Genomic DNA, 55,712 nt, shown 5'->3' with positions numbered 1-55,712 from the left:
AAGACCAAGCAGCTGCGCACGGAAATCTCCCGCACTTATGACCTCTTTATGCGCTATACCGCAGCCTCCGCAGAAGCCTATCCAGAGAAAGCTCACTTTGCCAAACTCCTCAAGGATCTCAACACTATCCGAGACAGCAAGCGCCGCCTGGCTAGTCCAAATAAGAAAAACAAACCGGAACAGACTCCGGAAGTAACAGGATAAGAAAAATCCCTCAGAATTGTAAATTCTAGGGGGTTTTTGGTGTTTGATGGACATTGGGCAGGAAATGTGAGGAGGGTAGTCTATAAAAAACATTGGATTTTTACATAAATACTTTATAGAATGAGGAATAGTTGATATAATAGTATGGGTATATTGATAAAGGATGCAATGTTTAAGTATTTAGTAACTTGTTAGAGAGGTATTTTTTAAATGATTGACGAAAGTACGGAAAAGGAAAAAAAGTATGAGTTTCGTTCACTTACATCGAATAAAGATGTAGAAATACAACCAGTCATATCACAAGCCTTAGAGTTTGCTATCAGTGATGTATCAGAGACAACGAATGTAGCTATTACAGGGAACTATGGAGCTGGTAAAAGCAGTGTCATTGAGACGTTTGAGTTAAAGAAAAAAGACAAAAAGTTTATCCATATTTCTCTCGCTCAGTATGATGAATCTAAAAAAAATGAACTTAATAACCGTGAAATTAATACAATTGAGGGAAAGATTATCAATCAATTACTTCATCAGATTGAGCCCAACTCAATTAGAAAGTCAATTTTTAAAACACTGGATGCAGAGTCACAAATTGATCCTAAGAAAAATACAGTTTTTTTATTTTCTATTTTGCTACTGTTTTTGTATTTGAATTTATGGACTGATTTTATTAAGGATATTGATTGGCTTACTTGGACTATTCATCCGATTGTTAGACTTTCAGCACTCGTTATCTTATTTACTTTGTTTTTTTATGGAATTTTTTATTTATTAAAGTTACAAAGAGACATTGGATTCATTAAACACCTATCGCTAAAATCAGATAAAATTGAAACGGATATAGAAGTTTTTTCAAATGAGAGTAGTAAAGTTTCTTATTTTGATAGGTATTTGGATGATGTGATTTATTTGTTCAAACAGTCTGAGGCAGATGTTATAGTCTTTGAAGACATTGAACGTTTCAATGATTCAAGAATCTTTGAAAAAATTAAGGAATTAAATATTGTTATCAATAGAAAAAGGAAAGTGTGTAGAGAGTCTAAATTAGTATTTTTCTATCTTGTTAAAGACGATTTATTCGAGTCACAAGAACGAACAAAGTTTTTTGATTTTATTATTCCAATAGTACCTGTTGTAACGGCTTCAAACTCCTATGATCAGTTATCAAAAATATTAAAAGGTATGGAACTTTATGAGGAATTGGATGAAAAGTTTTTATTTAATATCTCATTATACCTTGATGATATGCGCCTGATTAATAATATTTGTAATGAGTATCTGACCTACAAAGAATCATTGAGTACTTTGAAATTAGATCCTGAAAAAGTATTTTCAATGATAGTGTACAAGAATATTTTTCCGAAAGACTTTTCTCTGTTGCAAAAAAATCAAGGGTATTTATATGAACTGTTGCATTCAAAAGATGAACAGATTGAAAAACGTAAAAAGGAGTTAACTAAAAAAATTCAATCTTTAGAAGAAAATATTAAAAGAGTACAAGAAGAGCATTTGAAGGATGAAGTTGAATTATATGGTTCAATTTTTCAAATTCCTGTGGGTAAAGCTGTAGTTAAAGTAAATGGGAAGTCTCAAGCAGAATTTTCCTCTTATCGCGAGTTTATCATGGAGTTGCTAAAAGAAGATAGCATAATCACTTCTTTTGCGGATTTTTACGATGCTTATCGAAATGAATCAAGAACTGAGGAGAAACTTGATTCTGTATTTCCTGATAGAAATAGCATAGAATTTAGAGAGCGTCTCAAAAATACTAGGTGCAAAAATATACTGTCAGATTTAAATGAAAGTCTAGAATTTGAAAAAAGTATACTATATGAATTATCTAGGACAAAGTTTTATAATATTGAAGATTTTGATAGTGAATATTCTGAATTGATTAAAGAAAATCCGCAATTTGATATCATTCCTTTTTTAATTAGAAATGCTTATATTGATGAAACATATCAAGATTATTTGACTTATTTCTATGGTGGAACAATAACAAAAGAGGAAAAAGAATTTATTAGAAATGTTATTTCTGGGCATGGTAATAATTATGATATTTCTTTAACTAACATTGATGAAATAGTTATCCGACTAGAACTTAATCGCTATACAGATAGTTGTGTGTTAAATTATAGTTTGTTTGAACATCTACTAACTGATAGAACTGAAAACATCGTTTCTTATTCTCAAAAACTTGAATTAATATTTAAACAAGAGAAAATTGAGGATTTTTTAATTAAATTTTATAATCATGCGAACCAGTTAGAAAATAATGCCAAGAAGGAAGAGATTCATAAAGCCTTCTTCGAGAATTGGTTAAGGACTAATATACATTCGTTCAAAAAGTATTTGACTTATATTTCTACTTATATCGATCCATTAAATGATGACTTGGTGGTATCTCTGTTGAATTTGGTTGGTTTAGAAAGTTTATCAGAAGAAACAAAAGTTTTACTTACAAAATATATTGATAAAAATTTTATTATACTTACTGGAAGTCGCGAGTATCAAATCCCGAAAGGACTTGATGGAAGACTTGATATAGTCACTAGAACTTATTCATATAAATTGCCTCAATTAACGAATAATTTGGTAAATTTGAATATAAAATTTACAAATTTTTCAACTTTCGGTAAAAGAGCAGTGAGAATTGGAGAAGAAAGCTTGATTAAGGTTATTGATTGTATTTATAATCAAAAGCTATATTCCCTTACTGAAACTAATGTACGTTTTTTTATGAACTGGTATTCTCAAGAGTTTATTTCAGAAGATGAATTTAGTTATAAAAACTTCGAGTTAATTAATAGTCGGGAAGTATTCAAACCTTTATTAGATTATTGTTTATCTTCGGAAGAAAGTTTATTGCAATATGTTAAGATGTATATCGAATTATCAAGTGGGAAAATGTGTGATAAGCTTTCCTATATTGAACAATTGCTCAATCATGATATCATATTCCAAAATGAGGTTGTTAAAGGTGAAAAGGAGACGATAGCTGAAGCTATAATTAATAGTATTCCAAAGCTTTCTATTGAGTATACTGAAGAGAAGTTTAATGAATTATCTATGGAGAACAAGAGAAAATTGATAAAAAATCTTGTAGTAAATCAAAAAGCTCAAGTTAATTCTTATATTGTTTTATCTTATTTTTCTATCCATCCAGATTTTTCGGATCCAGATTTTTCGGATCCAGATTTTTCAGTTCCAGATGGTTATAGTGATTTAATTGACTTCATTAATCAAGATTCTAATTTTATATTGAATAGAGATATGTTTTTGAAGTTTAATGAGGAATTCCAAAATGACTTCTTTAGACAAACTGTATATGCAGATGATTTGGAATTAACTATCTATCAATCAATACTTAAAGTAATAAAAAGAGATTTTCTGCACTTTAATATACCTGGACTACCTGATGATAGATTAAAAATTCTGATAGATTTAAAATGTGTAAAATTTAACGCTGATAATCTTGGTTATATTAGAAAAGAATACCCATCTATGAGAGATTATTTTATTTGTAGCAATATGGAAAAGTATCTTGAGATTGAAAAAAATGTTCGTGATGAAGTTGAGATCTATGATTTGTTACAAAACGAGAAACTTGGCAACTCCTACAAACTAAAAATAATAGATATTCTGGATTATGTAAGTTTAAAAGATAAAAAATTTTCAATTGAACTTATCACTCACATCTTAGATTCTAAATTTGATATAAATGATTTTAGCTATATAATTAGTTCTGATTATTATGACAATGCTGATGAATCCATCAAAAATAAGATAAGAGAACTAACTAAAGAGCATTGGGACAAACTTATTAATCTAGATAATAGTGAAATTAGTATCAGCCTATGCGAATGGTTATTAGGTCTGGACGATATTGATGATTCGGAACGTAAAAATTTACTTAAAAATAACTTATTATCGAATCCTGAAATGTCAAAATATAGGTTATATTTATTAGGGGATAACTTAGATTTATTTGAACTGTGGGAGATAATGAACTTATTGAGCGATTCTGATATACATGCAGAGTGGATTGAAGCCTTTAATAAATTGAATCAAAATGAAGATGTTGGCCACAATGGGAATCAGTCAGCAACGGTATCTAGTTGTGAATTCAATATCAAGTTATTAGACTATTTAAAGAAAAGAGATTTGATATCCAAAAAATCTCGTCCTGATTTAAAAGGTATTGTTTTATATGGATTTAGAAGTGGCCAAATTGAGTATCAATAGTCTATTTGAATAGAAACGCTATAAATTTGATTATGAGTATCTGCATTATTGTGAGGTGCTCTACTGTTTCCAACCAATCAAGTTCTTCTTTCAGAATGGGTCTTGATTGGTTTTTCTTATTTCCGGATTTTAAACTGTATTTATTCTGTATTTCAAATAAATAGATACTTGAAACTTTATTATATAGCCGTTCTTGACTATAACGTTCGCCATTGTTACGTTTTTGTTACATTTGTTAGGAGTGTATGAATTGTCAGAAAATTTTTATTATAATATGGTTTATAAATAAAGTAAGGAGACTTCTATGCAAAGACAACGTTTTTCACTCCGTAAATACAAGTTCGGTTTGGCTTCTGTTCTGCTGGGAACTGCTCTGGTTTTTGGTGCTGGACAGGCTCAGGCGGATGAGCAGGCGACAGCTAGTTCGTCAGGGCAAGGTCAGCCGACTGCCACTGTGGTATCAGCGACTGAGTCTGCTTCTCAATCATCTACACCTGAGAGTCAGCCAGCAACTCAAGCCCCTGTGGAGAAAGTAGCACCAGCTTCTTCTGAATCGGCTGCTTCAAGTACAGAGCAGGCAAGCCAGCCTTCTACAGCAGAGGCTAAGGAAGCAGCTGCAGCTCCTGTAGAGAAAGGAGCGACTTCTTCATCAGAAGAGGCTTCTTCAAGTGCTGAGAAGGTAACTCAGCCATCTGCCACAGAGACCAAGCCGACAGATCTGGCTAGTCCAACTGCAGAGTCTTCAGCAGCCGCAAACTCAGAAAAGCCTGCTGCTAATTCTGATGCAGTAACAGAGTCACCAACTTCTCAGGATGCTAAACCAAGCAGTATCAGTACAAATGAGATTATCAAGGTTCCTCAAACCTGGTCTCAAGGCTATAAAGGTCAAGGCCGTGTGGTAGCCATTATCGACTCAGGTCTGGATGTTCACCATGAGGTTCTGAAGATCTCTGACCCGTCAAAAGCCAAGTATCAAACAGAGGCAGCTCTGGAAGAGGCTAAGAAAAAGGCTGGTATTGACTATGGGAAGTGGTACAACAGCAAGGTTGTCTATGCCTATAACTATATCGACGGTGATGACAATATCAAGGAAAAGAACAGTTACTCGCATGGTATGCACGTAACAGGGATTACAGCGGGAAATCCCAACAAGAAAGCTCCTAATGATGAGTATGTCTATGGTGTTGCACCAGAAGCACAAGTCATGTTTATGCGGGTCTTCTCAGATCGTCAACGCACAACTAGCGACGCTATCTATATCAAAGCCATTGATGATGCAGTAGCTCTGGGAGCTGATACCATCAATATGAGTCTAGGCTCAGCAACAGGTTCGACGGTTGATGTCAGTCCTAGTCTGCAAGCGGCTATTGAGCGCGCTCGGGCTAAGGGAGTGAGTGTGATCATTGCGGCGGGTAATGACAACACCTTCGGAAGTGAATACTCTAAACCGCTGGTTGAAAATCCAGACTATGGTTTAGTTGGCAGTCCTTCAACAGCAGAAAGCTCTATCTCAGTTGCTTCTGTCAATAACACTGTTCTGACAGAGGAAGTCATGGAAGTTCGCGGTCTGGAAAAGAACGACAAGCTTCTGAATGGTCATTTCAGCTACTCCATGGGCGAGACAAATGCAACTTTTGAAAAGGGCAAAGAATATGAGTATGTCCATGTTGGTCTTGGCCGTGAAGAGGACTTTGCTGGTAAGGATCTGACAGGGAAGCTGGCTCTTATCCAGCGTGGTTCCTTTACCTTCGCTGAAAAGGTTAGAAATGCCATCAGCCATGGTGCTGTTGGTGCTCTGATCTACAATAATGTCGACGGAGCTAACCTAACGATGAGCCTGGATAGTGAATCTAAAAAGGTTCCGTCAGCCTTTATCAGTAAGGAATATGGAGAGGCTTTGGCAGCTGGTAATTACAAGGTGGTCTTTAATGGTCTTAAGGTCAATCGGCCGCATCCAGGAGCAGGTAGTCTGTCTGATTTCTCCAGTTGGGGTGTCACGACAGATGGCTTGCTCAAGCCAGATGTGACAGCACCAGGTGGCGATATTTACTCTTCGCTTAATGACAATACCTATGGCTCTATGAAGGGAACCAGTATGGCTACGCCTCATGTGGCTGGTGTGGCGGCTCTGGTCAAGGAATATCTCCTTCAGCACTATCCAGACTTAACACCTGCCCAGAATGCAGACTTAGTCAAAGCCCTCATCATGTCAACAGCCAAGCTGCACGTCAACAAGGAAACTGGTGTCTACACCTCTCCACGTCAGCAGGGAGCTGGTATCGTAGATACGGCAGCGGCTATCTCTACCGGCCTCTATGTAACAGGGGACAATCAATATCCTAGCGTTTCCTTGGGCAATGTCCAAGACAGCTTCACCTTTGATGTTACGGTTCATAATATCACGGATAAGGACCGGACGCTGAAGATGATTGTCAATACCAACACGGATGCGGTCAAGGATGGCTACTTTACTCTAACACCGCGCAAACTAACTGAAACGGTCTGGCCAGAAGTTACTGTCAAGGCTCACAGCAGCCAGAAAGTGACGGTCAAGGTAAATACTGCTAAGTTTGCGGAAGAGTTGATCAAGCAGATGCCGAATGGCTATTTCCTAGAAGGCTTTGTCCGCTTTGTCGATCCAGCGGATGACGGCGATGTGGTTAGTCTGCCATTCATGGGCTTCCGTGGTCAATTCCAAGATCTGCCAGCTGTAGAAAGACCAATCTATAATCTAGTCCAAGAAGGCAAGTCAGGATTCTATTACCCAGTGCCAGAGGACAAGAGTATCCTATCTGATGACAATGTCTCTTCCCTTGTGACAGAGTCAAGTGATACACTCTACTCTACCGGTCGAACAGCTGCTCGCAGCTCAATTGTACTGGGAACTGCAGAAAATGCTGATGGTAAGCATGTGCTGCAGCTGGGAGCGGATGGTAAGATTCGTCTGGCCTTCTCACCTAATGGTGATGGTAATCAGGACAGCATCCAGTATCGGACAGTTCTCTATCGCAATATCAATAATCTGACAGCTAGTGTCTATACGGCAGATGATAAGGACTATCGCTTCCCAATCTGGCAGAGCAGCACGATTAGAGAAGGCCGCAAGAACTATTATAGTGGACAGTCAGACAATCCTAAGTCCTACCTACTAGAAGATACATACTGGGACGGTCGTGATAGCAAGGGTGAGAAGCTGGAAGATGGCCTCTATACCTATGTGGTTCGCTATACGCCAGATGTGCCAGGTGCTAAAGAGCAGCAGATTAGCTTTAACCTGCAGATTGATAATCAGAAGCCTTTGATTAGCTCAGGCTATATCAGTACCAAGGATGGTGCAGAAACCTTTACAGCTCGTAAGCCAAAAGATGTTGGCAACGGCGGTATTTTGAGAGAACAGGTCTTCTATCTGCAAGCAGATGAAAAAGGGAAAGAGACCTATAAAGCAGTGGATGATTTTGGCATTGAGCGTGATTACGAGCGTCGGGTTTACATCTCAGCCAATGCGGATGGCAGCTACACCTTGCCAAAAGGAGTGGACAAGTCTAAGATATTCTATGTGGTAGAGGATTATGCGGGTAACCGTGATTCCATAGCTTTGTCAGAGCTAGTCAGTGCTGAAAATGATGGTCGTATCCGTGTCGCTCTGGTGGATGCTAATACGCATCAAGATGTATCTTCGACCTTTGTCTATCGGATCAAGGACAGCAAGGGCAAATATGTAGAGTTGGATAAGGGCAAGAAAATCAACGCTCTGCCGTTTGGACGCTACACAGCTGAGATCTTTACTTATGATAAGGATGAGCTTCGTTTCTACAGCGCTCTGACTCAGGAGTTTGAGCTGACAGCCCAAGATAGCTTTAAGACGATTGAGTTTCTGGTCAAGAAGCTGGTCTTTGCACCGGTCAGCGTTGCCTTTGATCAAGCTGTTCCGAAGAATACCCAAGTGGTTCTCAAGAATAATAATGGCGATGCTTATACGCTTCCAGCAGAACTGTTTGGCAAGCATGCCTTCGGAAGATCCGTAGCATCTGGATTCTACTCTGTCTTTGTCAACCTGCCGACCGGCTACGAGCTCTGGGAAAGTGAGCCGACTGTTGAGGTCAAAGAGGGCAAAAACAACCTGCTGAAACTGGGAGTTATCGTCAAGTCAGGCTTGCTGGCGGCTGTCAATCAGCAGTCTAGTCTGGTCGGCACTGCTCAGTATTACAATGCTTCTGCAGCGAAGCGCACAGCTTACGACCAAGCATATCAGGCAGCCAAGGAAGCTTTGACAAGTAAACTGACCCAAGCGCAAGTTGATGCCGTAAGAGCAAAACTAGAAACAGCATCTGCTGATCTAGACGGCAAGGACTCCGATCTTGCTGCGGTTAAAGCAGCTGTGGAAGCTTATGCAGCTACTACTAAGACAGGAGCTTATGCCAATGCTAAGGATAGGACTCGCCGCGCTTATGACAAGGCCTTCCAAGCAGTGGCTCTGCTCTTGGTGCAGGACAAGGTGACCCAGGAGCAAATCGATACAGCTCTAGCTCAGCTGACTACAGCAGAGAAGAAGCTGGATGGCAAGGCGACTAACTTTACCAATCTCAAGAAGATAGTCGATGATGAGGTGCATTACCAAGCCATTAGCAATAAGTTTATCTATGCGAGTGACGCATTGAAGTCGGCTTATCTAGAAGCTTATGCACAGGCTAAGGCAGTCTTGGCGGATCCAGGTGCCAGCCAGGAAGATGTCAAAGAAGCTATTGCCAACCTCAAAGAGGCAAAAAGAAAACTCGATGGCAGAAAGCCAAGAGTCGTAAGACCGAAAAAGCCTAGACAAGCCTAATTGGTTTAGATTAGTTGAAATCCCTTAAGTTGAAACTTGAGGGATTTTTCGATAAGTATTTTACATTGGCCCTATTTTCTGCTATAATCTTTTTTAGAAAGAATTCTCATTGTCTACTTTTTAGCGAGTTCGGGATAGTGTGAGCCGGATAGGGAAGCAGTGCAGATGGCGCTTTCGGTTATAATTTCAAAAGCAATGAAGTAATAAATTAGGGTGGAACCGCGTCTTGACGCCCCTAGGTGAATAGCCTAGGACTGTCGGATGTGGTTCTTTTGCGTACTGAGTCTATTGTTCGAAAGAAAGGAGATTCGTGGAGAACTTTTATCTTGTAAAAGACGAGAACCAATTAGCAGCTTTTCGAGATTTCGTCGCAAAGAATGCCGCAAAGTTGCAGGATTATCTAGCTTTTTTAAAAGACGAGTTTGCGGTTTATGATTTACCGCAAGCCATCATTTGGTCCGATTTTGATTCTGCTACGCAGATCATTCGGGAAATTCCTGTACCAGCCTATACAAATGATAGGCGGATGGTTATGACTCCCGAATTGACGGTTTGGAAAGATTTATATCTTCTTCAGTTGGAGAATTACGAGTCCTCTCACCAAACTCAAGCAATAGCAAACCACTATCAGTCTTTGTCTGAAAATTCTCTCTTGCAGATTGTGGGCCATGAGTTAGCTCATTGGTCGGAGCATTTTTTAGATGATTTTGATGGATACGGTGCCTATATCTGGTTTGAAGAAGGGATGGTTGAGTATATTAGCCGCAAGTATTTCTTTACAAATGAGGAATTTCGAGTGGAAAAAGCTTGTAATCAGTCTCTCGTAAAGCTCTTTCAGAAAAAGCACGGTTGGCACTCATTGAATGATTTCGGCACTTCGACTTATCAAGGGAATTATGCTAGTATTTTTTACGAATATTGGCGCAGTTTTTTGACAATTGACAAGCTAGTAGAAAATCTAGGCAGCGTGCAAGCGGTCTTTGATTCTTATCATCGGTGGGCAAACACAGATAAAACACTTCCCTTGTTGGATTGGTTCATACAGCAGAAAATAATAGACAAAGAGATATAAACAAACTAAAGGAGTAACAAATGTCTAAGAAACTTACCTTTCACCTCGCCAAAGTCAATTGCGAACCTAAAGGTTCGATTGACTAACGACAACCGCTATGAGGCGGTTTGTCTAGGCGATGTACTAGCTTTTCAAAAGGGAAATAATCGTTCCCTTTTGAACGCTTCGCAAGAATCTCAAGAAACTAAAGGAGTAAATAATGTCTAAGAAATTAACCTTTCAGGAAATTATCCTGACTCTACAGCAGTTCTGGAATGACCAGGGCTGTATGCTCATGCAGGCTTATGATAATGAGAAGGGGGCGGGAACGATGAGTCCCTATACTTTCCTGCGGGCAATTGGGCCAGAGCCTTGGAACGCGGCCTATGTCGAGCCGTCTCGTCGGCCGGCAGATGGTCGTTATGGGGAAAATCCGAATCGTCTTTACCAGCACCACCAATTTCAGGTGGTTATGAAGCCATCACCAAGCAATATCCAAGAACTTTACTTGCAGTCTTTGGAGCTCTTGGGAATCAATCCGCTGGAGCACGACATCCGCTTTGTCGAGGATAACTGGGAAAACCCGTCAACTGGCTCGGCTGGTTTAGGCTGGGAAGTCTGGCTGGATGGTATGGAAATCACTCAGTTCACATACTTCCAGCAGGTCGGAGGTCTGCCAACTCAGCCGGTGACTGCTGAGGTGACTTATGGTCTGGAGCGTCTGGCTTCTTATATCCAAGAAGTGGACTCAGTTTACGACATTGAGTGGGCTGATGGTGTTAAGTACGGTGAAATTTTCACTCATCCTGAGTATGAGCATTCTAAGTACAGTTTTGAGGTCAGCGATCAAGACTTGCTCTTGGGGAATTTTGAGAGGTTTGAAGCAGAAGCTAAGCGCTGTCTGGACGAGCATCTGGTGCACCCAGCCTATGACTATGTTCTCAAATGCTCGCATACCTTTAACCTCTTGGATGCACGTGGAGCTGTATCTGTGACAGAGCGGGCTGGTTATATCGCCCGTATTCGTAATCTGGCCCGTGTCGTGGCCAAGACCTTTGTGGCTGAGCGCAAGCGTCTGGGTTATCCGCTTTTGGATGCAGAGACTCGCGAGAAACTCTTGGCAGAGGAGGGAGAATAATCATGGTAAAAAATTTATTAGTTGAATTAGGCTTGGAGGAAATGCCAGCCTATGTCGTAACTCCGAGCATGAAGCAGCTGCGCGACAAGATGGGAGCTTTCCTGACAGACCATCGTCTGACCTTTGAGAAAATTGAAATGTTCTCCACACCTCGCCGTTTGGCGGTGCGCGTGGTTGGCTTGGCGGACAAACAGTCTGATTTGACAGAAGATTTCAAAGGCCCTTCTAAGAAAATTGCTCTGGACGCTGACGGCAACTTTACCAAGGCTGCAGAAGGCTTTGTTCGTGGCAAGGGATTGACAGTTGAGGACATTACTTTCCGCGAAATCAAGGGGGAAGAATACGTCTATGTGACCAAGGAAGAAATCGGCCGCCCTGTAGAGGAGATCATCCCAGCAGTGACAGAAGTTCTGCAAGCCCTGACCTTCCCTGTCAGCATGCACTGGGCCAACAACACCTTTGAATACATTCGCCCGGTCCACACCTTGACTGTGCTCTTAGATGAGCAGGCCTTTGATTTGGAATTCTTGGACATCAAGAGCGGACGTACTAGTCGAGGACACCGTTTCTTGGGCAAAGAAACGGAGATTGCTTCAGCGGATTCCTATGAAGATGATCTACGGGCTCAGTTTGTCATTGCCAGTCCTCTTGAGCGGGGAGATATGATTGTCGAGCAGATTCGAGCACTGGAAGAGGAGCACGGGGTTTCTATCGAGATTGACGAAGACTTGCTCAATGAAGTGTTGAATCTGGTAGAATATCCAACTGCTTTCTTGGGTAATTTTGATGCCAAATACTTAGAGGTGCCAGAAGAAGTCTTGGTAACTTCCATGAAAGAGCATCAGCGTTACTTTGTTGTGCGCGATGCTGAAGGCAAGCTTTTGCCACACTTTATCTCTGTCCGTAACGGAAATGCAGAGCATTTGGGAAATGTCATCAAGGGAAATGAGAAAGTCTTGGTGGCTCGTCTGGAAGATGGGAAATTCTTCTGGCGGGAAGACCAAAAGCTAGCTATTGTCGACTTGGTTGAAAAGCTGAGCAATGTGACCTTCCACGAAAAGATTGGCTCTCTGGCAGAGCACATGGAGCGGACTGGTAAGATTGCGGCTCTCTTGGCGCAAGAAGCAGGATTGGATGCTGATGAGACAGCCGACTTGGCTCGTGCAGCAGCTATTTATAAGTTTGACCTGCTGACTGGTATGGTTGGTGAGTTTGATGAGTTGCAAGGTATCATGGGCGAGAAGTATGCTCTTCTGGCTGGTGAGAATGCTGCGGTGGCAGCAGCTATTCGGGAGCATTATATGCCGACTTCAGCCGATGGCGAATTACCTGACACCAAGGTCGGAGCAGTCTTGGCTCTGGCTGATAAGCTGGATACCATTCTGTCCTTCTTCTCAGTTGGGCTGATTCCAAGTGGTTCTAATGACCCGTATGCTCTGCGCCGTGCGACTCAGGGTGTTGTGCGTATCTTGGACAAGTTTGGCTGGAACATTGACCTTGCCCAGCTTCTTGGTCGACTTTACGAACTCAAGTTTGATAGCCTAAGCTATGACAATCAAGCAGCTGTGCTGGACTTCTTCCGTGCCCGCATTGAGAAAATGATGGATCGCAGCATTCCAAAAGACATCGTGACGGCTGTTCTTCAAAGCACTAACTTTGTCGTACGCGATTTAGTAGAAACAGCTGCGCTCCTAGCAGAAAAAGCTCAGGAAGACAACTTCAAGTCAGCAGTCGAAAGCCTGTCTCGGGTCTTCAATCTAGCTGAGAAAGCCCAAGGGCAGACCGCTGTCAATCCAGCTCTCTTTGAAAATCAAGAGGAAAAAGACTTGGCAGCGGCTATTGAAGCAGTCGAGCTGCTGCCTGACTTAGCTGCTAATCTGGACCAACTCTTTGCCCTCAGTCCAGTTATCGATGCTTTCTTTGACCATACCATGGTTATGGCTGAAGATGAGGCTGTGCGTAACAATCGCCTAGCTCTCCTGGCGTCTTTGACGGCTAAAGCGGGACAGTTGGCGAAGTTCAATCAGATTAATACCAAATAAAAGGTAAGAGAGGTAGAATCATGGATCCTAAAAAAATTGAACGTATCAATGAATTAGCTAAAAAGAAAAAAGCTGAAGGCCTAACTGCTGAGGAAAAAGTGGAACAAGCCAAGCTTCGTGAAGAGTACATCGAAGGCTACCGTCGTTCTGTTCGCCATCACATCGAAGGCATCAAGATTGTTGATGAGGATGGTAATGATGTAACGCCTGAAAAATTACGTCAAGTTCAGCGCGAGAAAGGCCTTCACGGCCGTAGTCTGGATGACCCAGAGTCTTAAGTAGATATAAATAAAAAAATCCCTCGCTAGGAAGCTAGAAAGTTCCTGTTGAGGGATTCTTTTATTCTTGTTTATGTTTTTTCAAAATGTGGAGAGCTATATAGATGCAGCTAGCGATGATTGCTACATCGAGCCAGAAAATCCACGGCTCTGTAATACGGAAAAAGAAATAAGCAGCGATGGCAATAATGAGGGACAGAATGCCTAGATCCATTTTTTCTTTGAGATTGAGTCTCATAGGTCTTCTTCCTCCTTTTTTTGTGCTTGACGAATCTTTCCTTTGGCAATGAAATGCATAATCAGTCCAAATCCAAGGCCTGCGGCTAATCCAGTTACAATAAGTTTAGGTTGAAGCAAAACTTGTAGGATATCTTTCTTTTCCATGACAGCTATCATGATGCTAAAGAGAGGGTAAAAGAGTAGCCAATAGGAGAAACCTGCTTTGAGACCAGCATGTTTCATAGCTTTTTCTTCTTTTTCATCCTGAAGTCCTAGCTCTAGGTCATCAATTCCTTTGCGCCGTGCTTGAATGACTATATAGACACAGAAGCCGAGGATAAGGATTTCCAGCAGGATAGGATAGGCAACAGCGATAATTTTGGGCCAGCGAAAGGCTAGGGGAAAGGCGATGGCATTGCCAAAAATCAGAATAAAGAAAAGCCAGATAAAGCCTATATTTCCTAGGTGCTCAGCCTGTTGGCGCTTTTGCTCGTCCAAAGGTCCGGTAATGCCGTAAAATCGTTTAATCATCTTGTCTGAGAATGTTTCTTTTTTCATGTTTGAGTCCTTTCTTTAGGTATAAATCTTGCTGCAGGGAAAAACTCTTAGTCATCTGAATCTTCATCTGTCAGCTGGGGTTCCCAAAAGAGGGCGTTGAGGTCAGTATCCAGCGCTCTAGCCAGATTGATACAGAGCTCGAGGGTGGGGTTGTATTTGTTATTTTCAATCATATTGATAGTTTGCCGCGATACCCCGATAGACTTGGCCAACTCTAGCTGAGACATCTTTTTTTCTTTTCGAAATTCTTTGACACGATTCATTACACCCTTCCTTTCTAATTCTATAACTGATAACTTCCAGTAAGTTTGTCAGTTATATTTGACTTTTATTTTATGCTAGTATAATACTTTTTGGAAAAAGTGTCAAGTATATCTGACAAAAAATTTAAAAAAGGATTTCATCCGCTTACTTTTTCTTTTAAATTTTTTTTTGCTTTTGAATGTGATATAATAAGTAAGATATGACAAACGAATTTCATCACATTACGGTTCTTCTTCATGAAACGGTTGACCAGCTGGCGGTTAAGCCTGACGGCATCTATGTCGATGCGACCCTTGGCGGTGCTGGTCACAGCGAATATCTTTTGAGCCAGCTCGGAGATGAGGGGCATCTTTATGCCTTTGATCAGGATCAGACGGCTATTGACAATGCTAAAAAGCGTTTGGCTCCTTATGTAGAGCGGGGGATGGTGACCTTTATCAAGGACAATTTCCGCCACCTCAAGAGCCGTTTGCAAGAAGCCGGTGTGGAAGAAATTGATGGAATTTGTTATGATTTAGGCGTTTCCAGCCCACAGCTGGATCAGCGTGAGCGTGGTTTTTCCTACAAACAGGATGCGCCTTTGGATATGCGCATGAACCGCGAGGCTGCCTTGACAGCTTTTGAGGTTGTCAATCATTATAGCTATCAGGATTTGGTACGAATCTTTTTTAAATACGGCGAAGACAAGTTTTCTAAGCAGATTGCTCGCAAGATTGAGCAGGCTAGAAGTATCAAGCCTATTGAAACAACGACAGAACTGGCTGAAATTATCAAGTCAGCTAAGCCAGCTAAGGAGCTGAAGAAGAAAGGGCACCCAGCCAAGCAGATTTTTCAGGCCATTCGGATTGAGGTCAATGATGAATTGGGCGCAGCGGATGACTCTATTCAGCAGGCTATTGATCTGCTAGCGGTGGACGGCCGGATTGCGGTCATTACTTTTCATTCGCTGGAAGACCGTCTGACCAAGCAGCTTTTCAAGGAGGCGTCGACAGTGGATGTTCCCAAAGGCCTGCCTTTCATCCCTGATGAACTGCAGCCTAAGCTGGAGCTGGTCAGCCGCAAACCAATTTTACCAAGCAAAGAAGAATTAGAAAGCAATAACCGGGCTCATTCCGCCAAACTGCGCGTGGCCCGTAAGATACACAAGTGAGGAAGAAATGTCAGAAAAAAGACCAAACCCGCTTCAAGATCAGATGAGAAAATTTTCCCGAGTTGAGAAGGCCTTTTACGGCTCTATCGTTTTGACTGCCATTATTTTAGCAGTCAGCATCGTCTTTATGCAGACCAAGCTATTGCAGGTGGATCGGGATTTGACGGAAGTCAATACACAGATCGAAGCAGAGCAGACAGAGTTGGCCGACATCAAGCAGGAAGTCAATGAACTAACCCGCTATGAAAGGCTGTCTCAGTTAGCCAGCTCTCAGGATATGAAACTCCAGAAGGGAAATCGTAAAACAGTGAGTTCAACGGATGAAGAATAGAATTTTTGAAAGAATTAAAAAATACGCCCTGAAAAATAGGCAAACCCCTGAATACAATCGGCGGCAAGTGGGAAAGAGCATGAGTATCTTAGCTATCTTTCTCTTTTTCGTTTTCTTGATTAATTTTGCCATTATTATCGGGACAGACCAGAAGTTCGGTGTTAATCTATCTAAGGGTGCAGAAGTGGTCCATCAAAAGACGGTCACAGTCGCTGCCCGGCGGGGAACGATTTATGACCGAAATGGTGTTCCTATTGCTGAGGATGCCACGACTTATAATGTCTATGCCATTATTGACAAGAGTTACAAGTCAGCTACCGGCAAGATTCTCTATGTAGAAGAATCCCAGTACGATAAGGTGGCAGAGATTTTCAATCAATACCTAGAGCTGGATAAGGACTACGTCAAAACCCAGCTGTCTCAGAAAAATCTCAAGCAGGTTTCCTTCGGGGCCCAGGGCAATGGCATTACCTACAGTAATATGAATGCCATGCGGGAAGCCTTTGAAGCTGCTGGTATTGAAGGGATTGACTTTACTACCAGTCCCAACCGCAGTTATAGTAACGGTGTCTTTGCCTCCCAGTTTATCGGTCTTGCCCAGCTGCAGGAGGATAAGGAAGGCAATAAGACGCTGAAAGGGACTTCTGGCATGGAGCAGGCTCTGGATAGGATTCTTGCTGGTCAGAATGGGATTGTGACCTACGAAAAAGACCGAAATGGTAATGTTGTCCCTGGGTCGGAAAAGGTCTCTGTACAGGCAGAGGATGGCAAGGACGTCTATACAACGCTGTCGGCTGATTTGCAAACCTACCTAGAAACGCGGATGAACGCCTTTCAGGAAAAAGTCAAAGGTAAGTTTGTCAATGCGACCTTGGTCAGTGCCAAGACTGGCGAAATCCTAGCCACTTCTCAACGGCCGACCTATAATGCCGATACCAAGGAAGGCTTGAATGAGAAAAATCTGGGCAACTGGAACACCATGCTCTATCAAGGTCAGTATGAGCCTGGATCTACTATGAAGGTTATGACTCTAGCTTCAGCTATTGATAATGGCAGCTTTAATCCTAACGATACCTTTGACAGTAGAGAATACAAAGTTATGGATGCGACCATTCGGGACTGGAATGTCAACATGGGGATTTCAGAAGGGGAAACCCTGACCTTTGCCCAAGGATTTACCTATTCCAGTAACGTCGGTATGACTATTCTAGAGCAGAAGATGGGCAATGACAAGTGGCTAGACTACTTGAGTAAGTTTAAGTTTGGTCTGCCGACTAGTTTTGGTATGGGTAATGAAACCTATGGCTCCTTGCCAGGTGATAACTATGTAACTATTGCCATGAGTTCTTTCGGTCAAGGGATTGGTGTGACCCAGGTGCAGATGCTGCGCGCCTTCTCGTCCGTTGCCAATGATGGTGTCATGGTTGAGCCTAAGTTTATCAATGCTATCCATGATCCTAAAACCAATACAGCTCGTAAGACTGCGACGGAAATTATCGGAAATCCTGTCTCAGAAAAAGCAGCTCAAACCACTCGGGATTATATGGTTCAAGTCGGAACAGACCCCTACAAAGGAACCCTGAATGTCGGTGGCGAGCCTGTTATTCAAGTGGCTGGTCAGAATGTAGCTGTTAAGTCAGGGACCGCTCAGATCGCTTCTGAAAATGGTTATCTAGAGGGTGAGAATGACAATATCTATTCAGTTGTTGTCATGACGCCGGCAGAAAATCCTGAATTTATCATGTATGTGACAGTTCAGCAGCCTGAGGAAAAATTCCAGCCAATATTCTGGCAGGAAGTGGTCAATCCGGTCTTGGAAGAAGCAGTCGCTCTCAAAGACAGCCTTAATCTGACAACGGAAGCGACTCCGGCTCTTGAAACAGTCACTGAAGAAACCAGTTATAAAATGCCATCACTGGAAGAACTGACCAAGCAACTAGGTCTGAAACATCAAGTCAGTCCTGGCGGTCTGGCAGATGAATTGCGCCGCAACCTCGTCCAACCAATTGTGCTGGGAACAGGTGGCAAGATTAAAAAAGTATCTGTCAAAGAGGGCAAAAATCTCAAGGCCAACCAGCAGGTTTTGATCTTGTCAGATGATTTAGAAAGTCTGCCTGATATGTATGGCTGGACCAAGGCTAATGTTGAACGTTTTGCGAAGTGGCAGGGCATCGAAGTCACTTTCAAAGGAGAGGGCTCCAAGGTCGTCAAGCAGAGCGAGAAGACCAATACTTCGCTGAAAAATCTCAAGAAAATAACAATTACAATGGGAGACTAATATGCTTATTGCTCTTATTGCAGGAATCGTAACTTTTATCCTAACTATCATCGGCATTCCTGCCTTTATTCGTTTTTACCATAAGGCTCGTATCACAGGCCAACAGATGCACGAAGATGTCAAGCAGCATCAGGCCAAGGCCGGAACACCAACCATGGGTGGCACAGTCTTTCTCTTGACATCTGTTTTGGCTAGCTTTGTTATCGGTCTGTTTTCGCATCAGCTGTCCAACGGCCTCATCATGATTCTTTTTATCTTGGTCCTGTATGGCGTTGTCGGCTTTTTGGATGACTTCCTCAAGGTTTTTCGTAAGATCAACGAAGGTCTAAATCCCAAGCAGAAACTGTTTTTGCAGCTGGTCGGCGGAGTTGTCTTTTACTTCTTTTATAATCAGCACGGTGCAGGTGACCAGCTGAATATCTTCACCGTTCCTGTCCAGATAGGCTTCCTCTATGTCTTTTTCGTCCTTTTTTGGCTGATTGGCTTTTCCAATGCTGTCAATCTGACGGATGGAATTGATGGTTTGGCCAGTATCTCGGTGGTCATTAGCTTGGTGGCCTATGCTGTAATTGCTGTTGAGCAGAAGCGTTTTGATATTTTGATTGTCATCATCAGTATGATTGGTGGCTTGCTAGGCTTCTTTGTTTTCAACCATAAGCCTGCTAAAATCTTCATGGGCGATGTAGGAAGTCTGGCTTTGGGCGGTATGCTGGCTGCTATCTCCATTTCCCTTCATCAAGAGTGGACCCTGCTCTTGATTGGGATTGTCTATGTGTTTGAAACGACCTCTGTTATGATGCAGGTGACCTACTTCAAGCTGACCGGCGGCAAGCGGATTTTCCGGATGACTCCGGTTCATCACCACTTTGAGCTGGGAGGCCTAACTGGCCACGGCAAGGAGTGGAGCGAGTGGAAGGTCGATTTCTTCTTCTGGGGAATCGGTATCGTGGGCAGTCTTTTGACCCTAGCTATCCTATATCTATAGCAAGAAGCGAGTCTCTGGCTCGCTTTTCTGCTTCTTAGATTTGAGGGTAAGCAGGATGGTTATTTTTTTGGTATAATAGTTAGGATAATAGAATAGAGGACAAGATGAAATTTACAGAATTTAAGTTTAAAGATTATATTCAAGAAGCGCTCAGGGATTTGAACTTCGTTGAAGCGACTCCAGTCCAAGAGAAGCTGATTCCAGTCGTATTGTCAGGTCGGGATTTGGTTGGGGAGTCCAAGACAGGCTCTGGTAAGACCCATACGTTTTTGCTGCCGATCTTTCAAATGCTGGATGAGGAAGCAGACAGCGTGCAGGCTGTTATTACAGCCCCAAGTCGGGAGCTGGCAGCGCAGATTTATCAGGCCGCTCGGCAGTTAGCTAGCTTTTCTGAAAGAGAGATTCGGGTGGCCAACTATGTCGGTGGGACAGACAAGGCTCGTCAGATTGGAAAGTTAGAGTCCAGTCAGCCTCATATCGTCATCGGAACGCCTGGTCGGATTTATGACTTGGTAGAGTCAGGCGATTTGGCTATTCACAAGGCCAAGACCTTTGTCGTTGACGAGGCAGATATGACACTGGACATGGGCTTTTTGGCGACGGTTGATAAGATTGCAGGCCGGTTGCCTAAAGACCTGCAGTTTCTCGTTTTCTCAGCGACCATTCCGCAGAAGCTCCAGCCTTTTTTGAAAAAATATCTGTCTAATCCAGTCATTGAGCAGATTAAGACCAAGACGGTCATTGCGGACACCATTGAAAACTGGCTTCTGTCAACCAAGGGACGAGACAAGAATGCCCAGATTTATCAAATCAGTCAGCTCCTGCAGCCTTATCTGGCTATGATTTTTGTTAATACCAAGACGAGGGCAGATGATCTACACAGCTATCTGACAGCTCAGGGGCTTAAAGTTGCTAAAATTCATGGCGATATTGCTCCGCGGGAGCGCAAGCGTATCATGAATCAGGTCAAGAATCTGGATTTTGAGTATATTGTTGCTACTGACTTGGCAGCGCGGGGGATTGATATCGAAGGTGTCAGCCATGTTATCAATGATGCCATTCCTCAGGACTTGTCTTTCTTTGTCCATCGGGTAGGCCGAACTGGTCGTAATGGTCTTCCTGGTACAGCCATTACTCTCTACCAGCCGAGCGACGACTCAGATATTCGGGAGCTGGAAAAGATGGGGATCAAATTCACTCCCAAGATGATAAAGGATGACGAGTTTCAGGATACCTATGACCGAGACCGTCGGGCCAATCGGGAAAAGAGCCGGGAGAAGCTGGACACGGAAATGCTGGGGCTGGTCAAGAAGAAAAAGAAAAAAATCAAGCCAGGCTACAAGAAAAAAATTCAGTGGGCTGTTAACGAAAAGCGCCGCAAGACCAAGCGAGCAGAGAATCGTGCACGTGGCCGGGCAGAGCGTAAGGCTAAGCGCCAAACCTTTTAGTGATATACTTTTCTTATCGCTGTGATAAGAAAAATATATTAGTCTTTATGAGATAGATATGATAGACTAGTGAAACTAGTCTATTTTTATATTGGGCTTAGTGTGGCTTATTTGATATTTAGGAACACGAGATTTGCATTAGCTACTCATGTTTTGACTGCTAAAAGACAGTAAAAGCGAAGCAAATTCTTTGTTTTGTTCCAGAATTGTGTTAAAATATTTCATTATCAAGAAAAGGAAGTAATAATAGTGGTTACAACTTATCTTCTGACAACTGGTTGGTATGAGGAGTTCCTCAAGTTCATTCCAGATGGTAAATTATTTAGTTTAAGGGCTGTTTTTGAGGCTATTCCTGGCATTTTGCAAAATCTACCAATCACCCTTCTCTTGACAGCGGGTGGTGCAGTTTTTGGTATTCTGCTTGCCATGGTTTTTGCTATCGTCAAGATTAATCGGGTTAAAGTCCTGTATCCGATTCAGGCTTTCTTTGTCAGCTTTCTGAGAGGAACGCCGCTGCTGGTCCAGCTCATGCTGACCTATTTTGGGATTCCTTTATTTCTCAAGGCCATCAATCAGAAGTATGGCACAAGCTTTAATATCAACGAAATTCCAGCGTCTGTCTTTGCGATTGTTGCCTTCGCTTTCAACGAAGCAGCTTATGCCAGTGAGACCATTCGGGCAGCAATCTTGTCCGTGGATTCGGGAGAAATTGAAGCTGCTCGCAGTTTAGGGATGACCAACAAGCAGGTTTATATGCGTGTCATTATCCCCAATGCAGCAGTAGTCGCGACACCTAGTCTGATTAATTCCCTGATTGGCTTGACTAAGGGAACTTCTCTGGCCTTTAGCGCTGGTGTAGTGGAAATTTTTGCCAAAGCTCAGGCTATCGCAGGGGCAGACTACCGTTACTTTGAGCGTTTTATTTCGGTGTCACTGATTTATTGGGCTGTCAATATTCTCATTGAGCAGCTTGGCCGCTGGATCGAAAAGATGATGGATATCAAACAGCCGGATAAATTTGAATCGCTTCAGCAAGCAGAAGGAGAAGGAATCTGATGATTAATATTTCACATTTAAGTAAGACTTTTTCAGGTCAAAAGGTTCTGGATGATCTCAGTTTGGACATTCAAAAAGGTGAAGTAGTGGCTTTGATTGGCTCTTCAGGTGCTGGGAAGTCAACCTTCCTCCGCAGCCTCAACTATCTGGAACAGCCTGATAGCGGAAAGATTGCTATCGACGGTTTCAAAGTGGATTTTTCAAGCATTTCTAAAGATGAGATTTTGCTGCTGCGCCGCAAGCTAGCTATGGTTTTTCAGCAGTTTAACCTCTTTTCCCGTCGGACAGCTCTGGAAAATGTCAAGGAAGGTCTGCTGGTAGTTAAGAAACTGTCAGACCAAGAAGCGACTAAGATAGCCAAAGAAGAGTTAGCAAAAGTTGGCTTGTCAGACAGAGAAAATCACTATCCTAGACATTTGTCAGGCGGTCAGAAGCAGCGGGTAGCCTTAGCAAGGGCTTTGGCTATGAATCCAGATGTTCTTTTGCTAGACGAGCCGACCTCAGCCTTGGATCCCGAGTTGGTCGGAGAAGTAGAGAAATCAATCGCTGATGCAGCCAAGTCTGGCCAGACCATGATTCTGGTCAGTCATGATATGTCCTTTGTCGCTCAGGTTGCGGATAGAGTACTCTTTTTGGACAAGGGGAAAATCATAGAGTCTGGGACACCAGATGAAATTATTCATCATCCAAAGGAAGAAAGAACCAAGGAATTTTTTGCTAGTTACAAACGGACCTATATTTGATATAATAGAGACAGTGAAGGCTCAGTTGGCTAGACCAGCTGAGTTTGTTTTCAGTCTCAGCATGCAGTGGAGCAGGCTTTCTTGTCTAGTGGGTGTTTTTGCTGACAGCTAGATTTGGAGTTGTTCCCTTTCTTTGCACTATGAGGCTGATTGACCTTTGAGGAGTTGACATGTTAGATCAAATATTTGCACTTTATATCGAGAGCCTGCTTTATACAGCAGTCGGTGTAGGGATCATTGCGGGTTTATGGATTGGACTGCGGATGATTCGCTGCAAGGACAAGACAGCTAAGGAGCGCCAGAGTCATCTGTACGATGTTCTTCTGATTGTCATTATGACGATTCCAGTCCTGTCTTTTGCGACACTGGGCTTGCTCATTGTTCTAAAAGCTTAAATGCTTGTAAAATTGTAGAAAAGTTGTTAGAATAATTCTAGTTACAACAAGGAGAAAGAAGAGTTATGTACGATACAATTATTATTGGAGCTGGGCCTGCCGGCATGACAGCTGCCCTCTATGCAGCCCGCAGCAACCTAAAAGTTGCCCTGCTGGAGCGTGGTATTCCTGGCGGCCAGATGAACAATACTGCTGACATTGAAAACTACCCGGGCTATGCCAATATCAGCGGTCCAGAGCTAGCAGAGAAAATGTTTGAGCCTCTTGAGAATCTAGGGGTAGAACATCTCTTTGGCCTAGTAGAAAAAATTGAAGATCGGGGCGATTTTAAGGAAATCATCACAGAAGATGAGCGTTTTGAAGCTAAAACAGTCATCGTTGCTTCTGGTGCCAATCATCGTCATCTGGGGGTTCCTGGAGAGGAAGACTACAACAGCCGCGGGGTTTCCTACTGTGCGGTCTGTGATGGTGCCTTCTTCCGTGATGAAGATTTGCTGGTTGTCGGTGGTGGGGACTCGGCGGTAGAGGAAGCTATTTTCCTGACGCGCTTTGCAAAAAGTGTGACCATCGTTCACCGTCGCGATGAGCTGCGAGCACAAAAAGTGTTGCAGGATCGCGCTTTTGCCAACGAAAAGATTCGCTTTGTCTGGGACTCTGTGGTGGAAAGCATCCATGGTGATGAGCGTAAGGTGACTGGCGTAACCTTTAAGAATGTCAAGACGGGTGAGCTTAGTCAGGCAGAGTTTGGTGGCATCTTTATCTATGTTGGCCTAGATCCAGTTAGCGAATTTGCTGCGGACTTGGGCATCACTGATGAGGCTGGCTGGATTCTGACGGATCATCAAATGAAAACGTCAGTAGCAGGCATTTACGCTGTTGGTGATGTTCGCCAGAAAGACCTGCGCCAGATTACGACGGCTGTTGGCGATGGTGCCATTGCCAGTCAGGAAGCCTACAAATATCTTACAGAGCAAGCATAAAAATATAAGCTAAGCAAGTGTGTCTATTCAAGTGAGTTGACAGGATTTGCTTAGCTTTTTTGGAATTATGATATAATAAAAGATATCTAGCATAAAGGAGCAAGAAGATGTACCCAGATGATAGTTTAACTCTGCACACTGATTTGTACCAAATCAACATGATGCAGGTTTATTTCAAGCAAAATATTCACAACAAGCGTGCAGTTTTTGAAGTTTTTTTCCGTAAAAATCCTTTTAATAACGGCTACGCAGTTTTTGCGGGCTTGGAAAGAATTATTTCCTATCTCAATAATCTGACATTCAGCCAGAGCGATTTAGATTATTTGCAATCCTTGGGCTATCACGGAGAATTTCTGGATTATTTGCGAAATCTCAAGATGAGCCTGACCGTAAGGTCTGTTCAGGAAGGTGATTTGGTTTTTGCCAATGAGCCAATCGTGCAGGTGGAAGGTCCACTGGCTCAGTGTCAGCTGGTTGAGACTGCCCTGCTCAATATCGTTAATTTTCAGACCCTGATTGCCACTAAAGCAGCGCGTATCCGCTCTGTTATCGAAGATGAGCCCCTGATGGAGTTCGGTACGCGCCGGGCCCAGGAAATGGACGCTGCTATTTGGGGGACTAGGGCAGCGGTGATTGGCGGAGCTAACGGTACCAGTAATGTCCGAGCTGGCAAGCTCTTTGATATTCCAGTCTTGGGAACGCATGCCCATGCTCTCGTTCAAGTCTATGGAAATGATTACGAAGCCTTTAAAGCCTACGCTGAGACTCATCATAACTGTGTTTTCCTAGTAGATACCTACGATACATTGCGCCTAGGTGTTCCGGCAGCCATTCGGGTGGCGCGTGAGCTAGGAGACAAGATTAAGTTTCTGGGTGTCCGCATTGATTCGGGAGACCTTGCCTATATATCTAAGAAAGTTCGGCAGCAATTAGATGAAGCTGGCTTCCCTGATGCTAAGATTTATGCGTCCAATGATCTGGATGAAAATACCATTCTCAACTTGAAAATGCAAAAAGCTAAGATTGATGTTTGGGGCGTGGGTACCAAGTTGATTACGGCTTATGATCAGCCGGCTTTAGGAGCAGTTTATAAGATTGTTGCTATTGAAGATGAGACTGGGGAATTGCGCAATACCATCAAGCTGTCCAATAATGCCGAAAAAGTTTCTACCCCAGGTAAGAAGCAGGTTTGGCGCATTACCAGTCGCGAAAAAGGGAAGTCTGAGGGAGACTACATTACCTATGATGGCCTTGATGTCAATGGCTTGGAAGAGCTGGAAATGTTCCATCCGACCTATACCTATATCAATAAAACGGTCAAAAATTTTGATGCCGTACCGCTTTTGGTGGATATTTTCCAAGAGGGGAATTTGGTTTATAATCAGCCGACTCTGACTGAGATTCAAGCCTATGCCCGTAAGGAATTTGATAAACTCTGGGACGAGTACAAGCGGGTTCTCAATCCACAGGATTATCCAGTTGACCTGGCTAGAGATATCTGGCAGGATAAGATGGACTTGATTGACCAGATGCGCAAGAAAGCCTACCAGACAGGAGCAGAAAAATGAGTCTACAAGAAGAAATCATCGCTCAACTGGGCGTTAAACCAATCATTGATCCGGAGGAAGAAATCCGCAAGTCGGTGGACTTTCTCAAGGCCTATCTGAGGAAGCATCCTTTTTTGAAAAGTTATGTTTTGGGAATTTCTGGTGGTCAGGATTCAACCTTGGCTGGCCGCTTGGCTCAGCTGGCTGTAGAGGAAATGCGGGCTGAGACTGGGAATGATAACTACCGCTTTATCGCCGTCCGCCTGCCTTACGGTGTTCAGGCAGATGAAGATGATGCGCAAAAAGCTCTGGCTTTTATCCAGCCTGATGTCAGTCTGACAGTCAATATCAAGGAATCTGCTGATGCCATGACAAAGGCTGTGGAGACAACGGGAGCCAAAGTCTCTGATTTTAACAAGGGCAATATCAAGGCCCGCAGCCGTATGATTGCCCAGTATGCTTTAGCTGGTTCATACAGCGGGGCTGTCATTGGGACCGATCATGCTGCAGAAAATGTCACCGCCTTTTTCACCAAGTTTGGGGATGGCGGAGCAGATATCTTACCACTTTACCGTCTCAATAAACGACAAGGTAAGCAGCTTTTGGCCGCCTTAGGAGCTGATCCAGCCCTCTATGAAAAGGTGCCGACGGCTGACTTGGAAGAGGAAAAACCTGGGATGGCGGATGAAGTCGCTCTGGGCGTGACTTACAATGAAATTGACGATTATCTCGAAGGCAAGTCCGTTTCAGCCCAAGCCCAAGAAACTATCGAATCTTGGTGGCATAAAGGCCAGCATAAACGGCATTTGCCGATTACAGTTTTTGATGAATTTTGGAAGTGAAAATCTCTATCGAATCTTTTTAGTCCGAGCCAAGAAATGAGGAAGCTATGAAAAAGATAGGTACACAGTCCATTGAAACCAAACGTCTTTTACTAAGACCTTTTCTGGAATCGGATGCTCAAGCTATGTATGACAACTGGGCTTCTCGTCCGGATAATTTGCTGCATGTGACCTGGGATGCTCACGAGAGTCCTGAAGTCACCCAACAGTCTATTGCTCGCTGGGTTGAGAATTATCAAAACATGGATTTTTACAAGTGGGCCATCTGCCTGAAAGAAAATCCTGATTCTGTAATCGGGGACATCAGTATGGTGGACATGGATGAAACAGTCAATTCTTGCGAGGTCGGTTACATTCTAAGTAAAGACTATTGGGGGCAGGGGCTGATGACAGAAGCTTTGAAAGCTGTTTTGAAATACCTCTTGCAAGACGCAGGATTCAATCGTGTCGCAGCAAAATTTGTAACAGCCAATCTAGCTTCTGGGCGTGTCATGGCTAAAGCTGGCATGGGCTACGAAGGTACTTTCCGTCAGGCTGTATTTCATAAAGGACAAGTCAAAGATTTTTCCGTTTATGGGATCCTAACATCTGATTTAGAAAAAGGCTAGGACTCTCTTGTCTAGCCTTTTTACTTGCACTCCTTTTTTAAAGTTCTATAATAGATGTATAATGACAAGGAGGATTCTATGAAGTCGTTAGAACAAGATTTTACAGATAAGTTGTATGCTGCTTATGAGGCCAATCCCAAGTTTGCAGCAATGGAAAATGCCATCAGCCATAATGGTCTTTTGGCTTCCTTAGAGAAGCGAAGCGCCGCTGTGGAAAATACACCTATCTTTTCACTGGATCTCACTAAGGATAAGGTTAGTGACCAGAAAGCATCTGGACGCTGTTGGATGTTTGCAGCTCTTAATACCTTCCGCCACAAGATGATTGCTGGTTTCCAATTGGAAGATTTTGAGCTATCTCAAGCCCATACCTTCTTTTGGGATAAATATGAAAAATCCAACGGGTTCTTAGAGCAGGTGATTGCGACGGCTGACCAAGAATTGACCAGCCGTAAGGTCAAGTTTCTCTTAGATACGCCTCAGCAGGATGGCGGTCAATGGGATATGGTCGTGGCGCTTTTTGAGAAATACGGCGTCGTGCCTAAGTCAGTCTATCCGGAGTCAATTTCTTCCAGTAACAGCCGTGAGCTCAATCAAATTCTCAATAAGCTCTTGCGCCAGGATGCGCAGATTTTGCGAGAATTAGTGGCAGAGGGTGCAAACTCGTCAGAACTCCAGGCCAAGAAAGAAGAACTCCTACAAGAAGTCTTTAACTTCCTAGCTATGAATTTAGGCTTGCCGCCTCGCCAGTTTGACTTTTCTTATCGCGATAAGGACAATCATTTCCACAGTGAGAGTGGATTGACACCTCTGACTTTTTATCAAAAATATGTCGATTTCAAGCTAGCTGACTATGTCTCTATCATCAATGCACCGACTGCAGACAAACCATATGGTAGGTCCTATACAGTTGAGATGCTGGGCAATGTCGTTGGCAGTAAGCCAGTCCGTTATTTGAATGTTGAAATGGATCGACTAAAAGAGCTGGCAATTACGCAAATGAAGGCTGGCGAGACCGTTTGGTTTGGCTCAGATGTTGGTCAGTCTAGCAATCGTAAGGCAGGTGTTATGGCTGAAGGGATGCACGATTTCACTGCCAGCATGGATATCCGACTGACTCAGGATAAGGCTGGCCGCTTGGACTATAGCGAAAGCCTCATGACCCACGCCATGGTCTTGACAGGAGTGGACTTGGATGAAAATGGCAAGGCTAAGAAATGGAAGGTCGAAAACTCTTGGGGTGAAAAGGTTGGTAACAAGGGCTATTTCGTAGCCTCTGACGCTTGGATGGACGAGTATACCTATCAGATCGTCGTCCGAAAGGAGTTTCTGACAGCAGCAGAATTAGCTGCTTATGAAGCAGAGCCTCTTGTCCTATCTCCCTGGGATCCTATGGGTGCTTTGGCAAAGTAATCTTTAATGAGAGAATAACAAAAGAGTAAGAATTTTTCATTCTTACTCTTTTAGTTTGTATTTAATCTTCGTCACTCTAGTCATCTCCACCGTTACCGGAAGATGAGTCGCTGTGGTTAGAAGAGTTATTGTTTGAATCACCAGAATGCTCACTAGAAGCTGATGTGTCAGAGCTAGCTTCTGTACTGTAACTGCTATAGCTAGAATAGTTATAGTACTGCTGGTTATTGTAGTAACGGTTATAGCCAGTACCACTGTTGAGGTAGACATAAGAGCCACTGCGGTAGAGACCATCTGGCATTTCCCAATCTTCTGAAGCAGAGCCGTCTTGAGCTAGGTAAAGCATCATTTCGCGGTAGACATCTGTTGCAACCTTAACCCCATCATCAAGTATTGGTGTCAGACGGTTAGAGTAGCCGGTCCAAACAGCCATTGAATACTTAGGCGTGTAACCAACGAAGAGCTCGTCTGGTGTGACAATGCTAGAGTAGTAGTAAGGCTTGGTCAGCTTGGCTAATTCATCGTCAGCATAGTTGGAGGTTCCAGTCTTACCAGCCTGATAAACCCCAGAGATAGCAGCGTTTGTACCTGTACCAGACTGCAAGACTGTTTTCATCATATCGGTCATCATGTAGGCTGTCGTTTCCTTCATAGCCTTGGAACCATTGTTGGAGAAGGTCTTCTCCGTTCCGTCACTGAAGACGACGCGATTGACATACTGAGGTTTGTAGTAAGTACCGCCATTGGCAAAAGCAGCATAGGCAGCAGCCATTTTTTCACTGCTGGCTCCGTACTCGTTGCCGGATTTGCTGGTGTTACTTGAAAAGGCATTAACATAAAACATTTCAGGATAGTTAATCCCAATACGATTTAGGAACTTGAGAGACTCATCCAGACCAACGGCTTCCAGCGTTTTCACGGCAGGAACGTTCCGGGATTCCTGAATAGCGTATTGAATCGTCATCCCGCCATAATATTTCTTATCCCAGTTGTAGACTGGTGTGCTGGAATACGGGAAATTATATGGAGCATCCGTGATAGGAGCAGCTGTCGAAGTATAGACTTCATTTTCCAGAGCTGGAGCATAATCGGTGATTGGCTTCATTGTTGAACCGAAGTCGCGGTTGGTTTCAACAGCTTGGTTGGTACCAAAGGATACGTTGGTAGATTGGTTACGAGAACCAAGCTGGGCAATGACTTTACCAGTTTGCACATCCATAACGGTGGACGCAACCTGCATTTCGTCATCTGGATAAGCTACATAGTCTCCTGTGTTGTAAATATCCCAGAGTTTCTTTTGGGCATCAGTGTTGACATTTGTATAGACTTCCATACCAGTTGTCAGGACATTGTAGCCAGTCTCTTCTTCTACTTGTTCAATTACTTCCTTAAGATAATTGTCCATGTAAGCAGGATAGCTAGTGGAAGCTTTTAGGCTTTGAAGTCCATCGGTTACAGGAGTATTCTTAGCTTGTTCATACTGCTCATCTGTGATGTACTTGAGATCATGCATCTCACGAAGTACCAGATTACGGCGGTTGGTTGCAGCCTCTGGATGGGTGTAAGGGTCGTATTGGTTAGGTGCCTGAGGCATTCCTGCCAACAGAGCCGTTTGGTGTAAGCTCAAGTCTTTTAGGTCCTTGCCATAGTAGCTTCGGGCTGCTGTTTGCATACCGTAGTTACTGTTGGACATGTAGACTTTATTGACATAATAGGTCAAGATTTGCTGCTTGGTTGCTTTACGCTCAAGCTGAGCGGCCAGCCAAGCTTCTTGGATTTTACGTGAAAGGGTCGCGTCCGAAGAAGAAGTTGAGAAATAAGACAGCTTAATCAACTGCTGAGTTAGAGTTGATCCCCCTTGGCGACCTCCGCGGATGTTGCTAACAAGGGCACCTGCAATCCGAATAAAGTCCACCCCACGGTGATTGAAGAAGCGATGGTCTTCGATGGCGACAATGGCGTTAACCAAATCCGTAGGAATTTCACTTGTTTCAGCATTGACCCGCTTTTCAGCGCCTAGGTCTGCAATCAAATTGTTATTGCTGTCAAAAATCTTACTGGATGTGGTCGCGATGAGGTCTTTTTCAGAAAGCTTAGGAGCCTTGACCGCATAGTAGGTAAATACCAAACAGCCAATCACGAATCCAATCATAAGCAGGGTTATAAGTGCACTTGCAAGATATTTCAAAGCCTGCATAAGAGTTTGTTTATTCATTTATAATACCACCTAGTAGTTTTTGTTCGATAATTTCAAGATAAGGGATGCTGGGAAGCTGTTGCATTTCAATCGGATAACCATGCTCTTGGATGTAAGTTAGAGGCATGGACTTCCCTCCCTTGTCGATCTTGTAAAACTCAATTAAATAAGAAGCGGGAAGCAGGTAAGTCTCCCTTAAGCTGGAAAAATGCAGTAAGACAAAGCAGATACCCTTTTGCTCAAGGACTGCCTCCATATGCTCAATCTGATGCGAATGAAAATTTTTCATGGGCATCGATTTTTTCTGTCGGGTTTCCTTGGCTTCAAAGTCAATATAATGGCCCTTGTAGACTCCAGAATAGTCTGTTGTGGAAGCTTGCCGAAAATAAGCCTCTACAATCTTGGCTCGGCTACGGTGTGGATAATCAACCTTGACAATCTGAATGGGGGTAGGCTTTTTATGGATGACAGCGAGTCCTCTGCTTAGATAGTAGCTGTTGGATTCGTTGATCATCTTTTCAAAAGACATCCCACGATTGGCAAAGTTAACAATGCCGGGAACAGGCCTGTTGATACTGCTTTTTGCCTTTAGCTTATGCGGATAGTTGACCATAAAACTCCTTATTGGTACAATAGCATCACTCTATTATACCACAAAAAAATTTTTTAAGGGAGAATAAATGACCAGTCTACTAATAACAGGCTACAAAGCCTTTGAAATCGGCATTTCGACGGAAAAAGATATGAGAATAAACATCATAAAAGAAGCCGCTAAGAGGGATTTAATCCGTTTTTTGGAAGACGGAGTGGATTGGCTGGTTTTTATGGGTAATCTGGGCTTCGAGTCTTGGGTTTTGGATCTAGCTAATGAATTGAAAAAAGACTATGAATTTCAGACGGCAACCATCTTTCTCTTTGAGAATCAAGGTGAAAATTGGAATGAAGCCAATCAGGCAAAATTAGCTGCTTTTAAGCAAACCGATTTTGTCAAGTATGCTTATCCGAACTACCAAAATCCTAGTCAGTTTCGTGATTACAATCACTTCATCATTCAAAATACAGACGGAGCCTACCTCTTTTATGATGAAGAACAGGAGACAAAACTGAAATATCTTTACCAAGAAATGAAAAAACAAGAACAATATTTTATCAAAAAATTAACATTTGATGACTTGAATGAAGTGGCCGAAAATTTTTCGGGAAATTAGATGATAAATCTTGATTTTTATTAGGCATTTTGTTTATAATTGAATATGATAAACTAGATTGGAGAGAGAAGATGGCAAGTATTATTTTTACAGCAAAAGATATTTTTGATCAGGATTTTAAGCGCGAAGTACGCGGCTATAGTAAGTCCGAAGTGGATGAGTTTTTGGATGATATTATCAAAGATTATGAGACTTACGCAGCCTTGGTAAAGGAGCTGCGTGAGGAAAATCGCCGTCTCAAGGAAGAGTTAGCTGCGAAGCCGGTTGAAAAAGCACCGGTTCAGCCGACTCAGCCTGTCCAATCAACACAAGCGACTCAGTCAACTGCAGAAAGCTTCCCTCAGATGACTTCTGCGACTAATTTTGATATCTTGAAGCGCTTGAACCGTCTTGAAAAGGAAGTATTCGGAAAACAAATTCTGGATCGTGAATAATGGTTCTTTTTAGAACAGTGCAATTTTTGGATAATCGCGTGGAAATTTTAGATTTTCATGAGGAAAGTCCATGCTAGCACTGGCTGTGATGCCGGTAGTGTTTGTGCTAGGCGAAGAAATAAGCCTAGGGACGGATTTTTCCGTTACGGCGACTGAAAGGGCTAAGTCTTTGGATATGTCTGATTAGGTCTGAAAGTGCCACAGTGACGTAGTTCTTCTGGAAACAGAAGAAGTGGAACGCGGTAAACCCCTCAAGCTAGCAACCCAAACTTTGGTCGGGGCATGGAATGCGTGGAAACGAACATAGCACTCTGACTGGAAACAGTAGACAGATGATTATCGAAGGAAATGGTACCTAGTCATTTCCGGAACAAAACATGGCTTACAGAAAATTGCATATAGGCTGAGGCTGGGACGTCAAGTCCTGTCCTCTTTAAATTTTATAATAGAATAGCAAGAGAGTGGCTGAGCGCTCTATTCTCTGCCAAGTTCAACTAGCTGTTGCTTCATTTGTCTGATGGATATTTCAAGGAATGAGCTAGCTGATAAATGGCAGCGAAACCTTCTCAGCCCAAAATTTAAAAAGGGAGAGTGAGGAAAATCGATGTGACGAAATCACGATTTTTGTCTCACTCCCTTTGTTTGTATAGATTGGAATCCATTTAAAAGCCGAGATGAAAGAAAAATTTAATTTAATTGCGACCGCAGCGGCAGGGCTAGAAGCTGTCGTCGGCCGTGAAATCAGAGAGCTGGGATTTGATTGTCAGATCGAAAATGGCCGAGTTCGCTTCGAGGGTGATGTCAGCACGATTATTCAAACCAATCTCTGGCTGCGCGCGGCCGATCGGATTAAGATTGTAGTTGGCAGTTTTCCAGCCAAGACTTTCGAAGAGCTCTTTCAGGGAGTTTTTGCTCTGGATTGGGAGAATTATCTACCGCTGGGAACTAAATTTCCTATTTCCAAGGCCAAATGCGTCAAGTCAAAACTTCACAATGAGCCCAGTGTTCAGGCTATTTCTAAAAAGGCAGTTGTCAAGAAGCTGCAGAAGCATTATGCTCGTCCGGAAGGGGTTCCTTTGCAGGAAAATGGAGCTGAGTTTAGGATAGAGGTTTCTATTCTAAAAGATGTAGCGACGGTCATGATTGATACAACAGGGTCTAGCCTCTTCAAACGTGGCTATCGTGTCGATAAAGGCGGTGCACCGATTAAGGAAAATATGGCAGCGGCCATTTTACTCCTGTCCAATTGGTATCCAGATAAGCCTTTGATTGATCCGACTTGCGGCTCTGGTACTTTTTGTATCGAGGCTGCTATGATAGGGATGAAGATGGCACCAGGACTTCATCGTTCCTTTGCCTTTGAAGACTGGAATTGGGTAGATAAAGACTTGGTAGCACAGGCTCGCTCGACTGCACTCAGTCAGATTGATCAGACCATTCAGCTGGATATTTCTGGCTCGGATATCGATGGCCGTATGGTAGAACTAGCTCGAAAAAACGCTGAGCAAGCAGGAGTTGCAGAGCAGATTCACTTCAAGCAGATGCGTCTGCAGGATTTGCATACAGATAAGATTAATGGTGTGATTATCTCTAATCCGCCATATGGGGAGCGCCTCCTAGATGATGAGGCTGTGACACGACTTTATCAGGAAATGGGGGAAACCTTTGCTCCGCTCAAAACTTGGAGCAAGTTTATCCTGACTAGCGATGAAGCTTTTGAAAGTAAATATGGCAGTCAGGCCGATAAAAAACGCAAACTTTATAATGGAACTTTAAAAGTTGATTTATATCAGTATTTTGGCCAGCGGGTCAAACGTCAGTTAGATTAGAAAGGATTTGCCGTGACGAAAGAAGAAAACTACTCACCGGAAGAAGAAAAGAAAGAGTCGGTCCTTGATTTTGAAGAGGCCAAGGAAATGACAGTCGGTCAAGCTACTCGTAAAAAAGAGGAGCTGGAAGCCGGTGTGAATGAAAGCGACAATGTGCTGGATAAGTACATCAAGCAGCACCGTCAGGAAATCGAAGCTGGAAAATTTGAAACTCAGAAAATCAGAAAGCTGCAGGAGCAGGAAGCTGCTCAAGCTGAGCAAGCCTCTTCTGATTTGACCGACTTCATCAAAGAAAGACGGCAAGAGGTTGAAAGTGAACAGGAGATTCCAACAGCTCAGTTGACAGGCACTGAGACAGCAAGTGAGCCAGAAGCAGCTCCAAACCCCTTAGGTTCTCGCAGTCAACGCTCAGAGCAGGCAGATTCGATTCCTGCTGCTCCCGTTCAAAAGACATCTTACGGTCCTATTCCGGAGCCGCTTGATGAGAAGGAATTACAGGTTCCTAAGACGCCTTTCTACAAGAAAAAAGCTTTCCTTTATCCAGTCTTAGGACTTTTAGGGATTGCTGTAGCGGGCACAGGGCTTTACTTTGCTCTGGGGCATAATTGGGGCCACAAGACCGTTACAAGCTCCAGCTCTTCAACATCGCAGTCTAGCAAAAAGAGCTCGTCTTCGTCTAGCTCTGATAATATTGCCAAGGATCTGAAGTCCTTTAATGATGAGTATGCTGCATTCTTCACAGATAGCAATCAAACAGCTGTCAAAAACAGTAAATTCGGCGACTTGGAAAAATTAAAAACCTTACTTGAAAAGCTAAAAGGCAGCAAAGACTATGATGCAGCCAAGAGCAAGTATGATTCCCTAGTGAAACAAATTTCAGCTATTCAAAGTGTCAATTCGCAGTTTGATGGCGGAGCGATTACTGACGGTGTCTTGAACAAGGAAGCCAAGGCTAATACAAATGCGACTTTCTCAGATGTATCAAGTGGCAATGCTAAGCTAGATGAAGTTCTAAAGGCAGCAATTGCCCAAGGACGCGGCCAACAGGTTCCAACACCGGCTCCTGCTACTGATCAAGGAGGTACAGGTGCAGGTACAAGTGGCGGTTCAAGCTCGTCTGCTTCTGGTTCAGGGGCTTCCAGCTCATACTCTGGTTATGGTCTTCCTAGCAATGGAGTAAATCTGCAGAGAGATCTCAGTCGTGTCCCTTATAACCAAGCAGCTATTGATGACGTCAACAATCCAGCTTGGACATTCAATCCTGGTGTTCTGGAGAAGATTTTGCAAACTTCTCGTGAGCGCGGCTACATTTCTGGAGACAACTATATTCTGGAACGCGTTAATATTATCAAAGGAAACGGCTACTATAACCTCTTCAAGCCAGACGGCACCTACCTCTTCAGTATCAACTGTAAGACTGGCTACTTCGTCGGAAATGGACCGGGTCATGCTGACTCGCTTGATTTCTAGTCATCTGTGAATATTTCTTCAGAAACTGACTTTCCAGTTTGTTAATGGATTTCATTATACATGCACAAAAAAAGTTCTCGATTTCGAGAACTTTTTATTGTTTTAAATCACATGGCGTTCAAAGGCATCATCAGAGATCCCTTGGCTGAGAATGAGCTTAGCCCATTCTTTGGCTGAAAAGAGGCTGTGATCCTTGTAGTTTCCGCAGGATTCAATGGTTGTTCCAGGGACATCTTCCCAGCTAGTTGTTTCAGCAATTTCTTCCAGACAGGATTTGATGACCTGAGCAATTTGGCTGGAGCTGTGTTGGCCCCACATAATCATGTGAAAACCAGTGCGGCAGCCAAAAGGTGAGCAGTCAATCATACCATCAATGCGTTTGCGAATCAGCATGGCCAGCAAATGCTCAATAGTATGCAGACCGGCTGTCGGGATTGAATCTTCATTCGGCTGAACCAGACGGATATCAAAATTGGAAATGATGTCGCCTTTAGGGCCAGTTTCTTCTCCGATAAGGCGGACGTAAGGCGCTTTGACGATGGTGTGATCCAGCTCAAAGCTTTCAACGATAACTTCTTTAGACATGGTTTCTCCTTTACAATTTAGCAAGTGCGAGAAGTTTTTTCTAGTGATATCAAGCCATAGGTTTGTCTTGTTAGCGAAGAAAAAGCCTGTCTCATATGCATCTTTTCTTCTCTGATTATAGCATAAAAATTTTTTATTTGGGAATAAAGTTTAGGTCTTAGGGGAATGAAAAGATTGAATAATCTTGTCTATAGTTTGAAAGAGTTTTGGTGCTCGGGCTTCTACAAACTTTGATGATTTTGTCTCTAAAAAATGGACAAAAGCTTTCTTGAATTTCAAAAAATAGGTTTGTGAATTTTTTAGATTTGTGATAGAATAGTATGGAATTTTGAATTCAACAATTAAATAGATTTGGAGTAAAAACATGGACCTATTTCCTATAATTATGTCTGTTTTTGCTGCCATCATTGGTTTAGTGATTGGATATGTAAGTGTCTCAGCTAAGATGAAATCATCTAAAGAAGCTGCAGAGCTTACTCTTTTAAATGCTGAACAAGAAGCAACCAATTTACGCGGACAGGCTGAACGCGAAGCTGATTTGATTATCAAAGAAGCCAAGCGGGAAACAAGTTCGCTTAAAAAAGAAGCACTTTTGGAGGCAAAAGAAGAAGCCAGAAAATATCGTGAACAAGTTGATGCAGAATTTAAGTCTGAACGTCAAGAGTTGAAACAAATCGAAAGCCGCTTGACAGAGCGTGCTTCTACTCTTGACCGCAAAGACGATAATTTAAGCAACAAAGAAAAGACTTTGGAGCAAAAAGAACAAAGTCTCTCAGATAAATCTAAACACATTGATGCGCGTGAAGAACAAGTAGCGGAACTTGAAAAGCAGAAGGCAGCAGAGCTGGAGCGAGTTGCTTCGCTATCGCAGACAGAAGCGCGTGATATTATTTTGACGCAGACCGAGGACAAACTTTCTAAAGAGATTGCGACTAGGATTCGGGATGCGGAGCAAGATATCAAAGAGCGGTCTGACAAGGTTGCGAAGAATATCTTGGTCCAAGCCATGCAGCGTATTGCCGGTGATTATGTCGCTGAGCAAACCAACTCAACGGTGCATCTGCCAGATGACAGTATGAAGGGCCGGATTATTGGCCGTGAAGGTCGTAATATCCGGACTTTTGAAAGTCTGACTGGTATTGATGTCATCATTGATGATACGCCTGAAGTAGTCACTCTCTCAGGTTTTGATCCGATTCGCCGCGAGATTGCTCGTATGACCATGGAAGCACTCTTGAAAGATGGGCGTATTCATCCAGCTCGCATCGAGGAGTTGGTTGAGAAGAACCGTCTGGAAATTGACAATCGCATCCGTGAGTACGGGGAAGCCGCAGCTTATGAAATCGGAGCACCTAACCTGCATCCTGATCTGATGAAAATCATGGGGCGCTTGCAGTTCCGTACTTCTTATGGTCAGAACGTCCTGCGACACTCTATTGAGGTGGCCAAGCTTTCCGGTATCATCGCTGCTGAGTTGGGTGAAAATGCCAATTTAGCTCGCCGTGCTGGATTCCTCCATGATATTGGCAAGTCTATCGACCGTGAGGTTGAAGGCAGCCACGTGGAAATAGGGACAGAACTGGCTTGTAAGTACAAGGAGCATCCAGTTGTTGTTAATACCATTGCCAGTCACCACGGAGATGTGGAAGCGGAAAGTGTCATTGCTGTTATCGTAGCTGCAGCAGACGCTCTCAGTGCTGCTCGTCCAGGTGCCCGCAGTGAATCTCTGGAAAGCTATATCAAGCGTCTCCAAGATTTGGAAGAAATCGCTAATAGCTTCAAGGGTGTCAAGAACAGCTTTGCTTTACAAGCCGGTCGTGAAATCCGGATTATGGTTCAGCCGGACAAGATTAAGGATGACAAGATTACGATTTTGGCTCACGATGTTCGTGAAAAGATCGAAAATAACTTAGAATATCCAGGCAATATCAAGGTAACAGTTATCCGTGAGATGCGAGCCGTTGACTACGCAAAATAAAGAAGAAATGCAGTCTGGTAACAGATTGCTTTTTTCTTGAATGTTCTGCTGGCCTATTTGGTTTTCCGTATGATTGCTTGCTTATTTTTTCTATTTTCTCAAAACTCTAGACACATACATTTCTTCCTATCCTCTTGAAATATCAGCCTAATTTTGTTACACTAGATAGAAAGACTGTGAAGGAGACATGATGACGGAACGAGGCTTACTAATCGTCTTTTCTGGTCCCTCTGGTGTAGGAAAAGGGACTGTTAGACGAGAAATTTTTGAAAGCACTGATAACCAATTCCAGTACTCGGTATCCATGACGACTCGTCCTCAGCGTCCAGGTGAAGTGGATGGAGTTGACTATTTCTTCCGCACTCGCGAGGAGTTTGAAGAGCTGATTCGTCAGGGACAGATGCTGGAGTACGCAGAGTATGTAGGAAACTACTACGGGACGCCTCTGACTTATGTCAATGAAACGTTGGATAAAGGTATTGATGTCTTCTTAGAGATTGAGGTTCAGGGAGCTTTGCAAGTCAAGAAAAAAGTTCCAGATGCCGTCTTTATTTTTTTGACTCCTCCAGACTTAGAAGAACTCAAAGACCGCTTGGTCGGCCGTGGGACAGACAGTGCTGAGATTATCGCCCAGCGCATTGAAAAGGCCAAAGAAGAAATTGCCCTCATGCGCGAGTATGATTATGCCATTGTCAATGATCAGGTTCCGCTGGCTGCCGACCGTGTCAAGCGCGTGATTGAAGCAGAGCATTTCCGAGTAGACCGTGTTATCGGCCGTTATCAGGACATGCTTCCAAAAAATGAAACGATTATTCGATAGAAAGTTAGAAATTAGGTAGAAAATTATGATGTTAAAACCGTCTATTGACACTTTGCTGGACAAGGTTCCGTCAAAGTATTCCTTGGTTATTTTAGAAGCTAAGCGCGCGCATGAGCTTGAAGCTGGAGCTCCCGCTACGCAGGAATTCAAGTCTGTCAAATCCACTCTTCGTGCTTTGGAAGAAATTGAATCCGGTAATGTTGTTATCCATCCAGATCCAGAAGGCAAGCGCGAGGCAGTTCGTCGTCGAGCAGAAGAAGAGCGCCTGCGTAAAGAAGAAGAAGAACGCAAGATTAAAGAGCAAATCGCTAAAGAAAAAGAAGAAGGTGAGAAGATTTAAGGTTGGGGATGCTCAATCTTATTTTTTCTGTAATGATGTTTAGGAAAGTGGGGTGAGAATATGAAGGTGGCAAAGATTATTGTGGATGTTCCTCTGATGCAGACGGACAAGCCCTATAGTTATGCTATTCCAGAAGAGTTTGCAGGGATGCTGGCAGCTGGTATGCGGGTTCATGTTCCTTTTGGGCAGGGAAATCGCTTGATTCAAGGGATTGTGGTTGGTTTTGATGAGACAGGAGACCAAGAAGAGCTGAAGGAGATTGCGGAAGTCCTTGATTTCAGTCCCGTGCTGAATCAGGAACAGCTCTGGCTGGCGGACGAGCTGCGCAAGTCAGTCTTTTCCTATAAGATTAGCCTTTTAAAGGCCATGCTGCCTAGTCTTCTCAACTCCAGCTATGATAAACTACTCTATCCGACGGAGCTGCTGAATGATGAGGAACGCTCAGCTATCTTTGGTCAGGAGGACAGTCTTCGCTTTTCTGATTTGGACAAGAAAAGCCAGGCCAAGCTGATGCGACTGACCCAAACTGGCCGCATTCGGCTGGAGTATCAGGCGACGGACAAGAAGCATATTAAGACTGAGAAATGGTATCAGGTTAATCATACCGCTTTGCAAAATCATGACCTTCCCCGACAGGCCAAGAAAAAACAAGCATTAAAAGAAGTCTTGCTAGAGCAGCAGGATAGCCAGCTCTTGGCAGATTTGCGAGAAAATTTTTCGCGCGATATTATTAATTACTTTATCAAAGAAAACCTAATTAGCATTGAGGATAGAGAAATCAGCCGTTCTGTTGCTTATTTCCAAAAGGAGCGACAGCAGCAAAGTCTGACCCTAAATGATGAACAAGCTGCAGCGGTTGCGGCAATCACTCAGAAAATTGGTCAGAGTCATTCTCAGCCAGTCCTTTTAGAAGGGGTCACAGGCAGTGGGAAGACCGAAGTTTACCTGCAGGTCATCGCAGAGGCACTGGCTCAGGGAAAGACCGCTATCATGCTGGTTCCAGAGATTTCTCTGACTCCGCAGGTTACAGATCGCTTTATCTCTAGATTTGGCGACCAAGTTGCTATTTTGCATTCAGGCCTGTCTGACGGTGAGAAATACGATGAGTGGCGCAAGGTGGAGCGAGGAGCTGCTCAGGTTGTTGTCGGGGCGCGTTCAGCTATTTTTGCTCCGATGACAAATATTGGAGCCATCATCATTGATGAAGAGCATGAATCCTCTTATAAGCAGGATTCCAATCCTCGCTATCATGCCAGAGAGGTTGCTCTCCTGCGAGCTCAGTACAATCAAGCTGTTTTAGTGCTGGGTTCGGCGACTCCGAGCTTGGAGAGCCGTGCTCGAGCAAGTCGCGGTGTCTATGATTTTCAGCTGCTCAGCAAGCGCGCAAATCCGCTGGCGCAGATTCCTCAAGTGGAAGTGGTGGATTTTCGGGATTACATCGGGCAGCATGAAGCCAGTAATTTCACCCCGGTTCTGCTAAAGGCTATTCAAGATCGTCTGGATAAGGGAGAGCAGACGGTTCTTATGCTTAATAGGCGGGGGTATTCCAGCTTTGTTATGTGTCGAGAATGCGGGACCGTTGATAGCTGTCCTAACTGTGATATTTCTCTGACCCTGCATATGGACACCAAGACCATGAACTGTCACTACTGTGGTTTTGCTAAGAATATTCCTCAGAGTTGTCCTAACTGTGCCAGCCGCAGCATTCGCTATTATGGTACTGGGACGCAGAAAGCTTATGATGAGTTGATTCAGCTCTTTCCACAGGCTCGCATTTTGCGGATGGATGTAGATACGACCCGTAAGAAAGGCAGTCATGAAGCCATTTTAGAAAGCTTTGGTCAGGGGCAGGCAGATATTCTCTTAGGCACCCAGATGATTGCCAAGGGATTGGATTTTCCAAATGTGACGCTAGTTGGCGTTCTCAATGCGGATACTGCTCTTAATCTACCGGACTTTCGCTCTTCAGAGCGAACCTTCCAGCTGCTGACTCAAGTGGCTGGCCGGGCTGGTCGGGCTGAAAAGGCTGGTCAGGTCTTTATCCAGTCCTACAATCCTCATCATTATGCGATTGAGTTTGCCAAGCAGCAGGATTATGAAGGATTTTATGCTTATGAAATGGGAATCCGCCGGCAGCTAGGCTATCCGCCATATTACTTTACGGTCGGTCTAACCCTGTCGCACAAGGACGAAGAGACAGCAGTTCGAAAAGCCTATGAGGTTATGGATATTCTGCGAAGCGGTCTGTCAGAAAAAGTGCAAATCCTGGGTCCAACGCCGAAGCCGATTGCCCGCACCCACAATCTCTATCATTATCAGATTCTACTCAAATATCGCTTTGAGGACAAGCTGCAGGCGACGCTAAATCAAGTCTTGGACTGGACGCAGAATCGGGACAATAAAGATTTACGCCTGACAATTGATAATGAGCCACAAAATTTTATGTGAAGCATTTTAGCCGAGATTAAGATTGTTGTAGACGACTTCTGATATAATAAGGGAAGGAACAAAGAAGGAATCAATAGTTGAAAATGATGAAAATAATATTTATGGGAACACCGGACTTCTCAGCGACTGTCCTAAAAGGGTTGCTGGATAGCGGTCAATACGAAGTGTTAGCAGTGGTAACGCAGCCGGACCGTGCCGTCGGCCGTAAAAGAGAGATCCGCATGACTCCGGTAAAAGAGCTAGCCTTGGAATACAAGCTACCGGTTTATCAACCGGAAAAACTGGCTCAAAGCTCGGATTTAGAGGAGCTGATGAACTTAGAAGCAGATGGTATTGTGACAGCTGCTTTTGGGCAGTTTTTGCCTAGTCGCTTGCTGGACAGTGTTGATTTTGCGGTGAATGTTCATGCCTCCTTGCTGCCTAAATACCGAGGTGGTGCGCCCATTCACTATGCTCTGATCAATGGTGATGAGCAAGCGGGTGTTACGATTATGGAAATGGTCAAGGAAATGGATGCTGGAGACATGATAGCCAGCAAGGCAACGCCGATTGAAGAGACTGATAATGTCGGAACTCTCTTTGAAAAATTGGCGCTTATTGGTCGAGATCTGTTATTGGATGTGCTGCCAGCCTACAGGGCAGGGCAGATCATTCCTCAGCCGCAGGATCCTAGTCAGGTCACTTTCTCTCCGAATATCAGCCCAGAAGAAGAGAGGATAGACTGGAGCAAAACAAACCGCCAAATTTTCAATCAAATTCGTGGCATGTATCCTTGGCCAGTAGCTCATACCTTGCTGCAGGGGCAACGCTTTAAGATTTACGAAGCAGATATGATGGCTGGTAGCGGTCAGCCGGGACAGATATTGTCTATTAGTAAAAAAGAACTGGTGGTTGCAGCTGGTAAGGGAGCCCTCTCGCTGAAGACGGTTCAGCCTGCTGGTAAGCCCAAGATGGCTATCGTTGATTTTTTGAATGGACTGGGCCGCAGCCTGTCCCTAGGAGATACTTTTGGAAAGTAAGCAAAAAACGGCCCGTTGGCAGGCCTTGGAAATTTTGGAAGAAGTTTTTGAAGAAGGAGCCTATTCCAATATCGCCTTAAATCGAGCTCTGAGTCAAAGTCCGCTGAGTCAAGCAGATAAAGGTCTGGTAACAGAGCTGGTTTACGGCACAGTTGCTCGGAAAATCACTCTGGAATGGTATCTTTCCCATCTGATTGAGGATAGGGATAAATTAGATAACTGGCTCTACATTCTGCTTATGCTCAGTCTGTACCAGATGCTCTATCTGGACAAAATCCCTCAGCATGCAGCTGTTCATGAGGCTATTGAGATTGCGAAAATACGTAAACGAGGCAGCGAAAAATTTGCCAATGCCTTGTTACGTAGGATTGAGCGTGAGGGTGTGGCTGATTTTGAAACAATCAAGCGCAAAAACAAGCGCTATTCGATCCAGTATTCTTTGCCGGTCTGGCTGGTCAAAGACCTGATAGAAGAGTTTGGCGAAGAAAGAGCTCTAGCTATCTTTGCCAGTCTCTTTGTTCGCAGCAAGGCCAGCATTCGCGTGACGGATATGTCGCGCAAGGCAGAGCTTCGCCAGCTTTTAGGGGCTGAGGACTCGCTCTTATCTCCGTCAGCCTTGGTTAAAAGACAGGGGCATTTTGCTGGGCATCAGCTCTTTGAAAGCGGAGCGATTACGATTCAGGATGAGTCTAGCCAGCTTGTGGCTCCAACTCTGGACATCGAAGGAGAGGAGCAGATTCTGGATGCCTGCAGTGCACCGGGCGGCAAGACTGTCCACATGGCTTCCTATCTGACGAACGGTCACATTACAGCCTTAGATCTCTACGATCATAAGTTAGAGCTCGTAGAAGAAAATGCAGAAAGACTGGGCTTGGCTGATAAAATCACTACGAAAAAGCTAGACGCGACCAAGGTGTTTGAGACATTTGGCCCAGATGCTTTCGATAAAATCCTGGTGGACGCTCCTTGCTCAGGTATTGGCTTAATTCGCCGCAAACCGGATATAAAATATAATAAAGAAAATGCAGATTTTGAGAATTTACAAAAAATTCAGCTGGATATACTAGACAGCGTTTGTCAAAGTCTACGTAAAGGTGGTATAATAGCTTATAGTACTTGCACGATTGTGGCCAAAGAGAATTTTGAGGTTGTCGAGAAATTTCTGGCCAGTCATCCGAACTTTGAGCAAGTCTTATTAGACCATGAAAGAAAAGATATCGTCAAAGACGGCTGTATCTTGATTACGCCGGAATTATATGAAAGCGACGGATTTTTTATCAGTCAATTTAGGAAGATATCGGAATAAGAGGAGGAAACTGACAGTATGGAAATTTCATTATTAACAGATGTTGGTCAAAAGCGTACAAATAACCAAGATTATGCCAATCTTTTTGTGAATCGGGCGGGCAAGACCCTGATTATCTTGGCAGATGGTATGGGCGGTCACAGAGCTGGAAACATTGCCAGCGAAATGGCTGTGACAGACTTAGGAGCTGCCTGGGTTGATACACAGATTGATTCGGTGAATCAGGTGCGTGAATGGTTTGCGGAGCATTTGGAAGAGGAAAATCAGCGCATTCATCAATTTGGTCAAGATGAAGAATACAAGGGCATGGGCACGACTTTGGAAGCTTTGGCTATCATTGATAATCAAGCCATCTATGCCCATATCGGTGATTCTCGTATCGGCTTGATTCGCGGTGATGAATACCGTCAGCTGACCAATGATCACTCGCTTGTTAATGCTTTATTGAAAGCTGGACAGATTACTCCAGAAGAAGCAGAGCGTCATCCGCAGAAGAACATCATTACCCAGTCTATTGGTCAAAAAGACGAAGTGCAGCCTGACTATGGCATGATTACTTTGGAGGATGGTGACTATCTTCTGCTCAACAGTGACGGTCTGACCAATATGATTTCTGACAGTGAAATTTGTGACATTGTCACCAGTGACATCAGCCTGTCTGAAAAAACAGAAACCTTAATTCGCTTTGCCAACAATGCTGGAGGACTGGATAACATCACAGTTGCTCTGGTTCGCTTTGACAAGGAGGATAAGGCATGATTCAAATCGGCAAAATCTTTGCCGGGCGATATAAAATCATTAAGCAGATTGGCCGCGGAGGCATGGCAGATGTCTATCTGGCCAAGGACTTGATTTTGGATGGTGAGGAAGTTGCGGTAAAGGTTCTTAGGACCAATTACCAGACAGATCCTATCGCTGTCGCGCGTTTCCAGCGGGAAGCCAAGGCGATGGCTGACTTGGACCATCCGCACATCGTTCGGATTACTGATATTGGGGAAGAAGATGGCCAGCAGTATCTGGCTATGGAATACGTGGCAGGTCTTGACCTCAAGCGCTATATCAAAGAGAATTCTCCGATTTCAAATGAAGAAGCAGTCAGAATCATGGGACAAATCTTGCTAGCAATGCGCTTAGCGCATACACGCGGCATTGTCCATCGTGACCTGAAACCACAAAATGTCCTCTTAACCCCGGATGGCAATGCCAAGGTAACAGACTTTGGGATTGCGGTGGCCTTTGCAGAGACAAGTCTGACTCAGACTAACTCAATGCTAGGCTCGGTTCATTATCTATCACCTGAGCAGGCACGTGGCTCTAAAGCAACTGTTCAGAGTGACATTTATGCGATGGGGATTATTTTTTATGAGATGTTGACAGGTCATATCCCTTATGATGGGGATAGTGCCGTTACGATTGCCCTTCAGCATTTCCAAAAGCCGCTGCCATCCATCATTTCTGAAAATGCTAATGTTCCTCAGGCCTTGGAAAATGTCGTCATTAAGGCAACAGCCAAAAAACTGACGGATCGTTATCAGTCAGTTGCAGAGATGTATGTTGACTTGTCCAGCAGCTTATCTTATGAGCGTCGCAATGAAAAGAAATTGGTCTTTGATGATGTAGCGAAAGCAGACACCAAGACCTTGCCAAAAATCTCGCCTGTACCGCAGCCAGCAGTTCCACCTGTTAAGTCAACACCGCCTAAAGCGGAAGCGACTGAAGTTAAGGAAGAGACACCAGATGCGGTTAAGAAAGTTCCAAAGAAACGTCGTTTGAGAACGCGTTACAAAGTACTTTTCTTTGCAGTCTTATTGGTTTTGGCCGCCTTTGTCGTCCTTCTTTATAACAGCCCATCCAATACCAGCGTGCCAGATGTTTCTGGTCAGACTGTAGCAGAGGCTCGCTCCGCTATTGAAGCTAAGAAGCTGGTTGTCGGAGAGGAAAAGGAAGAATACAGCGACAATGTCGAATCTGGAAAAGTCATTAAAACTGATCCACAGGCCAATAGTCAGCGCCGCGAAGGCAGCAAGATTGACCTGATTATTTCCAAGGGACCCAAGACCTTTGTAATGGAAGATTATGTCGGTCAAGCAAAATCAGCCGTAGTTGAAAATCTGAAAACAAACTATAATGTTTCTGAGAAATTAATTGAGATTGTTGAGGAAGAATCGGACGAATACGAGCCAGGTCAGGTCATTCGCCAGTCTCCGGCAGCTGGTTCGACTTATGATTTGACTTCTAATCATAAGATCAAGCTGACAGTGGCGAAAGAAGTGACTAGTGTGTCCATGCCTGATTTTGGCAGTATGCAGTATACCTATGCGAATGCACGTTCTTACTTGATTCAAATGGGGATTTCTTCTTCCCGAATTGAACGAGTTGTTGACCGTTCGGTCACTTCGACTCAGGCAGACTTGGTAACTTCTCAGTCACCAGCGGCTGGTCAGACAATTAACCTCAAATCTAATGAAAAAATCACTCTTTACGTGACAGAAGCAACAACACCATCGTCATCTAGCTCATCATCTTCATCGTCTAGTAGCAGCTCAAAGAGCAGCTCATCGTCTGAAGATAGCGGACATGGAACTAGTTCCAGCTCATCTGATGGTTGATTAATAAACCATCCATTTTAAGTTTTTCAGCTTAAAACGGATGGTTTTTTCTTTTTTGCTGGACAAATTTCCCCATTTCATGCCTTGGACGGAGGATTTTTGGCCTAATTTTGTTAAAATAGGAAGGTAGAGAAAGGAAACGGCTATGTGGAAGGTTCAATTATTTGTTTTTGTTGAAACAGTCTTATTATCCATGGCATTGGTTACCATGTTGGCAGCTGATTTTTCACGAGTTGTCATTATCTTGGTCCTTTTTTTGCTGCTGCTCTATTATTACTTCGGCAAGCAAAAAGGGAATTTTCTGCTGGTCGCTTCCATGATTATGCTGTTTTTCATTATCATGCTCAATCCCTACGTCATTGCTGCCCTTTTATTCGCGCTGGTTTATGGAATGATTGTGGCCTACCCTTATATCTATAAGGAAAATCAAGAAACCCATCTCGTTTACGAAGAAGATGTGGAAATTCAGAGTGAAAAGAATCGCTGGTTGGGGGACCTGCAGCATTTTTCTAAGGACAGCTGTCAATTCCACGACATCAATCTCTTGCGCATTGTTGGGAAAGACACCATTCATTTGGAAGACGTGATTTTGGTCAACCATGATAATGTCATTGTCATTCGAAAAGGTTTTGGCGATACCAAGATTATTGTGCCGCTGGATGTGGAAATTCAGCTGCAAATCAATACTCTTTACGGGGAGCTAAACTTTCTGCATCATCCGTCCCGCAAGCTACGCAATGAAACCATTTCGCTGACGACACCAGACTATAAACGGGCCAATAAGACAGTGAAGATTGTCCTCGTCAGCTTCTTAGGAAATGTGGAGGTTGTCAGAAAGTGAAGAAATCTAATTATTTTCTCATTCTCCTCTATACTTTCTTTGTCTTATTTATCATCTTCCATTATATTTTCAATATTTTTGATTTCACTTGGCAGGAGCTCTTTAATGATTTGGAGCTGTTGCAGTCTTTTGTGTTCTTTGTTGTGATTATCGGTTTATCACTGACCATTCTGATTGTGATTGCGGCCCGCTTGATACAATATCTGTCGGTAGCCCATGTGCAAAAAAATCTTCGGTCTTTGCTGGATGGACGGAGGCTGGAGCCGACAGATCAGCCTGAACTGGATAGCTCTCTGCATCAGCTTGAGAGAAGGCTGCACCGTCTGACAGAAAATCTCCAAAAGTCTGAAAACCAAACCCTGCAGACGGAAGAGAAAATTATCGAAAAAGAACGGCGGCGGATTGCGCGTGACTTGCACGATACTGTCAGTCAGGAATTATTTGCAGCCAATATGATTCTGTCAGGAGTAGCAGGAAATGTAGAACGGCTTGATGGAGAAAAACTGCAAAAGCAGCTCAAGGGGATTGCAGATATTCTTGACACAGCCCAGAAGGACTTGCGGATTCTTCTGCTCCACCTACGACCTACAGAGTTGGAAAATAAGACTCTGGTCGAAGGTATGGATGTGATTATCAAGGAGCTGACTGATAAAAGCGACATTGATGTTCACTTCAATCATCAGGTTGGGCATCTACCTAAACAGATGGAGGAGCATGTCTTCAGAATCATGCAGGAAATTATCAACAACACACTGCGGCATGCCCAGGCCAGTCGGTTGGATATTTACCTCTATCAGGCGCCTAATGAGCTTAAAATCAAGGTATCTGATAATGGCGTCGGTTTTGATCCGCTGGCTCAGGATGAACTCAGTTACGGCTTGAAAAATATGGAAGACCGTGTACGGGATATGGCGGGCACTTTTAAGCTTTTGACAGCCCCCAGAAAAGGTCTTTCTATTGAAATCACGATACCTTTACTAGAAGGAGAAAATCATGAAGATATTGTTAGTGGATGACCACCAAATGGTCAGATTGGGATTGAAAAGTTATCTGGAACTGCAAGAGGATATAGCAGAAGTATCCGAAGCAGTCAATGGCAAAGAAGGTGTGGAGAAGGCTTTGGCAAGTCGTCCGGATGTGATTATCATGGATATTGTCATGCCTGAGATGAATGGGATTGAAGCGACACTGGCCATTTTGAAAGAGTGGCCGGAAGCAAAGATTCTGATTTTGACTTCTTATCTGGATAATGAAAAAATTTATCCTGTTCTGGATGCAGGCGCTCATGGATACATGCTCAAGACTTCCAGTGCTGAAGAAATTCTCCGTGCCGTTAAAAAAGTGGCCAAGGGAGAATTTGCCATTGAAACAGAGGTCAGCAAGAAAGTGGAGTATCATCGTAACCATATTGAGCTCCATGAGGATTTGACAGCTCGCGAGCGTGATATTTTGGGGCTTTTAGCCAAGGGTTATGAAAATCAACGGATTGCGGATGAGCTCTTTATTTCCCTCAAAACGGTCAAGACTCATGTCTCCAATATCCTGTCCAAATTGGAGGTGAGCGATCGTACTCAGGCAGTTGTTTATGCTTTTCAGCACCATCTTGTCCCACAAGAAGACTTTTAATGGTATAATAGAAAAGATTAAGATTGGACAAGGGGAGATATGGACGCGAAATTAAAGTATAAGGCAAAAAAGATAAAAATTGTCTTTTTCGATATAGATGATACCCTGCGAGTCAAGGATACAGGTTTTATCCCAGATTCTATCCAGACAGTTTTCAAGCAGTTGAAAGACAAAGGGATTTTGACGGGTATTGCGTCTGGTCGAGGAATGTTTGGTGTCGTGCCGGAGCTGAGAGCTTTGCAGCCAGACTTTTTCGTTACGCTGAATGGAGCTTATGTCGAAGACAGCAAAGGGAAGGTGATTTCTCAGACGTTTATCCCGTCTGATAGAGTGACATCCTATATTGCTTGGGCTCGGGAGGAAGGAATTGAATATGGTTTGGTCGGCAGCCATGGAGCAGCCTTGTCCAATCGAAATTCTCTGATTTCAGAGGCCATTGATGTGGTTTATCCAGATTTGCCTGTAAATCCAGACTTTCATTTAGACAAGGATATTTATCAGCTTTGGACTTTTGAGGATAGAGGAGATGGCCTGCAGTTGCCAGAGGCGTTAGCGGAGCATCTGCGTTTGGTTCGCTGGCATCCTCATTCGTCAGATGTCGTGCCGACAGAAGGTTCCAAGGCAGCCGGAGTTTCCAAGGTTGTCGAGCATCTGGGCTTCAAACCTGAAAATGTCATGGTTTTTGGCGACGGACTCAATGATTTGGAATTGTTTGACTATGCAGGAATTGGCATTGCCATGGGCGTTTCCCATGAAGAACTGCGAAAAAGAGCAGATTATATTACAAAAACAGTAGAAGAAGACGGTATTTTTGCCGCTTTAGAGGAGTTAGGTATGGTAGAAAAAGAATTACATTTTCCACAAGTAGAACTTGCAGCAGCAGAAGGTCCAAAAGCGACTATCAAGACTAATCACGGGGACATGAAAGTTCAGCTTTTTCCAGAACAGGCACCAAAAACAGTAGCCAACTTTATTGCCCTTGCTAAAGATGGATATTATGACGGTGTGATTTTCCACCGCATTATTCAGGACTTTATGATTCAGGGTGGCGATCCTACTGGTACCGGTATGGGCGGTCAGTCTATCTATGGTGAGAAATTTGAAGATGAGTTTTCACCTGAGCTTTACAATATTCGTGGGGCTCTTTCCATGGCAAATGCTGGGCCAAATACTAACGGCAGTCAATTTTTCATTGTTCAAAATAAAAATCTTCCTTATTCAGCTAAGGAATTGAGCCGCGGCGGCTGGCCTGAAGCTATCGCTGAAGTCTATGCCAGTCAGGGAGGAACACCGCATTTGGATCGGCGCCACACTGTCTTTGGTCAGCTGGCTGATGAAGCGTCCTACCAAGTTTTGGACAAGATTGCAGCTGTTGAGACTGGGGCTATGGACAAGCCTGTGGAAGATGTTGTGATTGAGACGATTGAGGTTGAAGACTGATGAAAATCGGTGATAAATTAAAAGGCAAAATCACAGGGATTCAGCCTTATGGAGCTTTTGTTGAACTGGAAAACGGAACGATTGGCTTGATTCATATCTCAGAAATTCGTCCAGGCTATATTGAAAATATCCATGATAGTGTAAAGATCGGCCAGCAAGTCTTGGTACAGGTTGTGGACTATGATGAATTTTCTGGGAAGTCCAGTCTGTCCATGCGGACCCTAGAAGAAGAAAAGCACCGTCTTCCTAGACGCCATCGCTTTTCAAATGACCGCTGTAAAATTGGTTTTGAGCCTTTAGGCAGACAGCTGCCTATCTGGATCAAAGAGGCAAAAAAATTCTTAAAAGAAGAAAAAGTTTAAAAAATATCCTGTTCCATAAGAGAACAGGATATTTTGCTTAGATAGAATTGCCATTCAAATCATAGCCGATTGCTAAGTTGAAATGGACATGTTTTCAAAAAATACTAAGCATCAAATTCGTAGAGAGCGGTAGACAGGTAACGTTCGCCGTTATCAGGAGCCAGAGCAAGGACTTTCTTGCCAGCTCCTAGTTTTTTCGCTACTTCAATAGCTGCGAAAATAGCAGCAGCAGATGAAATCCCCACTAAGAAGCCTTCCTGACCGCCAATATAGCGTCCGAATTCCAGTGCTTGATCAGAAGTTACGCGGACAATACCGTTGTAGGCTGCTGTATCCAAGGTCTCTGGAATGAATCCAGCTGAAAGTCCTTGGATTTTGTGAGGACCTGGCTTCTCACCAGAAAGGATAGCAGATTCGTCTGCTTCAACTGCGTAGATTTGGATGTCCGGATTAACTTTTTTGAGAGCATGAGACACACCTGAAATAGTTCCGCCAGTTCCGACACCGCCTACAAAAGCATCCAGTCCAGTTTCACCGAAAGCAGCAATAATTTCTGCTCCTGTTGTTCGTTCGTGAACCTCTGGATTGGCCGGATTATTAAACTGCAGCGGCAACCAACCATTTCGTTCTTGGGCGATTTCTTGTGCTTTTGCAATAGCACCTTTCATTCCTTCGCTGCCCGGAGTCAAGACTAACTCAGCACCATAAGCTTGGATAATTTTGCGGCGCTCCACACTCATGGTCTCTGGCATAACAATGACAACCTTGTAGCCTTTGGCTGCTCCAACCCATGAAAGGCCAATGCCAGTATTTCCGCTGGTTGCTTCAACGATAGTATCGCCAGGCTGGATAAGGCCATCGCGTTCAGCCGCCTCAATCATGCTGAGAGCAATACGGTCTTTAACAGACGAACCAGGATTGAAAGCCTCTAACTTCACATAAACCTCAGCAGCTCCTTCTGGAACCAAGTTGTTCAATTTGACGATGGGAGTTTGCCCAATTAGTTCTGTAATGTTTTGATAAATACGTGACATAGGATACATACCTCAATATAATTTAATAGAATTAGTATAAAATGAAACAAGCGCTTTGTAAAATATAAAAAAGCTATGAGAGCCATAGCTTTTCTTTATGTCAAAACATCCAGGGGATTTCTACTTGGCGCAGTCCTTGATCCATCATCTCCAATTTGCCCTTAAAAAACTCAGTCAGTTTATCTTTGAGCAGTTCTCTTTCACCTTTATCAACAAAAAGAAGGGTGGAGACGGTATCTGTAAATTCAGTATCGTATTCAGCAAGATTTTCCGCCTTAAGAAAATTCGCAAAATCCTGATATTGACTGTAAGACAGTTTTAAGCGCAGGCCAGCCTGTTCTTTTATCTCAACCAGTCCAATCTCCTTAATAGCTAGAGCAACACTGCCGGCATAAGCTCGAATCAGACCGCCGGCTCCTAGCTTAATACCGCCAAAATAGCGAGTAACCACCACACAAAGATTAGTCAATTCATGCTTTTCTAAGACTCCCAGCATAGGAACTCCAGCTGTTCCGCTGGGCTCCCCATCATCACTGGTTCGCTTAATATCACTTTTTTCTCCAAGGATAAAGGCAGAGCAGTTATGAGTAGCCTTGTAATGTTCCTTTTTTATAGCCGCGATAAAAGCGCGAGCTTCTTCCTCGGAGTAAACTCGTTTTACATGGCAGATAAAGCGGGATTTTTTAATTTCCTCTTGAACCATACCATCTTCTTTAATTGTCTTAAATTCCATAACTATATTTTACAAAAAAAGACGAATTTTGCCAAAAAATTACGAATAAATAAGTATGTTAGAGTTACAAGATTGTTTAGGACGGATATTTACAGAAAATCAGTTAGAGCCTAGCTTGCGAGCACAAGCAAAAGAAATTCCCAGTATCCGAGAAGAAAAAGGCAAGCTCCGCTGCGGACGCTGCAACAGCTTGATTGAACGAGAAAATCAGCTACCTGTTGGAGCTTATTATTGTAGAGAATGCTTAATCTTGGGTCGGGTACGGAGTGACCAAAAACTCTACTATTTTCCTCAAGAGGATTTTCCTAAAAATAAAGTGCTTAAATGGCAGGGGCAACTGACAGAGTTTCAGGGGAAGGTCTCCAAAGGCTTGCTTGATGCCTTAGAGAAAAGACAGAATACGTTAGTGCATGCTGTTACTGGCGCCGGAAAAACAGAAATGATTTACCAAGTGCTTGCAAGAGTCATTGATAGAGGTGGTTCTGTGTGCTTGGCCAGTCCGCGGATTGATGTTTGTTTAGAACTTTATCGGCGCCTAAAAGAAGATTTTTCTTGTGAAATAGCCCTTCTGCATGGGGAGTCAGAAGCTTATTTTCGCAGTCCCTTGGTAATTGCGACCACCCATCAGCTCTTGAAATTTTATCAAGCTTTTGATTTGCTGATTGTTGACGAGGTAGATGCTTTTCCTTATGTGGATAATCCCATGCTGTATCACGCAGTAGAGCGTTCTGTGAAAGAGAGTGCTACAACTATTTTTCTGACAGCCACTTCCACAGATGAACTGGATAAAAGAGTTCAAAAAGGTGAGCTGAAGCGCCTGAGTCTTCCCAGAAGATTTCATGGTAATCCCTTGACCATCCCTCAGAAAGTTTGGTTATCTGATTTTCAAAATTATCTTCAGAAGAAGAAAATAGCACCTAAACTTTTGAACTATATACAAAAACAGAGAAAGACTCAATTTCCTCTCTTAATATTTGCTGCAGAAATTCAAAGAGGAGAGGATTTTGCTCAGGCTTTACAGATTGCTCTGCCGGATGAAAAGCTGGCTTTTGTCGCCTCCACAACAGAAAATCGTCTGGAAATTGTTGAACAGTTTCGTCGCAAGGAGATCACTATTTTGGTGACAACGACTATCTTAGAGCGTGGAGTAACTTTTCCTAGCGTAGATGTTTTTGTCTTGGAAGCCAATCATCGCCTGTTCAGTCGTAGTGCTCTGGTTCAGATTTCAGGCCGAGTTGGCCGTAGTATGGATAGACCGACTGGACAGTTGCTATTTTTTCATGATGGGACTACCCTTGCTATGGAAAAGGCAATCCGGGAAATGAGAGATATGAATAAGGAGGCGGGATTATGACAGAGTGTCTTTTGTGCAAAGGGCAAATTGAGGAGAAAAGTAGTTTTTTACAGCTTTTTCTATTAAAAGAAGGAGGACCAAGCTGCTGTCCCGTTTGTTATCAAAATTTTGAACGCATATCTGAAGAGCATTGCCCACGCTGTTTTCGAAACGGGCAATCAGATTTATGTGCAGATTGCCAAAAATGGGAGAAAGAGGGGAATCAAGTCCAGCATCAGTCACTATTTACCTATAATGAAGCAATGAAGGAATATTTCAGTCAATACAAGTTTCAGGGAGACTATGTATTGCGCTTTGTATTTGCAAAAGCAGCTAAAAAAGCAGTCAAAATGTTTAGAGAGCATACCATTGTTCCGATTCCAGTCAGTATCGAAAAATTTCAAGTGAGAGGTTTTAATCAAGTGCAGGGGATTTTAGATGCTGCAAACTTGTCATACAGAGATATCTTAGAGAAAAAAGACACCCTAGCACAGTCGAGCAAGACACGTGAGGAGCGTCTGCAGACGCAGCAGGCTTTTAAAATTAAGAATGGAGTTGATTTGCCAGATAAAATTTTGCTGGTTGATGATATCTATACGACTGGAAAAACCTTGCAATTAGCCAAGCAAATCTTGCTGGAAGCAGGAGTGAAAGAAATTTTGACATTTTCAATCGCAAGATAAGAAAAAATTTGCAAAAAAGGAATGAAAGCGTTATAATGATATTATAAATAAAACATTTATGTTTAGAAAGAAGGTACTTATATGCTTAAATATAGTATCCGTGGTGAAAACCTAGAAGTAACAGATGCTCTCCGTGACTACGTAGTTTCTAAACTTGAGAAGATTGAGAAGTATTTCCAAGCAGAGCAAGAACTTGATGCGCGTGTGAACCTCAAGGTTTACCGTGAAAAGACTGCGAAAGTGGAAGTAACAATTCCGCTAGGCTCCATCACTCTTCGTGCAGAAGATATCTCTCAGGACATGTATGGATCAATTGATTTGGTCACAGATAAGATTGAGCGCCAAATCCGCAAAAATAAGACCAAGATTGAAAGAAAGAATCGCAATAAGGTTGCTACAAGCCAGCTTTTCACAGATTCCTTTGCTGAAGAAGCAGAAGAAATTCCGTCAAAAGTTGTTCGTTCAAAACACATAGATTTGAAGCCAATGGACTTGGAAGAAGCGATTCTGCAGATGGATTTATTGGGACATGATTTCTTTATCTATTCCGATGCTGAGGACAGCAGCACAAATGTTATATACCGTCGTGAGGATGGAGATATTGGCCTGTTAGAAGTCAAATAAATAATCTAAAAAGATTGAGAGCAAGTTTCTCAACCTTTTTAGATTATAGAAAGTCATACACTCAGGTGACATAAACCAGCTTCCTGCTCATAAAGAAATTAACTTTATACTTAGAACTGAAAAATAAACTTTAAAAAAATCAAAAAAGATTAAAAAAGGTATTGACAGTTGGTGGGTATAGGTGATATACTAATAT

Annotated in this window: 47 protein-coding genes, 1 other RNA gene and 1 pseudogene; 41 read left to right on the top strand and 8 right to left on the bottom strand. The window is 43.3% G+C overall.

Annotated elements, in window-relative coordinates:
- The 7 genes and pseudogenes from RWX26_RS09910 to RWX26_RS09880 form a co-directional block, all read left to right on the top strand.
- Positions 1-204, top strand: a pseudogene (locus RWX26_RS09910) (hypothetical protein); the annotation flags it as partial.
- A 210-nt stretch (positions 205-414) separates the two neighbouring features.
- Positions 415-4,446 (top strand): hypothetical protein, encoded by a 4,032-nt coding sequence (locus tag RWX26_RS09905; RefSeq protein WP_314581351.1) that lies wholly within the window; start codon positions 415-417, stop codon positions 4,444-4,446.
- Between the two features lie 304 nt (positions 4,447-4,750).
- The gene (locus RWX26_RS09900; RefSeq protein ID WP_314581348.1) at positions 4,751-9,271 is read left to right on the top strand and encodes a S8 family serine peptidase; all 4,521 of its coding nucleotides are present in this window, start codon (positions 4,751-4,753) and stop codon (positions 9,269-9,271) included.
- Positions 9,272-9,581: 310 nt separating this feature from the next.
- Entirely contained in the window at positions 9,582-10,343 is a 762-nt protein-coding gene (locus RWX26_RS09895; protein WP_314581345.1) for an elongation factor Tu, read from the top strand.
- A 199-nt stretch (positions 10,344-10,542) separates the two neighbouring features.
- Complete coding sequence (glyQ, locus tag RWX26_RS09890) at positions 10,543-11,460, top strand: glycine--tRNA ligase subunit alpha (protein ID WP_002911276.1); 918 nt, start codon at positions 10,543-10,545, stop codon at positions 11,458-11,460.
- Between the two features lie 2 nt (positions 11,461-11,462).
- Positions 11,463-13,502 (top strand): glycine--tRNA ligase subunit beta, encoded by a 2,040-nt coding sequence (glyS, locus tag RWX26_RS09885; protein WP_314581343.1) that lies wholly within the window; start codon positions 11,463-11,465, stop codon positions 13,500-13,502.
- Between the two features lie 20 nt (positions 13,503-13,522).
- Positions 13,523-13,780, top strand: coding sequence for a DUF896 family protein (locus RWX26_RS09880; RefSeq protein ID WP_004189791.1), 258 nt, complete (start codon positions 13,523-13,525; stop codon positions 13,778-13,780).
- A 61-nt stretch (positions 13,781-13,841) separates the two neighbouring features.
- Here the strand turns inward: RWX26_RS09880 and RWX26_RS09875 are convergent, their stop codons facing one another.
- The 3 genes from RWX26_RS09875 to RWX26_RS09865 are packed head-to-tail and all read right to left on the bottom strand — an operon-like array spanning position 13,842 to position 14,820.
- Positions 13,842-14,018 (bottom strand): hypothetical protein, encoded by a 177-nt coding sequence (locus RWX26_RS09875; RefSeq protein WP_314581341.1) that lies wholly within the window; start codon positions 14,016-14,018, stop codon positions 13,842-13,844.
- Complete coding sequence (locus RWX26_RS09870) at positions 14,015-14,557, bottom strand: DUF3278 domain-containing protein (RefSeq protein WP_002923356.1); 543 nt, start codon at positions 14,555-14,557, stop codon at positions 14,015-14,017. Before RWX26_RS09870 ends, RWX26_RS09875 begins: the two co-directional genes overlap by 4 nt.
- A 47-nt stretch (positions 14,558-14,604) precedes the next feature.
- A complete protein-coding gene (locus tag RWX26_RS09865) occupies positions 14,605-14,820 on the bottom strand; it encodes a helix-turn-helix transcriptional regulator (protein WP_314581338.1) in 216 nt (71 codons plus the stop codon).
- 200 nt (positions 14,821-15,020) lie between these two features.
- Here RWX26_RS09865 and rsmH point away from each other — a divergent pair, with 200 nt between their 5' ends.
- The 13 genes from rsmH (at position 15,021) to pepC (ending at position 28,597) form a co-directional block, all read left to right on the top strand.
- Positions 15,021-15,971, top strand: coding sequence for a 16S rRNA (cytosine(1402)-N(4))-methyltransferase RsmH (gene rsmH, locus RWX26_RS09860; protein WP_314581336.1), 951 nt, complete (start codon positions 15,021-15,023; stop codon positions 15,969-15,971).
- A gap of 7 nt (positions 15,972-15,978) precedes the next feature.
- Positions 15,979-16,302: a cell division protein FtsL gene (gene ftsL, locus RWX26_RS09855; protein WP_002893529.1), complete on the top strand. Its 324-nt coding sequence runs from the start codon at positions 15,979-15,981 to the stop codon at positions 16,300-16,302.
- Positions 16,292-18,580, top strand: coding sequence for a penicillin-binding protein PBP2X (gene pbp2X / locus RWX26_RS09850; protein ID WP_314581332.1), 2,289 nt, complete (start codon positions 16,292-16,294; stop codon positions 18,578-18,580). Before ftsL ends, pbp2X begins: the two co-directional genes overlap by 11 nt.
- Before the next feature lies 1 nt (position 18,581).
- Positions 18,582-19,565, top strand: coding sequence for a phospho-N-acetylmuramoyl-pentapeptide-transferase (gene mraY / locus RWX26_RS09845; RefSeq protein WP_002911286.1), 984 nt, complete (start codon positions 18,582-18,584; stop codon positions 19,563-19,565).
- Positions 19,566-19,669: 104 nt separating this feature from the next.
- Positions 19,670-21,013 (top strand): DEAD/DEAH box helicase, encoded by a 1,344-nt coding sequence (locus RWX26_RS09840; protein WP_314581329.1) that lies wholly within the window; start codon positions 19,670-19,672, stop codon positions 21,011-21,013.
- A gap of 246 nt (positions 21,014-21,259) precedes the next feature.
- Positions 21,260-22,069 carry an amino acid ABC transporter permease gene (locus RWX26_RS09835; RefSeq protein WP_314581354.1) on the top strand — a complete coding sequence of 270 codons (810 nt, stop codon included), beginning with the start codon at positions 21,260-21,262 and terminating at the stop codon, positions 22,067-22,069.
- Positions 22,069-22,812, top strand: coding sequence for an amino acid ABC transporter ATP-binding protein (locus RWX26_RS09830; protein ID WP_002896944.1), 744 nt, complete (start codon positions 22,069-22,071; stop codon positions 22,810-22,812). The genes RWX26_RS09835 and RWX26_RS09830 overlap by 1 nt, the downstream gene beginning before the upstream one ends.
- A gap of 170 nt (positions 22,813-22,982) precedes the next feature.
- Positions 22,983-23,207: a DUF4059 family protein gene (locus tag RWX26_RS09825; protein WP_268702032.1), complete on the top strand. Its 225-nt coding sequence runs from the start codon at positions 22,983-22,985 to the stop codon at positions 23,205-23,207.
- A gap of 65 nt (positions 23,208-23,272) precedes the next feature.
- A complete protein-coding gene (gene trxB / locus RWX26_RS09820) occupies positions 23,273-24,187 on the top strand; it encodes a thioredoxin-disulfide reductase (protein WP_314581322.1) in 915 nt (304 codons plus the stop codon).
- 107 nt (positions 24,188-24,294) lie between these two features.
- Entirely contained in the window at positions 24,295-25,755 is a 1,461-nt protein-coding gene (locus tag RWX26_RS09815; RefSeq protein WP_314581320.1) for a nicotinate phosphoribosyltransferase, read from the top strand.
- Positions 25,752-26,576 carry an ammonia-dependent NAD(+) synthetase gene (gene nadE / locus RWX26_RS09810; protein WP_314581317.1) on the top strand — a complete coding sequence of 275 codons (825 nt, stop codon included), beginning with the start codon at positions 25,752-25,754 and terminating at the stop codon, positions 26,574-26,576. Before RWX26_RS09815 ends, nadE begins: the two co-directional genes overlap by 4 nt.
- A gap of 47 nt (positions 26,577-26,623) precedes the next feature.
- On the top strand, positions 26,624-27,184 hold the full coding sequence (locus tag RWX26_RS09805) for a GNAT family protein (RefSeq protein ID WP_314581313.1): 561 nt from the start codon (positions 26,624-26,626) through the stop codon (positions 27,182-27,184).
- 78 nt (positions 27,185-27,262) lie between these two features.
- Positions 27,263-28,597, top strand: coding sequence for an aminopeptidase C (gene pepC / locus RWX26_RS09800; protein WP_314581310.1), 1,335 nt, complete (start codon positions 27,263-27,265; stop codon positions 28,595-28,597).
- Between the two features lie 76 nt (positions 28,598-28,673).
- Here pepC and pbp1a read toward each other — a convergent pair whose 3' ends face one another.
- Positions 28,674-30,812, bottom strand: coding sequence for a penicillin-binding protein PBP1A (pbp1a, locus tag RWX26_RS09795; RefSeq protein ID WP_061592652.1), 2,139 nt, complete (start codon positions 30,810-30,812; stop codon positions 28,674-28,676).
- Positions 30,805-31,407, bottom strand: coding sequence for a Holliday junction resolvase RecU (recU, locus tag RWX26_RS09790; protein WP_002905196.1), 603 nt, complete (start codon positions 31,405-31,407; stop codon positions 30,805-30,807). The genes pbp1a and recU overlap by 8 nt, the downstream gene beginning before the upstream one ends.
- A gap of 67 nt (positions 31,408-31,474) precedes the next feature.
- Here recU and RWX26_RS09785 point away from each other — a divergent pair, with 67 nt between their 5' ends.
- The 5 genes from RWX26_RS09785 (at position 31,475) to RWX26_RS09765 (ending at position 35,735) form a co-directional block, all read left to right on the top strand.
- Positions 31,475-32,002: a DUF1273 domain-containing protein gene (locus RWX26_RS09785; protein ID WP_314581304.1), complete on the top strand. Its 528-nt coding sequence runs from the start codon at positions 31,475-31,477 to the stop codon at positions 32,000-32,002.
- Between the two features lie 71 nt (positions 32,003-32,073).
- Positions 32,074-32,436, top strand: a complete 363-nt coding sequence (gpsB, locus tag RWX26_RS09780) for a cell division regulator GpsB (protein WP_023917285.1) — start codon at positions 32,074-32,076, stop codon at positions 32,434-32,436.
- A gap of 22 nt (positions 32,437-32,458) precedes the next feature.
- An RNA gene (rnpB, locus tag RWX26_RS09775) (RNase P RNA component class B) lies at positions 32,459-32,826 on the top strand.
- Between the two features lie 284 nt (positions 32,827-33,110).
- Positions 33,111-34,265: a class I SAM-dependent RNA methyltransferase gene (locus RWX26_RS09770; protein ID WP_314581301.1), complete on the top strand. Its 1,155-nt coding sequence runs from the start codon at positions 33,111-33,113 to the stop codon at positions 34,263-34,265.
- Between the two features lie 12 nt (positions 34,266-34,277).
- Positions 34,278-35,735 (top strand): cell division site-positioning protein MapZ family protein, encoded by a 1,458-nt coding sequence (locus RWX26_RS09765; RefSeq protein ID WP_314581299.1) that lies wholly within the window; start codon positions 34,278-34,280, stop codon positions 35,733-35,735.
- Positions 35,736-35,837: 102 nt separating this feature from the next.
- Here RWX26_RS09765 and RWX26_RS09760 read toward each other — a convergent pair whose 3' ends face one another.
- Entirely contained in the window at positions 35,838-36,320 is a 483-nt protein-coding gene (locus RWX26_RS09760; protein ID WP_314581298.1) for an S-ribosylhomocysteine lyase, read from the bottom strand.
- 364 nt (positions 36,321-36,684) lie between these two features.
- Between RWX26_RS09760 and RWX26_RS09755 the strand changes: the two genes are divergently transcribed.
- The 13 genes from RWX26_RS09755 (at position 36,685) to RWX26_RS09695 (ending at position 51,109) form a co-directional block, all read left to right on the top strand.
- On the top strand, positions 36,685-38,298 hold the full coding sequence (locus tag RWX26_RS09755) for a ribonuclease Y (protein ID WP_314581295.1): 1,614 nt from the start codon (positions 36,685-36,687) through the stop codon (positions 38,296-38,298).
- Between the two features lie 187 nt (positions 38,299-38,485).
- Positions 38,486-39,118 carry a guanylate kinase gene (gene gmk / locus RWX26_RS09750; protein WP_002893505.1) on the top strand — a complete coding sequence of 211 codons (633 nt, stop codon included), beginning with the start codon at positions 38,486-38,488 and terminating at the stop codon, positions 39,116-39,118.
- A 25-nt stretch (positions 39,119-39,143) separates the two neighbouring features.
- Positions 39,144-39,458, top strand: coding sequence for a DNA-directed RNA polymerase subunit omega (gene rpoZ / locus RWX26_RS09745; RefSeq protein WP_002893503.1), 315 nt, complete (start codon positions 39,144-39,146; stop codon positions 39,456-39,458).
- Between the two features lie 60 nt (positions 39,459-39,518).
- Positions 39,519-41,906 (top strand): primosomal protein N', encoded by a 2,388-nt coding sequence (locus tag RWX26_RS09740; protein ID WP_314581290.1) that lies wholly within the window; start codon positions 39,519-39,521, stop codon positions 41,904-41,906.
- A gap of 83 nt (positions 41,907-41,989) precedes the next feature.
- On the top strand, positions 41,990-42,925 hold the full coding sequence (gene fmt / locus RWX26_RS09735; RefSeq protein WP_002905187.1) for a methionyl-tRNA formyltransferase: 936 nt from the start codon (positions 41,990-41,992) through the stop codon (positions 42,923-42,925).
- Complete coding sequence (gene rsmB / locus RWX26_RS09730; protein ID WP_314581288.1) at positions 42,915-44,231, top strand: 16S rRNA (cytosine(967)-C(5))-methyltransferase RsmB; 1,317 nt, start codon at positions 42,915-42,917, stop codon at positions 44,229-44,231. Before fmt ends, rsmB begins: the two co-directional genes overlap by 11 nt.
- An 18-nt stretch (positions 44,232-44,249) precedes the next feature.
- Entirely contained in the window at positions 44,250-44,990 is a 741-nt protein-coding gene (locus RWX26_RS09725) for a Stp1/IreP family PP2C-type Ser/Thr phosphatase (protein WP_002893499.1), read from the top strand.
- Positions 44,987-46,840, top strand: a complete 1,854-nt coding sequence (pknB, locus tag RWX26_RS09720) for a Stk1 family PASTA domain-containing Ser/Thr kinase (protein WP_314581285.1) — start codon at positions 44,987-44,989, stop codon at positions 46,838-46,840. Before RWX26_RS09725 ends, pknB begins: the two co-directional genes overlap by 4 nt.
- Before the next feature lie 145 nt (positions 46,841-46,985).
- A complete protein-coding gene (gene liaF / locus RWX26_RS09715) occupies positions 46,986-47,681 on the top strand; it encodes a cell wall-active antibiotics response protein LiaF (RefSeq protein WP_002893496.1) in 696 nt (231 codons plus the stop codon).
- Entirely contained in the window at positions 47,678-48,697 is a 1,020-nt protein-coding gene (locus RWX26_RS09710; RefSeq protein WP_314581283.1) for a sensor histidine kinase, read from the top strand. The genes liaF and RWX26_RS09710 overlap by 4 nt, the downstream gene beginning before the upstream one ends.
- Positions 48,675-49,307, top strand: coding sequence for a response regulator transcription factor (locus RWX26_RS09705; RefSeq protein ID WP_002893493.1), 633 nt, complete (start codon positions 48,675-48,677; stop codon positions 49,305-49,307). The genes RWX26_RS09710 and RWX26_RS09705 overlap by 23 nt, the downstream gene beginning before the upstream one ends.
- Before the next feature lie 39 nt (positions 49,308-49,346).
- Positions 49,347-50,747 carry a bifunctional Cof-type HAD-IIB family hydrolase/peptidylprolyl isomerase gene (locus tag RWX26_RS09700; RefSeq protein WP_314581281.1) on the top strand — a complete coding sequence of 467 codons (1,401 nt, stop codon included), beginning with the start codon at positions 49,347-49,349 and terminating at the stop codon, positions 50,745-50,747.
- A complete protein-coding gene (locus RWX26_RS09695; protein ID WP_002901252.1) occupies positions 50,747-51,109 on the top strand; it encodes a S1 RNA-binding domain-containing protein in 363 nt (120 codons plus the stop codon). Before RWX26_RS09700 ends, RWX26_RS09695 begins: the two co-directional genes overlap by 1 nt.
- Before the next feature lie 104 nt (positions 51,110-51,213).
- Here the strand turns inward: RWX26_RS09695 and cysK are convergent, their stop codons facing one another.
- Positions 51,214-52,143 carry a cysteine synthase A gene (gene cysK, locus RWX26_RS09690; protein ID WP_314581280.1) on the bottom strand — a complete coding sequence of 310 codons (930 nt, stop codon included), beginning with the start codon at positions 52,141-52,143 and terminating at the stop codon, positions 51,214-51,216.
- Between the two features lie 100 nt (positions 52,144-52,243).
- Positions 52,244-52,876 carry a YigZ family protein gene (locus tag RWX26_RS09685; protein ID WP_314581277.1) on the bottom strand — a complete coding sequence of 211 codons (633 nt, stop codon included), beginning with the start codon at positions 52,874-52,876 and terminating at the stop codon, positions 52,244-52,246.
- A gap of 55 nt (positions 52,877-52,931) precedes the next feature.
- Here RWX26_RS09685 and RWX26_RS09680 point away from each other — a divergent pair, with 55 nt between their 5' ends.
- The 3 genes from RWX26_RS09680 to hpf all read left to right on the top strand — a co-directional run bounded on the left by RWX26_RS09680 (position 52,932) and on the right by hpf (position 55,516).
- Positions 52,932-54,230, top strand: coding sequence for a DEAD/DEAH box helicase (locus tag RWX26_RS09680; RefSeq protein ID WP_314581274.1), 1,299 nt, complete (start codon positions 52,932-52,934; stop codon positions 54,228-54,230).
- Complete coding sequence (locus RWX26_RS09675) at positions 54,227-54,892, top strand: ComF family protein (protein WP_002909022.1); 666 nt, start codon at positions 54,227-54,229, stop codon at positions 54,890-54,892. Before RWX26_RS09680 ends, RWX26_RS09675 begins: the two co-directional genes overlap by 4 nt.
- A gap of 81 nt (positions 54,893-54,973) precedes the next feature.
- Entirely contained in the window at positions 54,974-55,516 is a 543-nt protein-coding gene (gene hpf, locus RWX26_RS09670; RefSeq protein WP_002893481.1) for a ribosome hibernation-promoting factor, HPF/YfiA family, read from the top strand.
- Positions 55,517-55,712 lie beyond the last annotated feature (196 nt).

The sequence above is a fragment of the uncultured Streptococcus sp. genome, assembly GCF_963536705.1.
Taxonomy (GTDB): domain Bacteria; phylum Bacillota; class Bacilli; order Lactobacillales; family Streptococcaceae; genus Streptococcus.
This window is presented reverse-complemented; position numbering and strand designations above follow the sequence as displayed.

What these genes read in the sequence shown, in the direction of transcription:
- RWX26_RS09905 (WP_314581351.1), top strand. Translation starts at nt 415, where the DNA reads ATGATTGACGAAAGTACGGAAAAGGAAAAAAAGTATGAGTTTCGTTCA.
- RWX26_RS09900 (WP_314581348.1), top strand. Translation starts at nt 4,751, where the DNA reads ATGCAAAGACAACGTTTTTCACTCCGTAAATACAAGTTCGGTTTGGCT.
- glyQ (WP_002911276.1), top strand. Translation starts at nt 10,543, where the DNA reads ATGTCTAAGAAATTAACCTTTCAGGAAATTATCCTGACTCTACAGCAG.
- glyS (WP_314581343.1), top strand. Translation starts at nt 11,463, where the DNA reads ATGGTAAAAAATTTATTAGTTGAATTAGGCTTGGAGGAAATGCCAGCC.
- RWX26_RS09880 (WP_004189791.1), top strand. Translation starts at nt 13,523, where the DNA reads ATGGATCCTAAAAAAATTGAACGTATCAATGAATTAGCTAAAAAGAAA.
- RWX26_RS09875 (WP_314581341.1), bottom strand. Translation starts at nt 14,018, where the DNA reads ATGAGACTCAATCTCAAAGAAAAAATGGATCTAGGCATTCTGTCCCTC.
- RWX26_RS09870 (WP_002923356.1), bottom strand. Translation starts at nt 14,557, where the DNA reads ATGAAAAAAGAAACATTCTCAGACAAGATGATTAAACGATTTTACGGC.
- RWX26_RS09865 (WP_314581338.1), bottom strand. Translation starts at nt 14,820, where the DNA reads ATGAATCGTGTCAAAGAATTTCGAAAAGAAAAAAAGATGTCTCAGCTA.
- rsmH (WP_314581336.1), top strand. Translation starts at nt 15,021, where the DNA reads ATGACAAACGAATTTCATCACATTACGGTTCTTCTTCATGAAACGGTT.
- ftsL (WP_002893529.1), top strand. Translation starts at nt 15,979, where the DNA reads ATGTCAGAAAAAAGACCAAACCCGCTTCAAGATCAGATGAGAAAATTT.
- pbp2X (WP_314581332.1), top strand. Translation starts at nt 16,292, where the DNA reads ATGAAGAATAGAATTTTTGAAAGAATTAAAAAATACGCCCTGAAAAAT.
- mraY (WP_002911286.1), top strand. Translation starts at nt 18,582, where the DNA reads ATGCTTATTGCTCTTATTGCAGGAATCGTAACTTTTATCCTAACTATC.
- RWX26_RS09840 (WP_314581329.1), top strand. Translation starts at nt 19,670, where the DNA reads ATGAAATTTACAGAATTTAAGTTTAAAGATTATATTCAAGAAGCGCTC.
- RWX26_RS09830 (WP_002896944.1), top strand. Translation starts at nt 22,069, where the DNA reads ATGATTAATATTTCACATTTAAGTAAGACTTTTTCAGGTCAAAAGGTT.
- RWX26_RS09825 (WP_268702032.1), top strand. Translation starts at nt 22,983, where the DNA reads ATGTTAGATCAAATATTTGCACTTTATATCGAGAGCCTGCTTTATACA.
- trxB (WP_314581322.1), top strand. Translation starts at nt 23,273, where the DNA reads ATGTACGATACAATTATTATTGGAGCTGGGCCTGCCGGCATGACAGCT.
- RWX26_RS09815 (WP_314581320.1), top strand. Translation starts at nt 24,295, where the DNA reads ATGTACCCAGATGATAGTTTAACTCTGCACACTGATTTGTACCAAATC.
- nadE (WP_314581317.1), top strand. Translation starts at nt 25,752, where the DNA reads ATGAGTCTACAAGAAGAAATCATCGCTCAACTGGGCGTTAAACCAATC.
- RWX26_RS09805 (WP_314581313.1), top strand. Translation starts at nt 26,624, where the DNA reads ATGAAAAAGATAGGTACACAGTCCATTGAAACCAAACGTCTTTTACTA.
- pepC (WP_314581310.1), top strand. Translation starts at nt 27,263, where the DNA reads ATGAAGTCGTTAGAACAAGATTTTACAGATAAGTTGTATGCTGCTTAT.
- pbp1a (WP_061592652.1), bottom strand. Translation starts at nt 30,812, where the DNA reads ATGAATAAACAAACTCTTATGCAGGCTTTGAAATATCTTGCAAGTGCA.
- recU (WP_002905196.1), bottom strand. Translation starts at nt 31,407, where the DNA reads ATGGTCAACTATCCGCATAAGCTAAAGGCAAAAAGCAGTATCAACAGG.
- RWX26_RS09785 (WP_314581304.1), top strand. Translation starts at nt 31,475, where the DNA reads ATGACCAGTCTACTAATAACAGGCTACAAAGCCTTTGAAATCGGCATT.
- gpsB (WP_023917285.1), top strand. Translation starts at nt 32,074, where the DNA reads ATGGCAAGTATTATTTTTACAGCAAAAGATATTTTTGATCAGGATTTT.
- RWX26_RS09770 (WP_314581301.1), top strand. Translation starts at nt 33,111, where the DNA reads ATGAAAGAAAAATTTAATTTAATTGCGACCGCAGCGGCAGGGCTAGAA.
- RWX26_RS09760 (WP_314581298.1), bottom strand. Translation starts at nt 36,320, where the DNA reads ATGTCTAAAGAAGTTATCGTTGAAAGCTTTGAGCTGGATCACACCATC.
- RWX26_RS09755 (WP_314581295.1), top strand. Translation starts at nt 36,685, where the DNA reads ATGGACCTATTTCCTATAATTATGTCTGTTTTTGCTGCCATCATTGGT.
- gmk (WP_002893505.1), top strand. Translation starts at nt 38,486, where the DNA reads ATGATGACGGAACGAGGCTTACTAATCGTCTTTTCTGGTCCCTCTGGT.
- rpoZ (WP_002893503.1), top strand. Translation starts at nt 39,144, where the DNA reads ATGATGTTAAAACCGTCTATTGACACTTTGCTGGACAAGGTTCCGTCA.
- RWX26_RS09740 (WP_314581290.1), top strand. Translation starts at nt 39,519, where the DNA reads ATGAAGGTGGCAAAGATTATTGTGGATGTTCCTCTGATGCAGACGGAC.
- fmt (WP_002905187.1), top strand. Translation starts at nt 41,990, where the DNA reads ATGATGAAAATAATATTTATGGGAACACCGGACTTCTCAGCGACTGTC.
- RWX26_RS09725 (WP_002893499.1), top strand. Translation starts at nt 44,250, where the DNA reads ATGGAAATTTCATTATTAACAGATGTTGGTCAAAAGCGTACAAATAAC.
- pknB (WP_314581285.1), top strand. Translation starts at nt 44,987, where the DNA reads ATGATTCAAATCGGCAAAATCTTTGCCGGGCGATATAAAATCATTAAG.
- liaF (WP_002893496.1), top strand. Translation starts at nt 46,986, where the DNA reads ATGTGGAAGGTTCAATTATTTGTTTTTGTTGAAACAGTCTTATTATCC.
- RWX26_RS09705 (WP_002893493.1), top strand. Translation starts at nt 48,675, where the DNA reads ATGAAGATATTGTTAGTGGATGACCACCAAATGGTCAGATTGGGATTG.
- RWX26_RS09700 (WP_314581281.1), top strand. Translation starts at nt 49,347, where the DNA reads ATGGACGCGAAATTAAAGTATAAGGCAAAAAAGATAAAAATTGTCTTT.
- RWX26_RS09695 (WP_002901252.1), top strand. Translation starts at nt 50,747, where the DNA reads ATGAAAATCGGTGATAAATTAAAAGGCAAAATCACAGGGATTCAGCCT.
- cysK (WP_314581280.1), bottom strand. Translation starts at nt 52,143, where the DNA reads ATGTCACGTATTTATCAAAACATTACAGAACTAATTGGGCAAACTCCC.
- RWX26_RS09685 (WP_314581277.1), bottom strand. Translation starts at nt 52,876, where the DNA reads ATGGAATTTAAGACAATTAAAGAAGATGGTATGGTTCAAGAGGAAATT.
- RWX26_RS09680 (WP_314581274.1), top strand. Translation starts at nt 52,932, where the DNA reads ATGTTAGAGTTACAAGATTGTTTAGGACGGATATTTACAGAAAATCAG.
- RWX26_RS09675 (WP_002909022.1), top strand. Translation starts at nt 54,227, where the DNA reads ATGACAGAGTGTCTTTTGTGCAAAGGGCAAATTGAGGAGAAAAGTAGT.
- hpf (WP_002893481.1), top strand. Translation starts at nt 54,974, where the DNA reads ATGCTTAAATATAGTATCCGTGGTGAAAACCTAGAAGTAACAGATGCT.